Source organism: Hyphomonas jannaschiana VP2, assembly GCF_000685215.1.
Classification (GTDB): domain Bacteria; phylum Pseudomonadota; class Alphaproteobacteria; order Caulobacterales; family Hyphomonadaceae; genus Hyphomonas; species Hyphomonas jannaschiana.
On sequence record NZ_ARYJ01000001.1, the window covers coordinates 281170 to 334753 of the forward strand.

63 protein-coding genes and 1 other RNA gene (2 of these 64 running past the window's edge) are annotated in these 53584 nt (G+C 62.8%); 29 read left to right on the forward strand and 35 right to left on the reverse strand.

Features of this window, described 5'->3' with window-relative positions; translation table 11 throughout:
* From HJA_RS01335 to HJA_RS01345, 3 genes are all read right to left on the reverse strand, one after another.
* On the reverse strand, nucleotides 1-534 hold the 5' end (the start) of the coding sequence (locus HJA_RS01335; RefSeq protein WP_035577237.1) for a DUF2207 domain-containing protein. 1176 nt of this gene lie to the left of the window's left edge; only the first 534 of its 1710 coding nucleotides appear in the window; the start codon lies at nucleotides 532-534; its stop codon lies off the left edge, out of view.
* The gene (locus HJA_RS01340; RefSeq protein WP_035577239.1) at nucleotides 534-1106 is read right to left on the reverse strand and encodes a LemA family protein; all 573 of its coding nucleotides are present in this window, start codon (nucleotides 1104-1106) and stop codon (nucleotides 534-536) included. The genes HJA_RS01335 and HJA_RS01340 overlap by 1 nt, the downstream gene beginning before the upstream one ends.
* A 68-nt stretch (nucleotides 1107-1174) precedes the next feature.
* Nucleotides 1175-1777: a GNAT family N-acetyltransferase gene (locus HJA_RS01345; RefSeq protein WP_035577240.1), complete on the reverse strand. Its 603-nt coding sequence runs from the start codon at nucleotides 1775-1777 to the stop codon at nucleotides 1175-1177.
* A 97-nt stretch (nucleotides 1778-1874) separates the two neighbouring features.
* On the opposite strand from HJA_RS01345, the gene HJA_RS01350 reads away from it, so the two are divergent.
* On the forward strand, nucleotides 1875-3128 hold the full coding sequence (locus tag HJA_RS01350; RefSeq protein WP_035577243.1) for a TCR/Tet family MFS transporter: 1254 nt from the start codon (nucleotides 1875-1877) through the stop codon (nucleotides 3126-3128).
* Between the two features lie 3 nt (nucleotides 3129-3131).
* Here the strand turns inward: HJA_RS01350 and HJA_RS01355 are convergent, their stop codons facing one another.
* On the reverse strand, nucleotides 3132-3386 hold the full coding sequence (locus HJA_RS01355) for a hypothetical protein (RefSeq protein WP_035577245.1): 255 nt from the start codon (nucleotides 3384-3386) through the stop codon (nucleotides 3132-3134).
* Between the two features lie 113 nt (nucleotides 3387-3499).
* On the opposite strand from HJA_RS01355, the gene HJA_RS01360 reads away from it, so the two are divergent.
* A complete protein-coding gene (locus tag HJA_RS01360; protein WP_035577937.1) occupies nucleotides 3500-4030 on the forward strand; it encodes a D-glycero-alpha-D-manno-heptose-1,7-bisphosphate 7-phosphatase in 531 nt (176 codons plus the stop codon).
* Between the two features lie 76 nt (nucleotides 4031-4106).
* A complete protein-coding gene (locus HJA_RS01365; protein ID WP_035577246.1) occupies nucleotides 4107-4841 on the forward strand; it encodes a class I SAM-dependent methyltransferase in 735 nt (244 codons plus the stop codon).
* Here the strand turns inward: HJA_RS01365 and HJA_RS01370 are convergent.
* From HJA_RS01370 to HJA_RS01385, 4 genes are all read right to left on the reverse strand, one after another.
* Complete coding sequence (locus HJA_RS01370) at nucleotides 4838-5275, reverse strand: EVE domain-containing protein (RefSeq protein WP_035577248.1); 438 nt, start codon at nucleotides 5273-5275, stop codon at nucleotides 4838-4840. The two genes, HJA_RS01365 and HJA_RS01370, sit on opposite strands and share 4 nt — an antisense overlap.
* A gap of 78 nt (nucleotides 5276-5353) precedes the next feature.
* Nucleotides 5354-6154 (reverse strand): heme-dependent oxidative N-demethylase subunit alpha family protein, encoded by an 801-nt coding sequence (locus HJA_RS01375; protein WP_162177007.1) that lies wholly within the window; start codon nucleotides 6152-6154, stop codon nucleotides 5354-5356.
* 19 nt (nucleotides 6155-6173) lie between these two features.
* Complete coding sequence (locus HJA_RS01380) at nucleotides 6174-6800, reverse strand: class I SAM-dependent methyltransferase (RefSeq protein ID WP_035577252.1); 627 nt, start codon at nucleotides 6798-6800, stop codon at nucleotides 6174-6176.
* The gene (locus HJA_RS01385; RefSeq protein WP_035577254.1) at nucleotides 6797-7504 is read right to left on the reverse strand and encodes a hypothetical protein; all 708 of its coding nucleotides are present in this window, start codon (nucleotides 7502-7504) and stop codon (nucleotides 6797-6799) included. The genes HJA_RS01380 and HJA_RS01385 overlap by 4 nt, the downstream gene beginning before the upstream one ends.
* A 178-nt stretch (nucleotides 7505-7682) precedes the next feature.
* On the opposite strand from HJA_RS01385, the gene HJA_RS01390 reads away from it, so the two are divergent.
* Entirely contained in the window at nucleotides 7683-8585 is a 903-nt protein-coding gene (locus tag HJA_RS01390) for a DMT family transporter (protein ID WP_035577257.1), read from the forward strand.
* Complete coding sequence (locus HJA_RS01395; protein WP_035577259.1) at nucleotides 8585-9328, forward strand: peptidoglycan recognition protein family protein; 744 nt, start codon at nucleotides 8585-8587, stop codon at nucleotides 9326-9328. The genes HJA_RS01390 and HJA_RS01395 overlap by 1 nt, the downstream gene beginning before the upstream one ends.
* Here HJA_RS01395 and HJA_RS01400 read toward each other — a convergent pair.
* The gene (locus HJA_RS01400) at nucleotides 9325-10257 is read right to left on the reverse strand and encodes a YihY/virulence factor BrkB family protein (RefSeq protein WP_051597232.1); all 933 of its coding nucleotides are present in this window, start codon (nucleotides 10255-10257) and stop codon (nucleotides 9325-9327) included. The two genes, HJA_RS01395 and HJA_RS01400, sit on opposite strands and share 4 nt — an antisense overlap.
* Nucleotides 10258-10668: 411 nt before the next feature.
* Nucleotides 10669-11265 carry a hypothetical protein gene (locus tag HJA_RS01405; RefSeq protein ID WP_035577261.1) on the reverse strand — a complete coding sequence of 199 codons (597 nt, stop codon included), beginning with the start codon at nucleotides 11263-11265 and terminating at the stop codon, nucleotides 10669-10671.
* A gap of 436 nt (nucleotides 11266-11701) precedes the next feature.
* Here HJA_RS01405 and HJA_RS01415 point away from each other — a divergent pair, with 436 nt between their 5' ends.
* From HJA_RS01415 to rnpB, 3 genes are all read left to right on the forward strand, one after another.
* Nucleotides 11702-12604, forward strand: coding sequence for a CHAD domain-containing protein (locus tag HJA_RS01415; protein WP_051597233.1), 903 nt, complete (start codon nucleotides 11702-11704; stop codon nucleotides 12602-12604).
* Between the two features lie 90 nt (nucleotides 12605-12694).
* The gene (locus HJA_RS18740; RefSeq protein ID WP_241764270.1) at nucleotides 12695-13231 is read left to right on the forward strand and encodes a low molecular weight protein tyrosine phosphatase family protein; all 537 of its coding nucleotides are present in this window, start codon (nucleotides 12695-12697) and stop codon (nucleotides 13229-13231) included.
* Between the two features lie 46 nt (nucleotides 13232-13277).
* Nucleotides 13278-13648: RNase P RNA component class A (gene rnpB, locus HJA_RS17775), an RNA gene on the forward strand.
* Nucleotides 13649-13740: 92 nt separating this feature from the next.
* On the opposite strand, the gene HJA_RS01425 is transcribed toward rnpB, so the two are convergent.
* Nucleotides 13741-14088: a DUF1428 domain-containing protein gene (locus HJA_RS01425; protein WP_035577265.1), complete on the reverse strand. Its 348-nt coding sequence runs from the start codon at nucleotides 14086-14088 to the stop codon at nucleotides 13741-13743.
* Between the two features lie 2 nt (nucleotides 14089-14090).
* The gene (locus tag HJA_RS01430) at nucleotides 14091-15257 is read right to left on the reverse strand and encodes a hypothetical protein (protein WP_035577267.1); all 1167 of its coding nucleotides are present in this window, start codon (nucleotides 15255-15257) and stop codon (nucleotides 14091-14093) included.
* 76 nt (nucleotides 15258-15333) lie between these two features.
* On the opposite strand from HJA_RS01430, the gene HJA_RS01435 reads away from it, so the two are divergent.
* Nucleotides 15334-15864 (forward strand): AAA family ATPase, encoded by a 531-nt coding sequence (locus HJA_RS01435; protein ID WP_035577269.1) that lies wholly within the window; start codon nucleotides 15334-15336, stop codon nucleotides 15862-15864.
* A 7-nt stretch (nucleotides 15865-15871) separates the two neighbouring features.
* Here HJA_RS01435 and HJA_RS01440 read toward each other — a convergent pair whose 3' ends face one another.
* Complete coding sequence (locus HJA_RS01440) at nucleotides 15872-16273, reverse strand: hypothetical protein (RefSeq protein ID WP_035577271.1); 402 nt, start codon at nucleotides 16271-16273, stop codon at nucleotides 15872-15874.
* Nucleotides 16274-16377: 104 nt separating this feature from the next.
* Between HJA_RS01440 and HJA_RS01445 the strand changes: the two genes are divergently transcribed.
* Both HJA_RS01445 and HJA_RS01450 read left to right on the forward strand, forming a co-directional pair.
* A complete protein-coding gene (locus tag HJA_RS01445) occupies nucleotides 16378-17091 on the forward strand; it encodes an SGNH/GDSL hydrolase family protein (RefSeq protein ID WP_035577273.1) in 714 nt (237 codons plus the stop codon).
* Between the two features lie 384 nt (nucleotides 17092-17475).
* On the forward strand, nucleotides 17476-18099 hold the full coding sequence (locus tag HJA_RS01450) for a TetR/AcrR family transcriptional regulator (RefSeq protein WP_035577275.1): 624 nt from the start codon (nucleotides 17476-17478) through the stop codon (nucleotides 18097-18099).
* On the opposite strand, the gene HJA_RS01455 is transcribed toward HJA_RS01450, so the two are convergent.
* The 3 genes from HJA_RS01455 to HJA_RS01465 are packed head-to-tail and all read right to left on the reverse strand — an operon-like array spanning nucleotide 18096 to nucleotide 20853.
* Nucleotides 18096-19118 carry a threonine aldolase family protein gene (locus HJA_RS01455; RefSeq protein WP_035577277.1) on the reverse strand — a complete coding sequence of 341 codons (1023 nt, stop codon included), beginning with the start codon at nucleotides 19116-19118 and terminating at the stop codon, nucleotides 18096-18098. The genes HJA_RS01450 and HJA_RS01455 overlap by 4 nt on opposite strands.
* Nucleotides 19115-19867 (reverse strand): SDR family oxidoreductase, encoded by a 753-nt coding sequence (locus HJA_RS01460; protein WP_035577279.1) that lies wholly within the window; start codon nucleotides 19865-19867, stop codon nucleotides 19115-19117. Before HJA_RS01460 ends, HJA_RS01455 begins: the two co-directional genes overlap by 4 nt.
* The gene (locus tag HJA_RS01465) at nucleotides 19864-20853 is read right to left on the reverse strand and encodes a calcium/sodium antiporter (protein WP_035577282.1); all 990 of its coding nucleotides are present in this window, start codon (nucleotides 20851-20853) and stop codon (nucleotides 19864-19866) included. Before HJA_RS01465 ends, HJA_RS01460 begins: the two co-directional genes overlap by 4 nt.
* Nucleotides 20854-21152: 299 nt before the next feature.
* Here HJA_RS01465 and HJA_RS01470 point away from each other — a divergent pair, with 299 nt between their 5' ends.
* Nucleotides 21153-21623, forward strand: coding sequence for an NUDIX domain-containing protein (locus HJA_RS01470; RefSeq protein WP_035577284.1), 471 nt, complete (start codon nucleotides 21153-21155; stop codon nucleotides 21621-21623).
* A 6-nt stretch (nucleotides 21624-21629) separates the two neighbouring features.
* Here HJA_RS01470 and HJA_RS01475 read toward each other — a convergent pair whose 3' ends face one another.
* From HJA_RS01475 to HJA_RS01485, 3 genes are all read right to left on the reverse strand, one after another.
* Entirely contained in the window at nucleotides 21630-22391 is a 762-nt protein-coding gene (locus HJA_RS01475) for a L,D-transpeptidase family protein (RefSeq protein WP_035577286.1), read from the reverse strand.
* 258 nt (nucleotides 22392-22649) lie between these two features.
* On the reverse strand, nucleotides 22650-23315 hold the full coding sequence (locus tag HJA_RS01480; RefSeq protein WP_162177008.1) for a CDP-alcohol phosphatidyltransferase family protein: 666 nt from the start codon (nucleotides 23313-23315) through the stop codon (nucleotides 22650-22652).
* A gap of 95 nt (nucleotides 23316-23410) precedes the next feature.
* The gene (locus HJA_RS01485) at nucleotides 23411-24343 is read right to left on the reverse strand and encodes an Hsp33 family molecular chaperone HslO (protein ID WP_035577288.1); all 933 of its coding nucleotides are present in this window, start codon (nucleotides 24341-24343) and stop codon (nucleotides 23411-23413) included.
* A 135-nt stretch (nucleotides 24344-24478) separates the two neighbouring features.
* Between HJA_RS01485 and yidD the strand changes: the two genes are divergently transcribed.
* Complete coding sequence (gene yidD / locus HJA_RS17725; protein ID WP_162177009.1) at nucleotides 24479-24841, forward strand: membrane protein insertion efficiency factor YidD; 363 nt, start codon at nucleotides 24479-24481, stop codon at nucleotides 24839-24841.
* A complete protein-coding gene (locus tag HJA_RS01495) occupies nucleotides 24838-25050 on the forward strand; it encodes a hypothetical protein (protein ID WP_035577291.1) in 213 nt (70 codons plus the stop codon). The genes yidD and HJA_RS01495 overlap by 4 nt, the downstream gene beginning before the upstream one ends.
* Before the next feature lie 9 nt (nucleotides 25051-25059).
* Here HJA_RS01495 and HJA_RS01500 read toward each other — a convergent pair whose 3' ends face one another.
* Nucleotides 25060-26010, reverse strand: coding sequence for a radical SAM protein (locus HJA_RS01500; RefSeq protein WP_035577293.1), 951 nt, complete (start codon nucleotides 26008-26010; stop codon nucleotides 25060-25062).
* A gap of 171 nt (nucleotides 26011-26181) precedes the next feature.
* Here HJA_RS01500 and HJA_RS01505 point away from each other — a divergent pair, with 171 nt between their 5' ends.
* Nucleotides 26182-27489 carry an MFS transporter gene (locus tag HJA_RS01505; RefSeq protein ID WP_051597236.1) on the forward strand — a complete coding sequence of 436 codons (1308 nt, stop codon included), beginning with the start codon at nucleotides 26182-26184 and terminating at the stop codon, nucleotides 27487-27489.
* 3 nt (nucleotides 27490-27492) lie between these two features.
* Here the strand turns inward: HJA_RS01505 and argF are convergent, their stop codons facing one another.
* The gene (argF, locus tag HJA_RS01510) at nucleotides 27493-28419 is read right to left on the reverse strand and encodes an ornithine carbamoyltransferase (protein WP_035577296.1); all 927 of its coding nucleotides are present in this window, start codon (nucleotides 28417-28419) and stop codon (nucleotides 27493-27495) included.
* Between the two features lie 116 nt (nucleotides 28420-28535).
* On the opposite strand from argF, the gene HJA_RS01515 reads away from it, so the two are divergent.
* Complete coding sequence (locus HJA_RS01515; RefSeq protein ID WP_035577298.1) at nucleotides 28536-29000, forward strand: DUF1499 domain-containing protein; 465 nt, start codon at nucleotides 28536-28538, stop codon at nucleotides 28998-29000.
* Between the two features lie 11 nt (nucleotides 29001-29011).
* Here HJA_RS01515 and HJA_RS01520 read toward each other — a convergent pair whose 3' ends face one another.
* Entirely contained in the window at nucleotides 29012-29266 is a 255-nt protein-coding gene (locus tag HJA_RS01520) for a GlsB/YeaQ/YmgE family stress response membrane protein (protein WP_035577300.1), read from the reverse strand.
* 212 nt (nucleotides 29267-29478) lie between these two features.
* On the opposite strand from HJA_RS01520, the gene HJA_RS01525 reads away from it, so the two are divergent.
* The 5 genes from HJA_RS01525 to HJA_RS01545 all read left to right on the forward strand — a co-directional run bounded on the left by HJA_RS01525 (nucleotide 29479) and on the right by HJA_RS01545 (nucleotide 33369).
* Entirely contained in the window at nucleotides 29479-29670 is a 192-nt protein-coding gene (locus HJA_RS01525) for a hypothetical protein (RefSeq protein ID WP_035577303.1), read from the forward strand.
* 162 nt (nucleotides 29671-29832) lie between these two features.
* On the forward strand, nucleotides 29833-31047 hold the full coding sequence (locus HJA_RS01530; RefSeq protein WP_035577306.1) for a saccharopine dehydrogenase family protein: 1215 nt from the start codon (nucleotides 29833-29835) through the stop codon (nucleotides 31045-31047).
* 5 nt (nucleotides 31048-31052) lie between these two features.
* Nucleotides 31053-31712, forward strand: coding sequence for a thioredoxin domain-containing protein (locus tag HJA_RS01535; protein ID WP_035577307.1), 660 nt, complete (start codon nucleotides 31053-31055; stop codon nucleotides 31710-31712).
* A gap of 12 nt (nucleotides 31713-31724) precedes the next feature.
* The gene (gene nspC / locus HJA_RS01540; RefSeq protein WP_155839827.1) at nucleotides 31725-32861 is read left to right on the forward strand and encodes a carboxynorspermidine decarboxylase; all 1137 of its coding nucleotides are present in this window, start codon (nucleotides 31725-31727) and stop codon (nucleotides 32859-32861) included.
* Nucleotides 32862-32931: 70 nt separating this feature from the next.
* Nucleotides 32932-33369 (forward strand): hypothetical protein, encoded by a 438-nt coding sequence (locus HJA_RS01545; protein WP_035577312.1) that lies wholly within the window; start codon nucleotides 32932-32934, stop codon nucleotides 33367-33369.
* On the opposite strand, the gene HJA_RS01550 is transcribed toward HJA_RS01545, so the two are convergent.
* Both HJA_RS01550 and HJA_RS01555 read right to left on the reverse strand, forming a co-directional pair.
* Nucleotides 33366-34205 (reverse strand): carbon-nitrogen hydrolase family protein, encoded by an 840-nt coding sequence (locus tag HJA_RS01550; protein WP_035577315.1) that lies wholly within the window; start codon nucleotides 34203-34205, stop codon nucleotides 33366-33368. The genes HJA_RS01545 and HJA_RS01550 overlap by 4 nt on opposite strands.
* Nucleotides 34206-34249: 44 nt before the next feature.
* Entirely contained in the window at nucleotides 34250-34756 is a 507-nt protein-coding gene (locus HJA_RS01555) for a helix-turn-helix transcriptional regulator (RefSeq protein WP_035577317.1), read from the reverse strand.
* Nucleotides 34757-34871: 115 nt separating this feature from the next.
* On the opposite strand from HJA_RS01555, the gene HJA_RS01560 reads away from it, so the two are divergent.
* Nucleotides 34872-35528, forward strand: coding sequence for a cytochrome b/b6 domain-containing protein (locus tag HJA_RS01560; RefSeq protein ID WP_035577321.1), 657 nt, complete (start codon nucleotides 34872-34874; stop codon nucleotides 35526-35528).
* Between the two features lie 71 nt (nucleotides 35529-35599).
* On the opposite strand, the gene HJA_RS01565 is transcribed toward HJA_RS01560, so the two are convergent.
* Together HJA_RS01565 and HJA_RS01570 are read right to left on the reverse strand one after the other, a co-directional pair.
* Nucleotides 35600-36832, reverse strand: a complete 1233-nt coding sequence (locus HJA_RS01565) for a S41 family peptidase (protein ID WP_051597238.1) — start codon at nucleotides 36830-36832, stop codon at nucleotides 35600-35602.
* Nucleotides 36820-38007 (reverse strand): aspartate aminotransferase family protein, encoded by a 1188-nt coding sequence (locus HJA_RS01570; RefSeq protein ID WP_035577323.1) that lies wholly within the window; start codon nucleotides 38005-38007, stop codon nucleotides 36820-36822. Before HJA_RS01570 ends, HJA_RS01565 begins: the two co-directional genes overlap by 13 nt.
* A 148-nt stretch (nucleotides 38008-38155) precedes the next feature.
* Here HJA_RS01570 and HJA_RS01575 point away from each other — a divergent pair, with 148 nt between their 5' ends.
* Complete coding sequence (locus tag HJA_RS01575) at nucleotides 38156-38569, forward strand: hypothetical protein (protein WP_035577327.1); 414 nt, start codon at nucleotides 38156-38158, stop codon at nucleotides 38567-38569.
* A 274-nt stretch (nucleotides 38570-38843) separates the two neighbouring features.
* Here the strand turns inward: HJA_RS01575 and hisG are convergent, their stop codons facing one another.
* The 8 genes from hisG to HJA_RS01615 all read right to left on the reverse strand — a co-directional run bounded on the left by hisG (nucleotide 38844) and on the right by HJA_RS01615 (nucleotide 45241).
* The gene (gene hisG, locus HJA_RS01580; RefSeq protein ID WP_081814453.1) at nucleotides 38844-39566 is read right to left on the reverse strand and encodes an ATP phosphoribosyltransferase; all 723 of its coding nucleotides are present in this window, start codon (nucleotides 39564-39566) and stop codon (nucleotides 38844-38846) included.
* Nucleotides 39563-40693 carry an ATP phosphoribosyltransferase regulatory subunit gene (locus HJA_RS01585; RefSeq protein ID WP_035577330.1) on the reverse strand — a complete coding sequence of 377 codons (1131 nt, stop codon included), beginning with the start codon at nucleotides 40691-40693 and terminating at the stop codon, nucleotides 39563-39565. The genes hisG and HJA_RS01585 overlap by 4 nt, the downstream gene beginning before the upstream one ends.
* The gene (gene hisS / locus HJA_RS01590; protein WP_422119959.1) at nucleotides 40690-42174 is read right to left on the reverse strand and encodes a histidine--tRNA ligase; all 1485 of its coding nucleotides are present in this window, start codon (nucleotides 42172-42174) and stop codon (nucleotides 40690-40692) included. Before hisS ends, HJA_RS01585 begins: the two co-directional genes overlap by 4 nt.
* Nucleotides 42175-42426: 252 nt before the next feature.
* A complete protein-coding gene (locus HJA_RS01595) occupies nucleotides 42427-42900 on the reverse strand; it encodes a PaaI family thioesterase (protein WP_035577336.1) in 474 nt (157 codons plus the stop codon).
* Between the two features lie 58 nt (nucleotides 42901-42958).
* Nucleotides 42959-43609: a CPBP family intramembrane glutamic endopeptidase gene (locus tag HJA_RS01600; protein WP_162177010.1), complete on the reverse strand. Its 651-nt coding sequence runs from the start codon at nucleotides 43607-43609 to the stop codon at nucleotides 42959-42961.
* A 148-nt stretch (nucleotides 43610-43757) separates the two neighbouring features.
* On the reverse strand, nucleotides 43758-44246 hold the full coding sequence (locus HJA_RS01605; protein ID WP_051597239.1) for a hypothetical protein: 489 nt from the start codon (nucleotides 44244-44246) through the stop codon (nucleotides 43758-43760).
* Nucleotides 44247-44391: 145 nt separating this feature from the next.
* Complete coding sequence (locus HJA_RS01610; protein WP_035577343.1) at nucleotides 44392-44571, reverse strand: rubredoxin; 180 nt, start codon at nucleotides 44569-44571, stop codon at nucleotides 44392-44394.
* A 13-nt stretch (nucleotides 44572-44584) separates the two neighbouring features.
* On the reverse strand, nucleotides 44585-45241 hold the full coding sequence (locus tag HJA_RS01615) for a TetR/AcrR family transcriptional regulator (protein ID WP_051597240.1): 657 nt from the start codon (nucleotides 45239-45241) through the stop codon (nucleotides 44585-44587).
* A gap of 95 nt (nucleotides 45242-45336) precedes the next feature.
* Between HJA_RS01615 and HJA_RS01620 the strand changes: the two genes are divergently transcribed.
* Nucleotides 45337-46611 carry a cytochrome P450 gene (locus HJA_RS01620; RefSeq protein ID WP_035577345.1) on the forward strand — a complete coding sequence of 425 codons (1275 nt, stop codon included), beginning with the start codon at nucleotides 45337-45339 and terminating at the stop codon, nucleotides 46609-46611.
* A gap of 19 nt (nucleotides 46612-46630) precedes the next feature.
* On the opposite strand, the gene HJA_RS01625 is transcribed toward HJA_RS01620, so the two are convergent.
* Nucleotides 46631-47995, reverse strand: coding sequence for an ABC1 kinase family protein (locus tag HJA_RS01625; protein WP_035577960.1), 1365 nt, complete (start codon nucleotides 47993-47995; stop codon nucleotides 46631-46633).
* A 285-nt stretch (nucleotides 47996-48280) separates the two neighbouring features.
* On the opposite strand from HJA_RS01625, the gene HJA_RS01630 reads away from it, so the two are divergent.
* The 5 genes from HJA_RS01630 to recF all read left to right on the forward strand — a co-directional run.
* Entirely contained in the window at nucleotides 48281-49063 is a 783-nt protein-coding gene (locus HJA_RS01630; RefSeq protein WP_035577347.1) for an enoyl-CoA hydratase, read from the forward strand.
* Between the two features lie 126 nt (nucleotides 49064-49189).
* Nucleotides 49190-49453, forward strand: a complete 264-nt coding sequence (gene rpsT / locus HJA_RS01635) for a 30S ribosomal protein S20 (protein WP_035577349.1) — start codon at nucleotides 49190-49192, stop codon at nucleotides 49451-49453.
* A 622-nt stretch (nucleotides 49454-50075) separates the two neighbouring features.
* A complete protein-coding gene (locus HJA_RS01640) occupies nucleotides 50076-51566 on the forward strand; it encodes a DnaA ATPase domain-containing protein (protein ID WP_162177011.1) in 1491 nt (496 codons plus the stop codon).
* 189 nt (nucleotides 51567-51755) lie between these two features.
* On the forward strand, nucleotides 51756-52877 hold the full coding sequence (gene dnaN, locus HJA_RS01645) for a DNA polymerase III subunit beta (protein WP_035577962.1): 1122 nt from the start codon (nucleotides 51756-51758) through the stop codon (nucleotides 52875-52877).
* Between the two features lie 49 nt (nucleotides 52878-52926).
* A protein-coding gene (recF, locus tag HJA_RS01650; protein ID WP_035577353.1) for a DNA replication/repair protein RecF crosses the window boundary here: on the forward strand, nucleotides 52927-53584 show its 5' portion. 458 nt of this gene lie beyond the right edge of the window; 658 of the gene's 1116 nt are visible here — the first part of the coding sequence; the start codon lies at nucleotides 52927-52929; the stop codon falls past the right edge of the window.

Genomic DNA, 53584 nt, shown 5'->3' on the forward strand with positions numbered 1-53584 from the left:
TTTTTTGCCCGTGTAGGCAGCTGCTTCGATGACGCTGGCATTATCGGGAAGTGTCACCCGTGCCGACGCCGCTTCAATCGGGAACAACCAATAGCTGCCTGTGACGTTCCAGTAGAGTTCGTCATGGTCATTGAAATAGCGGATCTGGTTTTTCACCTCATATTCGATGACATAGGTATGATCGCCATAGTCCAGCAGCACGTCGGCATCACCGATCCGGATACGATAGGCATTCCCCTCCTGCTCGACCGTGTAGGGCTCCTTTCGGCCATCACGGCGCACCCGGCGCACGTCATACTGATAGGGCAGCTTGTCTCCGGGCTTCACATCATCTGCGTAATAGCGAGGCAGGTCCCGGAAGATGCCGCGGCGGATGTCCCGGCCTTCGATGGTCACATTGATCGTCTCGGTGACAATGATGTCGCCATCCTGCTGTACCGCGATACCGACATCGAAGCGGTTGATCTTCTCGTCCGCGCCTGCCGCAAGAACGAACAGGCAGGCGGCGACCACGGCCAGCAGATGGCGTAACATCAGCTTGCGCCTCCGAGGTCGACCTTCGGAACCGCCCGCTCCGGCATCGACACTTCAAAAAACTCCCGCGTGCGGAATCCGAATATGTCTGCCATCAGGTTGGCCGGGAAGCTCTGCACACGCGTGTTCAGTTCGCGTACTGCACCATTATAGAAGCGCCGGGCCATCTCGATCTTGTCTTCGGTGTCGGCCAGTTCCTGCTGCAGATCGAGAAAGTTCTGGCTGGCTTTCATGTCAGGATAGTCCTCTGCCACGGCCATCAGCTTTGCGACGGGCCGGGAAAGCTCGCTTTCCGCTTCGCCCCGGCTGGCAAGGTCATCGCCGGCGGCCAGCGCCTTCGCCCGCTTCTCCGCTATGTCGGCAAACAGCTCCCGCTCGTGCGTGGCATAGCCCTGCACTGTGTTGACGAGTTGCGGGATAAGGTTTGCGCGGCGTTTCAGCTGGACATCGATGTCGGACCACCCATTGTCCGCCATCTGAGATTTCTGGACGAGCCCGTTATAGATCAGGATCACGCCGATAATCAGTACGATCAGAATGGCGCCGGCAATGTATAGTCCCACGTTTCGCATCCTCCGGTTCAGGAAGCTTCATGCATATCCAGCATTGGACGCTCTGTTAAGGTGTCACCCCGAAGGGATCAGCGGGATGCCGTCCATTCCTGCCGTGTCATTTCCCAGACGAGCGATTCCCGCGTCGTCCCATCCGTCCGCCGCGATGTGACCTGCCCCATTCTCCGGAAGCCCATTCCATCCAGCATGCGCTGGGTAATCACATTCTCCAGGCTCGCCGTTTCGCAGATCAAATCGAGGTGCAGCGCCTCGAACATCCAGGTGAAGGTCTGGGCTGCGCCTTTCGTGCCTGTGCCCTTCGAGTGAAGCGACGGATGCAGGCCGCCGCCGATTTCGCCCGCTGCCCATTCCGGCCAGACCTGGATGTCGGAATAGCCCATGATCTGCCCGCCGCCGGTGTCCCGGACGAACAACAGGCCCTCCCCGCGTGCCTGCTGGGCCTGATGATCCTCAATGAACAGCCGAACCGTCTCCACGGTCAGCGGCCGGGGCAGCGAATAGATTGGCGCGTTGACCTTCGGCTCTGAAAACAAGGCATAAAGTCCCTCGGCATCCTCAGGTCTGGCCAGGCGCGAATCGTTCAGCTGCTCCGCCTCACGAACCGCCGCGCGGATGCGTTCAACCTGTTCCGGCGGGGCCGGGTGGCGAGTGATCGGAATGCCCTCCGTCATGACGGCGATCCTGCGCTCGCCTCGCCGCTCCGGCAATCCGTCACCCTGCGTCAAAACCGATTGACCCGCCCGGCGGGCAGGGCCAAACCTGCCTGCGATGACTGACAGCGCACCTCCCGGAAAACACGGCAAGAATGCCTTCTTCTTCGTGATCGTGACGGTTGCGCTGGATATGCTGGCCTTTGGCCTGATCATTCCCGTCGTTCCGGCCCTGATCCGGGAACTGGCGCATGTTACGTCGGAGGAAGCGACGCTCTGGCTCGGCCCGCTGGCCGCCACCTATGCCGTCATGAATTTCCTGTTCGGCCCGGTCATGGGTGCCCTGTCTGACAAATTCGGCCGGCGGCCCGTCCTTCTGGCCTCGATCTCGACACTGGCCATCGATTTCCTGATCATGGGCTTTGCCCACAATATCTGGCTCCTGTTCCTCGGCCGGGCCTTGTCAGGCATTTCCGGCGCCACCTATTCCACGGCAAATGCTTACATCGCCGATGTGACCACGCCGGGAGAGCGCGGCCGCGCCTTTGGCATGATCGGGGCGGCATTCGGGTTTGGCTTCGTATTTGGCCCGGTCATCGGCGGCTTTCTGGGAGAAATCGACCCGCGCGCGCCCTTCTTTGCCGGCGCAGGGCTTGCCTTTCTGAACTTCCTCTATGGACTAATCGTCCTGCCGGAATCGCTGGATCCGGATAATCGCCGTGCCTTTGACATCCGGCGCGCCAATCCGCTGGGTGCGGCAAAGCATTTCTCGAAACTGCCGCATGTCGGCTGGTTCCTGATTGCCGCCGGCATCTTCATGCTGGCGCATACGGTCTTCCCGTCGACCTGGAACGTCTATTCAGAGATCCGATACAACTGGACGCCGAAGGCAATCGGCTTTTCGCTCGGCCTTGTCGGCATCGGCGCCGCCGTGGTGCAGGCCGGCTTGATGGGCCTGATCCTCGACCGGATCGGCACGGTGAAGACCGCCCTGCTCGGGTTTGGCGTCAACGTCGCGGCGCTGTTTGCCTATGCGTTCGCCAGCCATGGCTGGATGGTCTATGCGATCATTCCGTTCGGGGCGCTAGGCGGTGTTGCGTCCCCCGCACTGAACTCCCTGATGTCGACAGTCACCCCCGCCAATGCGCAGGGGGAGTTGCAGGGCGCCTCCTCCAGCCTCAACGCGATGGCCATGATTATCGGGCCGCTCACCATGAACGGGATTCTGTATGCCTTCACCCATGAGGGGGCAGCAGTCCATTTCGCAGGGGCGGCTTTCCTGCTGGCGGGCTTGCTGACGCTGCTCTCGCTCGCACCCTTCATGCGCGGCGTGGCCGTCAACCGGGACGCCATTCCATCCTCTGCCGAATAGGCATCAGGTCTTTTTCCGCATCATGAAACCGCCTGCGAGACCGAGCAGTGCGCCGCCCGCGGCCCCTTCCAGCAGTGCGATCAACCGCGCGGGCGAGCCTCCCTCCGACACGGGATGCAGATACAGGAACACCGACATCGCCCCGATCATGCCGCCCAGCAGACCGCCGGTCATGTTCCCGCGGGACAGGCGCGCAGCCCCCAGACCGGCAACGATACCGCCCAAGGCGCTCAGCAGAACGGATACAAGAAATCCCATTGGCACAATCTCCCGGCAGGACTGCAACAAACGCTGTCTTGCCCCGCGCGTCCAGCCCCGCAGCATCGGGACACAGTTGCCAGCGCCCGGGGATGCAGGCAAAGACCGGCGCGATGGCTGACCTCCGCCCCGCCTTGTTCCTCGACCGTGATGGCGTGATCAACGTCGACAAGGGCTATGTCAGCCGGGTCGAGGATTTCGAATGGGTGGACGGCGCCGCCGAGACCATTGCCGCCTTCAACAAGCGCGGCTGGTTCGTTTTCGTGGTCACCAACCAGTCCGGCATTGCGCGCAACTATTACACCGAGGCCGACATGAAGGCGCTGCATGACTGGATGCAGGCAGAGCTGGCAAAGGCCGGCGCGCATATCGACCACATCTATTACTGCCCCTACCACGAGGCGGGAGAAAACCCGGCCTACCGCAAAGACAGTTTCGACCGGAAGCCGAAGCCCGGAATGCTACTGCAGGCGATGTCGGACTTTCCGGTCAGACGGGAGCTCAGCTTCATGATCGGCGACAAGGAAGCCGACATGCAGGCCGCCCGCGCCGCCGGTGTCGCCGGCTTCCTGTTCAGCGGCGGCAATCTTTTCCAATTTGCCGAATGGACGCTTGCCAGCTTTGAAGAAGGCAACCGGGGTTAAAAACAACCTCGCGCCGAAATCCGCTTCGTGCTACAGACCGGCAGATGATTTATCTGTCCCCTGATATTGCCAGACCATGAAAAATTATCGTCCGGAAACGTTTGGCGAACTGAACGCTGACGAATACGATCTGCTACACAATCCCGGAACGACCGAAGCCGCCGTTGAACTTCTGTCGGAATTCGCCCTGCCCGGCCGCACGTTGGAACTTGCCATAGGCACAGGGCGTGTTGCCCTTCCGTTGGCTGAACGCGGCTGCCGGATCGAAGGCATCGAAGCCTCGCCGTTGATGGTGGAGAAACTGCGTCAGAAACCCGGCGGGCACGGCATACCGGTCACGATCGGTGATATGTCGGAGGTGAAGGCGGACGGCACATTCGACTTCATCTTCCTGATCTTCAATACGCTCTATAACCTGACCAGTCAGGCTGCGCAGGTGAACTGCTTCCGGAATGCAGCCAGCATGCTTGCGCCCGGCGGAGCGTTCCTGATTGAAGCCTTTGTGCCGGACCTCGCCCAGTTCCATGACCATCGCAGCGTGATGCCCCGGCATGTCGGGTTCAGCTCGCTGGCGCTCGAAGCGGCGGTGCATGATCCCACGACGCAGCGGATCGACTATCAGGTCCTGCGCGTCACGCCCGACGGGATGCAGCTGACGCCGCTGCCCATGCGATATGCCTGGCCTCAGGAAACGGACCTGATGGCAGAGCTTGCCGGGATGCACCTTGAAACCCGTTGGGGCGGCTGGGACAAATCAGAGTTCACCGCCAACAGCCGTATGCATATCTCCGTCTACCGCAAACCCGCCTAGACCGGCTTCAGCGTCTTCGGATCGATCCCGCCCATCTTGCAGACTTCTTTCCACTCTGCCGCCGTCACCGGCTGAACGGAGAGACGGAAGGATGTCACCAGGCTCATCTCGCTCAGCTTCGGGTTGGCCTTCACGTCTTTCAGGCTGACCGGCTTCGGCATCGGTGCCAGTGCCTTGACCCAGACGCAGTCCCAACGCGGATCATCCGTTGTTGAATCCGGCGTGCTTTCCTTGCAAACTTCCGCAATGCCGACGACTTCCAGCCCCTTGTTGGAATGATAGAAGAAGAGCCGGTCGCCGATCTTCATTTCGCGCATGAAGTTCCGGGCCTGATAGTTGCGGATACCGCTCCATTCTTCGCCTTCATCTCCTTTGGCGATCTGCTCATCCCAGCTCCAGGCATCGGGTTCGGATTTGATCAGCCAGTATTTCATTGCGTCTTCCGTCTCTCATTCTGCGGTGTTCGATTCCGTCCGAGGCATAACGCGGTTGCCTCCCTCAGAAAAGGCATGTCAGGAAAGGCGGCGGAGTGCAGCGCGCACCAGCCGCTCATAATGCGGCCACCCCTTATAGGCCGCGAGCGCCGGATCCGTGCCATTCCACGCAGCCTGAAACGCCGCGACGCGGTCCGGCGAGGATAGCACCGCCTCAAGCGGATCGACGGCAATGCGGATCGTGAATAACAAAAGGCCGCTGTCTGGCAGTTTCGAAATTGTCTGCCGCTCGACACGCAGATGAAGGACGCGCAGCGCCGCCTCATCGGATGTATTTGCAGCCAGCGCCTTAAGCGGTGCCGCGTCAGGTGTGAACCGGGCATCACCGGCCTGGACCGTCCAGTTGAACCGCTCCAGCACCTGCCCCGGACGCAGGGCATCGAACATGCGCGCAATCCGGGCAACCAGTCCCGGATTGGCGTCCGGTACCGGATCGTGCAGCCCGCCCAGCGGCTGGCCGGCCTTTTCGGCGAGCCGCCAGAAAGTCGGCGCGACAAGGCTTGCCGCTTCCAGCCGCCAGAGCCCATCCGCGCCGCGCTGGAGCAGGCAGAGATCGTCAGAGACGCGGGCGGCTGCACCTTCGAGCGGGGTTGGCCAGTCTTCCTCCGGGGGCGGAAGGTGGCCTGTAACAAGGCGCGAGGCTTCGATCAGCGCGACATCCGGCAGGTTTGAGAAAAACACCTCTGCGCGATGCGCTTTCATGATCCGCCGCTTCTCCGGCAGCCAGGCTTCGGCCTCGGTATCGGGCGCAATCAGGTTTTCCGGCGCGATCGGCTTCAGCCCCGGGGCGAGGCTGGCCGGACCGGATAGAAATGGCAAATAGGGCGGCTCCCGCATGTCAGGCCGGAACGGCGGACCCCCAGGAACAAAAACCGGCAATCTTAGGCGTGCCCGGCAGATACATGGTTTCCGCGTCCTGCAGTTCGAAGCCCGCCTCTTCCAGCATCTTCTTTGTATCGCGGGTGAGGTGGCATCCTCCCGCGAGCGGCTTCCAGACGGGTTCCACCCGGCGCTGCCACTTTGCGACGCCTTCGTCCGGCGCGAGACCGTGTTCGGAAAAAATGATCTTCCCGCCCGGTTTCAGAAGGCGGCGGGTTTCCTGCAAGGCACCTTTCCAGTCCGGGATCGTGCAGAGGACAAAAGTGTATACCACCGTATCGATGGAGTGATCTTCCAGCGGAACCGACTCCGCACCGGTCTCCAGGAATTCAATGCTGTTGCCGATTCCAAGCGCACCTGCCGTGCGGCGCGCCTTTTTCAGCATGCCTTCAGACGGTTCCAGCGCATAAAGCCGTTCGACCTTTTCCGGATCGTAATAGCTGAAATTCGTGCCGCTGCCGCACCCGATTTCCAGCACCTTGCCTTCCGCGTGCGGAATGACCTTTTCGCGCTGCTTCATCATCGGCTTCGATGCGCAGGCGCACGAGATCAGGTTCGGAACGACGTATTTTTCCCAGGGGTTCACTTCGGTGTCTCCGCTCCGGGCTGGAACCCGGGATAGGCCGCCCGCTGCATCAGCAGACGGGTCGCTTCGGTTGGCCGGGCGACCAGCGCATCCTGCGTGATATTCACGTCGAACTCGTATCCATCACCCATTGGCATATAGGTGGCAGAGCCATACTGCGCATCTTCCAGACCAAAGCGCGCGCCCTGCTCTGCCGCGAATTTGCGGACATCCAGCCCCGGATTGGCATAGAGGCGGATACCATTGGACTCCGCCTTCGTGACAGCTTCCGTGGAATAGCGGTTCGAATTGCGGCCTTCGAGATATTCCAGCCGGTAGACCGAATCATAGCCCAGCATGTTTGCCAGCGGCTTGAACTTGATCACCTGCGCGCCCATCGAGAACTCGTCGCCCGTCAGCGTGTAAACGCGCGGCTCGACCTCCTGCGGCACAGTCAGGGTGGCCTGATAGGTATTCGGCTGACCGACAACAGCATCGAAGCGGATGTGGGCGGCATCCCGCTCAAGTGTCAGACGCTTATAGGTCTGCAGGTTCAGGCCTGACAGGGCCACAATCCCGGCGAGGCCAAGGAAACCGACCCCGAAAACCAGCCGGCCGCCGCCGCTGACGGGCTTCAGGCTTGCCAGTTTACCGAACCCGGCAAACAGCAGCATCAGGCCGATAACGCCTGAAATTGCTGGCAGAATCCACCAGATCAGAGACATCCACCTACTCCCATAAGGCCGCTGCCTGTCCGCGGCTCAGCCGTACACCCTTATTGATGTTAACTTAAACCCAGCCTGAATGCAGCCACAAGTGTACGCATGAAAGTCGCCCCGGTTCCCCCGACGGAGGCCTTCATAGAGCCTGCCCAAACCGGGAAAAGCCTGATACGGGGCAAACATGAATTTCCGTGATTTTCTCCTCCTGTTCGGTGTCTGCCTCGTCTGGGGCCTCAATATCGTGCTGACGCGGTGGGTGGTGGCGGACATGCAGGTCCCGCCCCTCTTCTTTGCCGCAGTCCGTTTCGCCGGTGTCGCCCTGTTCCTGATCCCCTTCCTGAGGCCGGTGCCGGACAAGCTGTTCACCCTGCTTCTGATCTCCATCATGATCGGATCGCTGAACTTCGCCTTGCTGTTCCTCGGCCTGCAATCGGCCGAAGCCTCGGCAGTCGCGGTGACCGGACAGCTCGGCGTGCCGATCTCCACCCTGATGAGCATGGCATTCCTCGGCGAAACGATCGGCTGGCGCCGCGGGCTTGGCATCATGCTGTCCTTTGCAGGCGTGGTGCTGATCGCGTTCGATCCTTCGAGCTTCCAGATTTCCGTCGGCCTGATGTTCGTGGTCGGGTCTGCTTTCATCGGGTCCTTCGGGGGCATCCTGATGAAGAAGATGCCGCCGCTGACCGGCCTTCAGGTCCAGGCCTGGGTCGGCCTGTTCAGCTTTGCCCCGCTGTTTGCCGTCTCTTTCCTCTGGGAGCGCGGCCAGGTGGAGGCGTACATCCATGGCGGCTGGCCGGTCTGGCTGGCCAGCCTGTTTGCCATCGCGGGCGTTTCCATCTTCGGGCACGGTGCTTTCTACACGCTGATCAAGAAGTATGATGTCTCCATGCTGTCTCCATTGACCCTGATGACGCCGATCTGGGGCGTTGTCTTCGGTGTGGCGCTGTTGAACGAGCCGGTCTCGCCGAGGCTGCTGATGGGCGCTGTCATTGCGCTGGCCGGTGTGTTCATGATCGCGGTTCGCCAGAACACCCGCCTGCCCGAGGCCGCCCTTGGCCGCAAAGCGGGCGCCGGAGACAGCTGATGGACATCACCTCCTCCCCCAGCCCGAATTTCGACGAGCGCAAGCATCCGGTCGACATGCTGGTACTGCACTATACCGGCATGGAAACCGGACAGGCAGCCTTTGACCAGCTGCGCAACCCGGACGCCAAGGTCTCGTCGCATTACCTCCTCTGGGAGGATGGCCGGGTGGACCAGCTGGTCGCCGAGGATCGCCGCGCCTGGCATGCCGGGGTCTCCAGCTGGCAGGGCGAGGAGGACCTGAACTCCCGCTCCATCGGGATCGAGATCGTCAATGGCGGGCACGATTTCCCGCTGCCCGATGGCAGCCTGCCGCCCTACCCGCGGGCCCAGATCGACGCGCTGATCGGGCTCTGCCGGAAAATCCTCGCCGCGCATGACATTCCGCAAACGCGGATCGTCGGCCATTCGGACATCGCCCCCCTGCGCAAGCAGGATCCCGGCGAGCACTTCCCCTGGGAACAGCTCGCCCGCGCCGGGATTGGTCTCTGGCCGGACGGGACCGGCCCAGCCGATGGCCCCGGCCTCGCCCCCGGCGAAACAGGACCGGACGTCGAAAAGCTTCAGGCCACTCTGGCCGGCATCGGCTACGGCATCGCCGAGACCGGCATTTTTGACCCGCTGACCGAGGCGGTTGTCCGGGCATTCCAGCGCCGCTGGCGGCCCGGCAGGGTGACCGGCACGGCGGACTTTGAAACCCTGCGCCGGATTGCGGCGGTCCATACGCTGTATACGGCGGACTAGGCTTCCCCGCCGAGGACGATGTCATCCTCCTCGTCATCTTCGTCGATCAGTTCCGGCTCCGCCTGGCGGGCCGCCCATTCGGCCGTCAGCGCCGCGCCGAAGAGGAGCGATGACACGGATGTCGCCAGCCAGATAAAGCCGAGGATCACGGAGGCCAGCGCGCCATAGAAATTGTCGAGCGCGGTGAACTTCAGATAGAGGTGAAAGCCCCAGGTCGCGATCACCCAGCTGAGCGCCCCGGCGGCGGCGCCGGCCGCTTTCGCCCGGTGCCCCTTCAGGCGCCCATGCAGGGCGACCGCGAGGATCATGTAGAAGATGGCGAAACAGGCGATCCATTTGCCAAGCCAGAGCCGCGAGGCGAGATGGCTGATCTGCAGGGCGAGGTCATAGGCGATAAAGCCCTGTTTCTCGGTCACGAAGGACAGGATCAGCTGCAGCGCGCCGAGCAGCCAGACTGCCAGGATCAGCAGCGCCGTCATCAGGATCGACACGCCCTGAAAGCGGATGATCCGCGTGCGCCGCTCAGACCCTGTCACCATGCGGATGCCGGTGATGGCGGCCTTGGCGCCAGAGCTTGCCGTATACAGAACGACGATCACTGCCAGCAACGCCCTCAGGGTGACGCCCTGCGGGGTGACCTGGCGGATGGTTTCAAGGTCTGCCTTCGACAGCGGCGCAACGGCGGAGACGAGCACATCGTCCACCGTTTCGGCGAGGCGCTGGGACAGGTCCAGCGGCAGGAAGGCGAACAACAGGCTGAGCGTCAGGTAGATGATCGGAAAGATCGAGAACAGCGCATAGAAGCTGATACCGCCGGTGACGATGCGCACTTCCGGTTTCGACAGGCGCATGATGGCGCCCCAGACCGGCTCGACGGCCCAGACCTTCAGCCAGTCCGGCAAGGGCAGTTTCTCAATCCATGGCCGCATGGGGATCCTGTCGTTCCGGTGGTTCTGCCATGTTTAAAACGGTTCGGGACGCTTGGCCATTCGCTGCGCCGTCATTCCGGTGTCATCCCGGAATTTGCGCAGCAAATATCCGGGACCCAGTGCGTCGTTTCGAACCGGGAACCAGGCCCCGGATAAACCCTGCGGGCTTTCCGGGGTGACAAGAGGTGGGCTTCTGCTCTTTGCCTTTCATCCTTCGATGCCCTGCGCTTGCGCTTGGGCCTTCTCGGGGAAATCGCAGTGCGATTTCTTTTCCCTCGAAGCGCTCAGGATGAGTCCGCACTCCCGGAGCGCTCTTGGCTCGAGCGAAGTCGAAGCACGGGCGCGGGCGAGCCAGCACCAGCGGCCGGAAACGCCCCCGCGCTCCGGCAAAATACCTGATTGTCGGCAAACTCAGCTCGTGTCGAAACTGGGCCAGTCTTTCAGCGCTTCGATCAGCTGCACCGTCAGCCCGCCGGAGACGAGGGCGATGGCCGCGGGCAGACGGTGCGCGTGCGGGATCGGCGGCACGTGCGGTCTCGCCTCACCCGCCGCCTGCCAGCGCTGGATCGTTCGGGCGAGCCGCCGTGCGCGGCGCCTGTGATGCTTCAGCGTGTCGAGCATGGCCTGCCACCGCGCGATCAGCGGCGCGGCGGGCACAGGCCCGCGCATGGGCACCGTCACAGGCCCTTTCATGAAATGCGGGCATGGGCGCGATGGCGCAGACACCATGGTGAAGATGTAGCGGTAGTCTGCGTCTGCCTGCTTGGGCTCGTAATAATTGCTGCCGATACGGGGCTTCAGAGGTGCCAGCTTCATCTGCAGCGCGATCAGGAAGATCAGACGGCGGAGCAGCACGGCCAGCCGCTTCAGCTCCACCCGCACGCGCCGGTTCACCGATTTCGAGATCGTCTCAGGTGTCTTGTACAAGTCGGCATTCACACCCGCCTCGGCAATCGCGCGGGCGAGCGTGTGCCAGGCCTGGGAGAGGAAGTCGGTGGGGTCTGTCATGGCGGGAAGAGTCGCATGGGGCGCTTATGGGGTGGATTGAGGAAGGCCCTCACCTCCCATCGCTGGCGCGATGGGCCCCTCCTCTCCCGCAAGCGGGAGAGGGGTGAAACCGGCGCCGCCGTTACAGGTTTGCTGTCTGGAAAGGATAACCCCTCTCCCTCCGGGAGAGGCGGGACCCGCGCCCGTGAGGGTCTGGGAGGTGAGGGATGGGTCCTGAACTATCCTCTCTCAGAAGTGCATGACCAGAGGCGCACCAAACATGACTTCGCCATGACTATGTATGATCAGCCATGATTATACCGGACTAAGCCGGACTATACCGGATCAGGACGGACTGGAGACTGGCCCCCGCCCCGATTCCACTCTCAAGCGTATCGCTTTGGCCGCGATGCCGGGTTGCGATACAAAACGTCTTCACCGCAAATGAGATGCCGCCTTGTCCTATTCCTTCCGCCTGTCCGATCATTCCCTGACCCATGGGGTGCGCCGCATTGCGCGCAGCCAGATCGAAACGGCGATTGCCGAGATTGACGATGAGACGCTTGGCCCGGTGACGACCGTCCACCAGCTGCGCAAGCGGTGCAAGAAGATCCGCGGCCTCGTCCGGCTCGTGCGGCCGGGCTTCAAGGCCTATGCCGATGAGAATGCCGCCTTCCGCGACCTGTCGCGCAGCCTGGCGGATTTGCGCGACGCAGGCGCTCTGCTGGAAACGGTCGGCGCGCTGGAGGCGCGGTTTGGCGAGGTGATTGGCGGCAATTTCTTTGCCGATGTGCGCGAGACGCTCGCCGCCGGGAGCCCGCCCGCAGACGATGTGCATGTCGCCGAGCGCCTCGCCGGGGCGCGGGAGGCGTTCGTCGCTGCCCTCGCCCGCACCGATGACTGGAAAGTCAAAGGCAAGGCGGCGGACATTGTCGGCCGCGGTGTCGCCCAGACCTACAAGCGCGCCGTGAAGACGCTGGCGGACGCCGAAGACGACGGCACGCCGGTGGAATTCCATGAATTCCGCAAGCGGGTGAAATACCATTGGTATCACATGCGCCTGTTGAAACACGTCTGGCCGAAAATGATCCATGCACGGATTGTCGAGGCGCGGCATCTGGCAACGTCTCTGGGCGACCTGCATGATCTGGCCGTCTTCCGCCTCACCGTGCTGCCGATGATCGAAAACGCCGATGCAAAAGTGGGCGAAGTGCTGGGCGGCCTGATTGAGGCGGAGGAAAAACGCCTCGCGCCGGACTGCCTGCACCATGGCCACCGCCTGTTCGCGGAGAAGCCGCGCCCGTTCGGCGACAGTATCACTGCCTACTGGACCACCTGGCAGGACACGGCGCGCACCTGATTTCCTCTTGAAACGGGCAGCGTCCGGTTTTATCTCCCCAGTCTCTCGTGTTGCCGCGGCTGCTGAACCCGACAACATGAGGAAAAGACGATGTCACACCCCGCAAACCGGGCCGCACGCCGTGTGGCTGCCCGTAACCATAACGGCGACCGCAAGGTCGAGCCGACCTATCGCGGCTTCGAACAGAAAAGCTGGAAACTGATCTACCGGCGCGCGAACAAGCTTGGCCGCGCGCGCCAGATCGGCAAGATATGGCCGCACCGGGAATGGGAGAAACTGATGGCCGATGCAGAGCCGGTAAAAGTCCTTTTCGTCTGCAGCCACAACAAATGGCGCAGCCCGACGGGCGAAGCCATGTTCTCCCGTGTCGCCGGCGTCGCCACCCGCTCAGCCGGGACGGCGCACAATGCCCGGCACAAGATCACCTTGGCCGACATCCGCTGGGCCGACATGATCCTCGTCATGGAGGACAAGCACGCACAGCGCCTGCGCGCCGATTTCCGCCAGGAAGTCGCCTACAAGCCCCTGCACGTGCTGGAAATTCCGGACGACTACCAGTTCATGGAAGACGAGCTGATCGGCCTGCTGCGCGAGAAATGCGAACCGCTGATCTTCGGGACGGCGTAAACGCGGCTGGCCACGGGCAGCCCTTGGCCCTATATACCTCGCCAGACCAGACGGCCGGGCAGCCGCTGGTATGCTGGTAACGGCATGCTGGAGGAAAGTCCGGGCTCCAGGGATACAGGGCGACGGCTAACGGCCGCCCGGCGCAAGCCGAGGGAAAGTGCCACAGAAAGCAAACCGCCTCCCCCCGGGGAGGTAAGGGTGAAAGGGTGGGGTAAGAGCCCACCGCGGGACTGGCGACAGGACCGGCACGGTAAACCCCGCCCGGAGCAAGACCGAATAGGGGGCGCGCATGGGCTGTATCCCGCCTGCGCCCCGGGTGTGTCGCGTGAGGTGCCTGGCAACAGGCATCCCAGAGGAATGGCTGCCAGACCTGAGCAATCAGGCGAACAGAACCCGGCTTACAGGCCGTCTGGTCTTTTATTCCGGTCGCGCAAGGCGCGGCAATTCGATCGAGGATCGAATTGAGGAAGAAAAGGCCCGAAGCGCAAGCGAGGGCTTTCTCCGCATTCCTAGGCGTCAAGCACCATGTTGAAGCCGCCAAAGATCATCCGTGATCCATCGAATGGCATTTCCTGATCCGCCATCCGGCTGTCTTCCATCATCCGGGCCCACCCGGCATCGCGGATTTCCCTGGATGGCCAGATGGTCCAGGAGAAGACGATGGCTTCCCCGTCCTTGCGCTGAACGGCTGTGTGCATGGAGTTGATCTTGCCTTCGGGCACATCGTCGCCCCAGCATTCTGCGACCGCAATAGCGCCATACTCCCGGAAGATCGCCGCCGCCTGACGGGCATGCTCGATATAGGCGTCCTTGTTGGCCTCCGGCACAGCGGCCACGACGCCGTCTACGTAACTCATGCTCATTCTCCTTGGCCTTCTGGCAGGGTTGGCGGGTAATACTTGTCGCGCTGATAGGTGCTTTCCTCATCCTTCAGCGGGAACAGGTTTGGCGGGCCGATGAACAATTCATAATTGTAGCTAGCCCCCTTTTCAGCACGGCGGACGCGAATGGCATCTGAGGCCTCCGCTGGGAAGACAAAACAGAAATCGGCCGGACAGGACGGATCAGCAAGCTGTTCGGCCCGGAAGCGAATTGTGCCGGCCCGCCAGTCTTCCTTGTTCCATGCCATCAGGTCCGGCTCCTTCTGGACAAGGAGTTCCGCCTCCAGCGTATTCGGCCCCCAATTGGCAGCATCCTTGCTGACCAGTATCACGATCCGTCCACTGTTCATCACGCCTTCCGCCTGATTGATCCGGATTCTTGCGCCGGACGCATCACGGATGTCCGGGTGAAACCGGCGGCCAAGGCGGGCCGGGAAATACGCGCCGTCAACATTCGCAAGCTTTGCCCGAAAATATCCAGGTTCTCCCGGATAGGGCTGATACACGTAATTCTTCTCGCCCAGACGGATCTGCCACAAGGCATCGTAAACGCTGGACTGAATTCCCTTCCAGGCACTGGAGGGCGTCACCCCTTCATTCGTATTCTGCGCGACCAGCTGACTGGCGACGGATTGATAATTGGCGCCAAACATTTTCCCAGCGAACTGGCCAAGCTGCATCGCCGCATTCTTTTGCCCGGCGCGGCCCGAATTCAGCTCAGGCGCATTCTGGGCAGCCAGCATGGCTCTCAGGTAGTAGGGCGCGTAGGCGGAGCGGGCCGCCGTGATGTCCGCGTCCGCGCCGGTGCAGGGCCTGCCGCTCACTTCTGTCTTCGCTTGTTTGCGGTGCGCGTTTAGCATTACCTTGTATTTGGCGAATGTCTCCTCAAACCACGACTGACCAGCCGCAAAATTGCTGGCTTGTCCTTCCGGCGTATCCTGTGCCGCGTCATTGATCGCCTTGTCGATCGTGCGGACTTCGAAATAATTGAGCATGTTGCAGCGCTCATTCAGCGCTTCTGCACGCATCCAGGAATCCAGGGACGCATAGGGATCCGGACTGGAAGCTTCATCTTCGGCGTTCGCTGGAACACCCTGAACCAGCAGAACAGCCAGGCAAACGAAAGTGAGCCATCTGATATTCATATGTGTCCCCGTCCAATGCGGCCAGGCCCAGATCCTGCCAGGACCGTGTCCGTACATTTAATCAAAGAGTCGACGCATGAACAAACTCAACGTCATTTCCGGATGCTCCGGCGGGGGCAAGTCGACACTGCTGAAGGTGCTGAAGGCCTGCGGCCATCATGTCGTGGAAGAGCCGGGCCGGCGCGTTGTCGAGGCGGAAGAGGCGCATGGCGGCGATGCCCTGCCCTGGCTGGATATGGAGGCCTTCCTGCAGCGCACGCTGTCGCTGGCCATCGAAGATTTCGAGGCCGCCCGCGCCCTGGCCGGACCGGTCTTCTTCGACCGGGGGATCATCGATGCGCTGTCCGGCCTGCAGCACCTGACCGGTAGGGCGCCGGAAGATGCCGCCCGCCTTTACCGCTACGCCGAAACGGTTTTCCTGGCGCCGCCCTGGCCGGAGATCTACGAAACAGACTCAGCCCGCAAGCACGGGCTGGACGAGGCGGTCGCCGAATATGACCGGCTGGCTGCGGCATTTCCTGAATTCGGTTATCGAACCCAGGTATTGCCCAAAGTAGCGGTGGCGGATCGCACAGACCATATCCTGTCCACGCTGCAGCTTGGTTGATCCGGCGCTAGCGGGTTTTCCGGCGGAGGAATTTCAGGCCGGACCAGTCTGAATCCACGGCGCAGACTTTCACATCGACCCAGCCGGTGGGCAGGATGATCTCCCGCAGCATGTCTTCGGTCAGGTCCCGGAACAGGGCGGAGCTTTTCTTCGGCCACGACACCCACAACATGCCCCCGGGCGACACATGTGCCAGCGCCGGGCCTATCCCCGCCTCCAGATCCGCCCGGAGTGGGCAGAACAGATGGACAAGGTCCGCCGGCCCTTTCTCAACAAAATCAATGTCTTGCGCCCCGTCCACCAATGCCTGATACGGCCCGGGCGAATTCAGGGGCAGGCAGGACATACCAGGCTTCAGGCCCAGTTTCTGCCAGAGCGGCTTGCCGGAATAGCCTGCAGGTTTTGGCATTTGTCGTCCCCTTCCGGTACAAGCCTGACATCATTCTGGCACATGCTATGCACAAGATCCGGCAAAATGTGCGGTGGACCCGGTCAAAGGAGACGGATTCCATAATGCTGAAACGTATACTGCTGAGCGCCCTGCTGCTGGCCATGCCGGCCTGTGCCAATCAGGAAACGCCCAAGGGCCCGTTGCCGGACCTGCCGGGCAAGGTGCTGATCGTGGGCGATTCCATTTCCCTCGGCCTCGGTGCGATGGGGCCGGACAAGACCTGCCCGCTGACGCCGGAATACACATCCGAGCGCCACTCCTATGGCGTCCAGGTCGCTGATGCGCTGGGCGTGGACTATGAGATGTTCGCCTGGCCGGGCATTGGCCTTGTGCACAATTACGGGGACAATCAGACCAATACGATGTCGATGCGCCTGACGCGGGCCGGAGAGCTGGAACGCCTCGATGCGACCGGCCCGGTTCAACTTGTGCTCGTCAATCTCGGCACCCATGACTTTTTCCAAAACGACCCGACCGACCGCTTCGTTCCGGCGATGGAAGACCTGCTGGCCCTGATGACCATGCGCTATCCGGATGCCACCATCTATGCGCTGACCGGCCCGATGCTGGGCGGCACGGACAATGCCCTCCATGGCCACGCCGTGGAGACGGCGGTGAAGTCCGTGAACAAGGACTATGACGCAGACATCCGCTATCTCGCCCTGAATGGCGGCGACCCATCCATTGCCTATGGCTGCCAGTGGCATCCGTCCGTACCGGCACATGACCATATGGCAGAGATGATCCTGGACGATCTGCGCAGCCAGAACCAGTAGTCCGGCGGCCGGCAAACTTACGTACCGCACGTGCCCTCCACACGTGCCGGTTCAAGCACAAGGTGCGTGCCGCTCACCGGAAACTGCGCTAGAATCACTCCAAGGAAGATGGGCGGACGGCGCGCCTGCCGGCGACGATCCCGGTCCGGCAGGCAATTTTTCATGCACGCAAAAATGGCAATTCCGGGCAGACTTAACGGGGCATGAAGGCGTACGAAATCAAGGCAAATCAGCCTAATATTTCAGTCTTCGCGTGTCTTTACGCTGCGCGGCTGAGTGTAGCGCGTTGACACTTTCAGCCGCGATACACTAGTCGCGGCTACTGAAATCAGATATTCACTCCGATAGAAACCGGTTTAACGGTAAAGAGAGGCAGGCCCCTTCATGGCCCGAACACCTGGCGCCCGGAACTACAACTTTGACGCGAAGCGTTCAGCCTTGCTCGCAAGCGTTATCGACTTTGCCCTGTCCGGTGACATCCAGCGTCCCTCCCTGCGCCAGCTTGCGATGGCAGCCGAAACTTCAGAGCCGACACTGCGTCATTATTTTACCGACCGCAAAGGCCTCGTCATCGCCATGATGGCGGAACTGGGCGAGCGCGCCCAACCCATCTGGGCGCAATTGTCCGAACCCGCCGCAAGTGTGGACGAAGCGGTCAGCGCCTGTTTCCAGCACGCCCTGAACCGCATGAATGATGATCTGTTCGTCCGTATGCACGCCTTTGGCATGGTTGAAGGCATGGCCGACCGGGATGTCGGGCAGGCCTATCTGGAACATGTGCTGGAGCCGTCTCTCGATTGCGTCTGCATCAAACTCTCCGGCACGCCGGGCTCGCCCGAAGATCCGAACGAGCTGCGCACAGCCGCCATCGCTATGTTCTCACCGGTCATCATGATGAGCCTGCATCAGCATTTGCTGGGTGGACGCGCCGTGGCACCCCTGGATGACCAGTCATCTGTCCGGCATCTCAACAACTGGCTGAGCGGGGCTTTCGCAGAAAGCGCCTAGGGCTTCAGCGCCTCGGCGAGCGCCGCGATGTCCGCCTCGGCCGTATTCCACGAACAGACAAACCGGTAGGCTCCGCCCGGCCAGGGATAGAATTTTGCGCCTGCCGCCATCAGCCGCCGCGCCACCTCCTCCGGCAGGAACGGGAAGACCTCATTGCCATCGACCGGATAGGCCAGCTCATAGCCGGCGCCGGTGAACAGGTCTGCCAGGGCCGCTGCCCGCGCATTGGCCTGCCCTGCCAGGTTCAGCCACAAGCCATCCTCCAGCATGGCGTGAGCCTGCGCAGCCAGAAACCGCATCTTTGGCGGCATGTGGCCAGACCGTTTGGCCCGGGCCTGAAGCGCCGCAAATTTCTTCCGGGCACCGCCGAAAAGGAGAATGATCTCGCATCCGATCGCGCCGGTCTTGGTCAGGCCGAAAGTCAGCACATCGACGCCAGACCGCCAGGTCATGTCCGCCGCAGAGGCCTTGCCGGAAGCAAGCACATTGCCGAGACGTGCGCCATCGAGATGGACGGCCAGTCCCTTCTCTTTCGCAAGCCCCGCATAGAGCGCGATTTCCGCAGCGCGATAGGCCGTGCCGCATTCCGTCAGATTGGTGAGAGACAGCACTTCGGCGGGCGTCTCATGCACAAAGCCGGGATTGATCTGGCCAAGCGCCGTCTCCAGCGCCTCCCGGTCGATCCGTGCACCGAACCCGGTCAGCAGCTGCAGCTTGCCGCCACCGGAAAAGAATTCCGGCGCGCCGCGCTCGTCCCGGGCGATGTGGGCCTCTTCATGGCAGAGAACCGCACCGATCGGCGAGCAGAAACAGGAAAGCGCCAGCGCATTGGACGCCGTGCCAGACGCGGTCAGCCAGTAATCGAAATCTTCCGTTTCAAACACGGCGGCGAGTTTCGCCCGCAGGCCCGCCGTCACGCTGTCGCCGCCATAGCTGGCTTCCATGCCGGTATTGACCCCGGCCAGCGCTTCGATCACGGCGGGATGCGCCGGCGCCGACGTGTCGGAAGAAAAGTTCATATGTTCATGTCCGGAGTTTGCCACATCAGGTGCTGGCCGCCATCGCTGGCGATCATCTGGCCTGTCACACTGCTGGCGGCGATCAGGTAGCGCATGGCCCGCACGATCTCCTCCGGGGACGAGCCCTCCCCTGTCAGGGTGGCGGCCTTCTCCGCAGCGAACTCCTCCGGCGTCTGATGCACGCTGGCCAGCGTCGGCCCGGGACCGATGCCATTGACGCGGACATCCGGCGCCAGCGCCTGAGCCAGTGTCTGCGTCGCCTGCCACAGCGCCGCCTTCGACAGGGTGTAGGTGAAGAAGACCGGGTTCAGCTTCCAGACGCGCTGGTCGATCATGTTGATCACCAGCCCTTTCTGGCCGTCCGGCAGGTCCGAGGCCATCAGCTGCGCCAGGTGGACCGGCGCCCGCAGGTTCGGCTCCATGTGCGCGTCCCAGTCCTCCCGGGAATGGGTCAGTGCCGTGTCGTCATGGAAGGTGGAGGCCGAATTGATCAGCAGGCTGACCGGGCCGCCCAGCAGGTCCGCCACACCGGGAATGAGGCCGCTGCGGGCGTCTTCGTCTGCCAGATCGGCCTCTATGGCCTCTGCGGTGCCGCCGGCCTTCCGGATCACTTCGCACGTCTCGTCGGCGCCCTCGGACGAGCTGTGATAGTGGACGGCAACTTTCCAGCCATCTTCCCCCAGCGCGAGCGCCATGGCGCGGCCAAGACGGGCCCCGGCGCCGGTGACGAGCGCGATACCGGGCGTCATGTCCCCGCCGGCTGGAACAAGCCGGTAATGTTGAGGCCGGTGATCAGGCCATAGATATAGGCGGCATAGATCAGCAGCAGCAGCAGGCCGAAGAGCCGCCCGATCCGCGCCTTGGTCAGGATGACATAAGCGAGGACCAGCGTGGCAAGGCCAAGGGCCCAGTGGTCATATTGCTGGAAGGTCGGCGCCATCTGCACCGGGCCGAACAGGGAGATGATCCCGCCCGCGCCGAGGATGTTGAACACGTTGGAGCCGAGCACATTGCCGATCAGCACTTCCCCCTGCTTCTTGACCACGGCAACCAGTCCCGCGCCGATCTCCGGCAGCGAGGTCCCGACGGCCAGCAGGGTGAGGCCGATATATTCCTCCGGCACGTTCAGGAACATGGCAATTCCGACGCCGCCCTCGATCACAAGGTCTGCGCCCAGCACCAGGCCCAGAATGCCGAGCGGGACATAGACCAGCGCCAGCCAGAGCGGCAGGTGCGGGTCTTCCTCCTCGGTGACTCCCGGATCCTTGCCGGCGGCCACGGCGCGGCGTGCCGCGATAAAAGTCAGGCCGGAATAGGCGATCAGGAGCGCGATGAAGCAGATGCCGACCATCGGCGTCAGCGGCATGATGGCGGTAATGCCGATCCAGGCCACGGCCGCAACGATGACCGCCGTCAGGCCGCGCTTCTCCCCCACCCCGCCCGCTGCAATCGGCGCAATCAGGGCCGGCAAGCCAAGCACGAGGAAGACGTTTGCGATATTGGAGCCGACAATATTGCCGAGCGCCAGACCGGACCGGTCCGACAGGGCCGCATCGAGCGACACAATCATTTCAGGGGCGGACGTGCCGAAACCGACAATAAAAATGCCCGCGACAAGGGGGGAAACCCCCATCCGGGCAGCCAGGGACACAGCGCCGCTGACCAGCGCGTTACCCGCCAGTGCCATGATCACGAGGCCCCCGACGAGGGCAGCGATCAGAGAGAGCTCCGGCATTAACAAGCCTAGCGGTTAGTCCAGCCGCTTGAATTCAATCAGGTTGAGGACGCCGAAAACGACGACGATGGCGGCAATGGCAAGCAGGGACGGATGGATCATGTCGCTTTCTCGCTTGTGAAATCTTTGTCACATGATTGTGTTTGTTGGCGTGTGCATAGCGCGGTGCGCCGCGCATGGCGAGCCCAATTCGACAGGGTTTTCACCCGATTTTTCACCGGAAACCCCGAATTTTCCGCCGAGCGCAGGAAAATTTTTGCATTCACCTCATCTTGAGACGACATCATTAGGGAGATCGCATGGCCCGTATCCGCACCCGCCTCTTCCAGTCCTGGTTCCGCCTCTCGCGGCCGATGACCCTCGGCGTGCGGGCGGTCGTGGAGAATGAGGCCGGGAAAATCTTCATGATCCGCCACACTTACACGCCCGGCTGGTACCTGCCGGGCGGCGGCGTGGAAAAGGCCGAGACGAGTCTGGAATCACTGGAGCGCGAACTCCTCGAAGAAGGCGGCTTCTCGCTGACGTCTACACCGGACCTGGTCGGCATCTATTCCAACCATTTCGTGTTTCCGAATGATCATGTCGTGCTTTACCGGGCCCGGCCGGGTACCTGGACGCAGGGCAAGGCAACCTCTCGCGGGGAAATCGCCGAAGCGGTCTGGGCCGATCCGCTGTCCCCGCCGGAGGGCACTACAGGCGGTACGCGCACCAAGCTTCAGGAAATGTTCGGCGGCGCCCCGGCCTCGCCCTACTGGGCCCCGCCCCGTTAAGCCGTATCAGCTGGCCGGAAGGACCTCATAGTCCCCGTCCGACACCCGCACGACCGGCACATGGCCGGTGTCTTCGAACGCTTCCCAGGCCGGGGCCAGCGAGCGCCAGAAGGCGGCATTCGGGTCTCCGGCATGACGCTGAAGGTTCGCCGCCGTCATCGGGAACGGGAAGATGTGCACCGGCACAGAGCGCTGGCCTTCTTCCATCGCGGCCTGCATCAGGGTCCAGATTTCTTCAATGGCGTCATCGGTCATGGCGTAGCAGCCGATCGACACGCAGTCGCCATGCACCATGAGGTAAGAGCCGGTGCGGCCCTGCGCCCGGTCATAGGCGTTCGGAAAGCCGAGATTGAAGGCGAGATGATAGTCCGAGGCGGCATTCATCTGGCCGGGCGCGACACTGTAGAAACCTTCGGGGGCCTGCATGTCCCCTTCTGCCCGTTTCGGGCCCAGTTCACCGGAAAAGGCACAGACCGGCCAGGAGCGGAACGGTTCGTACACCCCTTCCGCATTGGCGACATAGGCCGTCAGTTCAGCAGGTTCCTTGGTAAGCCGGAGGTAAACGGGCGCGCCGAGGCGCAGCCCCTCCTCTGCCAGCGCGCCGCGGAGACTGGCCGTCTGCGCTTCGACCACGGCCCGGGAGCGCGGCGTTTCGCGAACATCGTCCACCCCGGCCACGGCCAGCACGGCCGGCAGGCAGAGGAACGCCATCGCCGCGCCGAACACGGCGACGAGCTTCCAGGCAGCGATGGGGCGTTTACGTTTCATAAACCCAGTGGTCTGCCCCGAATGCGGCAGCACAGGGGCCAGTCCTGTGGCGGTTCCGAGGAAATGACGCCCTATTCCTGCCGCGAGTGTTAAACCTCTTTTAAGTGGCCGGTGAGACGCTTTTTCCGTGACGGGGGAGTGAACCAGTTCTCGTCATTCGAAAGGCCATCAGCGCTGCGGGTTTCCCCTTGTTCTGCGCGCCGGTGACGAAAATGGAACGCCGGCTCTTTATTCCCCTTGGAGCCGGCGTTTCTACATTCAGCTTTTACGACTGCGGCCCGCCGCCACCATGTAGCGCCAGCCCGTCAGCAGCGACAGACCCGCCGCGATCCATAGAAGGCCGACCAGCAGGACCGCAGCAAGCTCCGCCAGATGCCCCCCCGTCGCGTCCTGCGTCACGGCACTCTGCGGGATGGCCGCCAGCGGCAGCATCAGGCCGATAATGGCGGCCATTTCACAGGCGGTTTTCCATTTGGCCAGATTGGACGGGTCCACCACCGCCTTGCCGGCCGGCGTGGTGCGCAACCAGGTCATGAAGGCATCGCGCGCAATGATCGCCGCCGCCGGGATGTAGATCAGCCAGGTGTGGAAAATCAGGGCGAGGCCCAGCAAGGCAAAGCCGACCAGAAATTTGTCCGCAATCGGGTCCAGCCACACACCAAATCGCGACTGCGCGTTCAGCTTGCGGGCAAGCCATCCATCCAGGAAATCCGTCAGCGCGCCGGACAGGAAGGCCAGCAGGGCGAACTGGTACCAGAGCTGTTGAATCGCGATCCGTCTCTCTTGAACAGCAGAGACGGCATCTTCCGGCACGATCATAATCAGGTCCTGCACTTTCAGGGCCTGCACGATCCCGCCGAGGCAGAGCAGCGCGAACACGCAGCGCGCGATGGTCAGCGCATTGGGGAGCCATTTGAACGTCATGGACCCCATGTGCCAGCGGGCGGACGCCGAAGCAATGCGGAATGCAGGAGAGGCCCGGCCTCCCATTCACGCAGAATGAAAGACCGGGCCTGTTTCTAGTTCGCCGCGCCGGTGACCTTTTCGATCGGCACGGTGTAGTGGCGGCCGCAGAACTGGCAGTCGATCGACAGCGTACCATCGTCCTCCACGAGGTCGTGCAGGCCGTCATCAGGCATGTTCTGCAGCGTCGCAATGAGGCGTTCCTCATTGCAGGTGCAGCGGTCATCCAGTGTGACCGGCATTTCCATCCGTACACCCTGTTCGTGGAACAGGCGGTAGAGCAGCCGCTCCATCGGCAGGTCCGGATCGGCGAGTTCCTGGTCGGTGACCGTCGCGAACAGGGCCTGCGCCTCGTTCCACGCCTCTTCGGTATCGCCGCGCGTTTCATCCTCAGCGATTCGCTGGATCATCATGCCGCCGGAGACCCAGAGGCCGGGCTCGCCCTTGCGCTCGAACTCGGCGAGCGACAGGCGGATGCGCGTCGGCACCTGTTCGGACTGGGCGAAATAGTCCTCCGCGCATTCGGCCAGCGTGCCTTTCACAAGCGGAACGATGCCCTGATAGGGCTGGATCGCAGGATTGTCCTGAATGATGATGAGCCCCAGCCGCCCGGCCGCACCGAACAGCTGCGGCATGTGCGGGGCTGCGCCCTTGTTCAGCTTGTCCAGATGCGCCCATGCCTCGGCATCGAAGCGTGCATAGCCGCGCACACCGCCATCGGAGCGGTATTCGCCGACCAGCATCTTCACCGGGCCATCGCCTTCGGCCTGCACCAGGAGGCGGCCATCGAACTTCAGGGACGATCCGACCAGTGCGGCCAACGTGACAGCCTCGCCCAGGATACGGGCAAGGCTCACAGGATAATCGTGCCGGTGCAGGATTGGCGAAATGCTGCCGGCGCCCATGCGGACGGCCCGGCCGCGCACGGGCCGCTGATCGATCTGGAAATTGGCAACGAAGTCGCTGAGGGGCGTGGATGTGTCAGCCATGACGGGCTCCTTGTGACGCCCCCATGTGGCAGCGCCCTGCCCGCGTATCAAGGTCCGGCTCTGTGATCGCCAAATCCCACCTTTTTATTGACTCGTCTGCGGTGCCTTCGTCTTATTCGTTTTATGGGGGTCAAGTTGAATTCCGCTGAGTTGACGCTGGCGCATCTGGACCTGGATGTGCCGGAAGAACTGCGTCCGTCGACGTTGCGGCGGCTGGGCCTGCGGCCGGAACTCGATGAACGGATCGACGCCCTGCCGCCCCTGAAAGGCTGGGGCCTGCGCCAGACCGCGATCGGTCTGCTGCGCCTCTATCGGCGGATACGGCCTGAAGCCATCGGGAACCGCTGCGGATTTGAACCAAGTTGTTCGCGCTACAGTGAACTTGCCTTCAGGACCAAACCGCCCGTCACCGCATTCCGCCTCACCCTGTCGCGCCTGCACCGGTGCAAGCCCGGACATGGGGGAACCGACATGACAGATTTGGAGCTATCAGAATGAAATACCGTATTCAGGCCATTGGACGGGTCTTTTCGGACAAGGCGATCAAGGACCTGGAAGACAAACTCAATCGCGCCCACGACAAGGGCTACCGGTTTCACAGCGTGATGGAAATTACTCAGCCCGGTTGTGCAGGTCTCGGTACGCCGACCATCACCTATCTCGCCGTCTTCGAACAGGTCGATCCGGGCGCACCGCCGCTCAACTGACGCGCCCGGTCAGGCCGAGCAACTGCCCCCGCCCAGAACGCAGAAACTGGCGCACCAGGGATGGTTCAGCTTCACCGGCTCCGCCGTCGCCTGTTTCAGCGTGTGGCCCAGTTCGAAAGCCGGGTCGTCCACAAGCAAGGTACAGGCAGTCACGCTGGCGCGGGCTGCGCCCTTGCGGCGGATGACCATGCGCTGGTCCGAGCACATGATGCTCTCAGGTGACTTGTTCAGGATCCCCCAGCACTCCGTGGTGATCTCGGGCGGATCATCCTGTGCGATCATCTCCGGGAACAGGACCAGCTGTTTCGGATCCGCCGGGTCCAGCATCAGGCCAAGCGAACGGGCAAGCGCGCCATAGGCCGCGCGGGCGGCGGCCTCGTCCTCATGCAGGGACTGGCGCCCGGCGAGCGCCACGGGAAAGCCTTCCTCCGCCAGCCAGCGAAGCCCCTTGCAGGCTTCCTCGAACGCCCCCTCCCCGCGTTCGGCATCGTGCAGGGCCTGGTCATGGCTATCGAGCGAGACACGCAGGGTGAGCTTCTCCGCCAGGCCGTTCCGGCGAAGGCGCAGGAGGCCTTCCTGGAGACGCGGCCGCATCATCGGGCGCATGGCATTGGTCAGCAACAGAAGGCTGTGTCCACGGAACAGGATCGCTTCCATGATGGGCAGGATGTCCGGACACATGAAGGGTTCGCCGCCGGTGATGCCGATCTCCACCTCGTTGGCGCTCAGACGCTCGATCTCGTCCAGATAGGGCATGACATCAGCGAGGCTGAGATAGACCAGCCGGTCATTCTTCGGCGAGGAGAGAATATAGCAATTGCGGCACTCGATATTGCAGAGCGTGCCGGTGTTGAACCAGAGCGTCTTCAGCCCGGTCCAGGCCACGCTGGCGCGGGCCTCGCCCTTGGCCGTGATGTCGGGATGAGAGAATTTCTCGGTCGGAAAATGTGTGTCTGCCATATCCGCACCCTACCCATGCAGGGCGCGGGGGCCAGCCGGAATTTGCCGTTCTGACAAAGGTTTGATCCGTGCGTGTGATCGGGGATGCAGATGCCCCTGCACCTTTGCAATTGTCTTTTAGACGCGAAACGTGATCCTTTCCCGATCCGAACTGCTGAGGGCTGACCGGCAATGGCTGAGGACAAGAAGAAGGCGGTGTTCCGCCTGTTGACCTCGACGAGCGAAACGCCGGGCAATCTCGACATTTCCGACACGGCCCGCACGCACGAGCCGGACAATTTCTTCCGCCATGTCACCAGCCTGTCGGCCAGCAAGATTGCCGACGGCTTGATCGATCCGAAACTCGTGCTGAGCTGGCTGCTAACGACGTTGGGCGCCCCGGCGGGCCTGCTGGGCCTGCTGGTGCCGATCCGCGAAGCAGGCGCCCTCTTCCCGCAAATGTTCACCGCCGGGGCGCTGCAAAGGCTGAAACGCCGCAAATGGGCCTGGGCCGGCGGCGCGCTGGTGGAAGGCCTGGCCGCCATTGCCATGGGACTGGCTGCGCTGGTGCTGACTGGCGCCGCAGCAGGCTGGGCGATTCTGGCAGCGCTCGCCGTCCTGGCGCTCGCCCGCTCGGTCTGTTCGGTCACCTACAAGGACGTGCTCGGCAAGACGATTGCGAAATCCCGGCGCGGCACGGCGACGGGCGCGGCTGGCACGGTCGGCGGGGGCGCGGTGCTGACCTATGGTGTGCTGCTGGCCTTTGCGGGCGAAAGCCGGCTCACGCTGGTGACAGGCGGGCTGGTGCTGGCAGGCCTGCTCTGGATCGCCGCCGCTGTGGTGTTTGCCAGCCTTGCCGAAGAGGCAAGCGAGCCGGAAACGGGGTCCAGCCCGGTCCGGCGCCTGAAGGAAGATTTCGGCCTGCTGGCCCGCGATGCCCAGCTCCGCCGGTTCATCCTCGTACGCGCCCTGCTGACCTCGACCGCCCTCGCTCCGCCTTTCATGGTCGCGCTCGGCACGGAGGCGGACGCCGCGCGCAACATGTTCGGCGGCCTCGGCCTGCTGGTCGTCGCTTCGGCCGGCGCGGGCCTGCTCAGCTCCTATGTCTGGGGCAGGCTTGCCGACCGGTCCAGCCGCAAAGTCCTGATCCTGACGGGTCTTGCCGGGGCGCTCTCTCTGTTCGGCACGCTGGGCCTGAACGCGGCGGGCCTCCTCACGGCGACCATAGGCCTGCCCGCCATGATCTTTATCCTGATGATTGCCTATCAGGGCGTACGCCTCGGCCGCTCCACCCATCTGGTCGATATGGCGACGGCGGAGACGCGGGCGGCCTATACGGCGCTGTCCAACACGATCATCGGCACCGTGCTGATCCTCGGCGGCGGCTTCAGCCTGGTGGCGAGCTTCGCCGGGCTGACCGCCGTCATCGCCATCCTCGGTGCGATGAGCGCGGTCGCGGCGTTGTTTGCACTGGGCCTGAAGGAAGTTCAGTCTGGCTAGGACCTATTTCTCGAGGCACCAGCGCAGCACGGCCTTCTGGGCGTGCAGGCGGTTTTCGGCTTCGTCGAAGACGAGGCTTTGCGGACCGTCGATGACTTCCGCATCGACTTCCTCGCCCCGATGGGCCGGCAGGCAGTGCAGGAAATGCGCGCCCTTGTTTGCCATCTCCATCAGGTCTTCGGTGACGGCATAAGGTTCCAGGATTTCGAGGCGGCGCTCGGCATCCTTGTCGCCCATGGAGACGAACGTATCGGCGATGACGACGTCTGCGCCTGCAACGGCTTCTTCGGCCGTCTCATAGAGATCGATCTTGCCCTGCAGTTCGCGCGCGATGTCGAGATCCTCATCATCCGGCGCAAAGCGGGCCGGTATGCCGACGGCCAGCGAGAAGCCGAACTTCGCCGCGGCATGGATGAAGCTGGCGCAGACATTGTTGCCATCACCGACCCAGGCGATGCGTGCGCCGCGCAGCTCCAGACCATGCTCTTCCAGCGTCTGCAGGTCCGCCATGATCTGGCAGGGGTGCGAGCGGTCGGTCAGGCCGTTAATGACGGGGACGGAGGAAAACTCCGCAAACGCCTCGACATCGGAATGGTCGTTGGCGCGGATCATCACCGCATCGACATAACGGGAGAGAACACGGGCCGTGTCCTCAATCGTTTCGCCCCGGCCCAGCTGCATGTCGCTGGAGGTGGCCGTGATCGACGAGCCGCCCAGCTGGCGCATGGCCATATCGAAGGAGAAACGCGTGCGGGTCGAGGATTTCTCGAAGATCATCGCCAGCGTGTGGCCTTCCAGCGGCGCACCGTCATCGACACGGCCCTTCGGCCAGCCGGCGCGCGCTTTCTTCATGGCGTGGGCCATGTCGAGAATTTCGCGCAGTTCGACATGGTCGAGATGCCAGAGATCGATGAAGTGACGGCCTGCCATGGCGTCCCCCTGTTTAAAATGAAGGGCGCGCCTTAGCCTAAATCTGCCCATACGGCTAGATGCGATCCGGATTGGCCCGGCCAGCGTATAGACATCAGGCAAACGGAAGGCATGCGATGATCCGCTCCATTTTGGCTTGCGCCACCCTGCTTCTATGTGCGGCATGCGCCTCTGCGCCCAAACCTGCCGGCAGCTGGGTCAGTTTTGCGGCGCTCGAGCCAGGCCTGCCGACCAATCGTTACCTGGCTTGCAACCCGGCCATCTGCGAGGCGGCCGGAAACACCGGAAATGCGCTGGATTTTGCCTATCCGGCCACGGACGTGGCAGCGGCGCTTGTCCGGCTTCAGCCGGATGCCGAACAGCGGGAATTGCCGAATGGTGACATCCAATTGCGTTATGTTGCTGTAACCCCCATCGCCCGGTTCCGGGACGATGTGGACGTTCTCATCCGGCCGACCGGTGCGGACGCATCTCAGGTGGCAATCTATTCCCGCTCGCGCATCGGCTTGTCAGACCTCGGCAAGAACAAGTCACGCGTCGAAACGCTTGCAAAACAGCTCGAGGCCGAACTGGCCAGCTGATCCCCGCCGGGTCAGGCGCGCTTCAGCACACGCACAATCAGGAGCAGGACCACTGCGCCGATCGTCGCGTGCAGGATGGACGCCACGATGCCCACACCAAGGCTGATGCCGAATACCGGGAACAGGAACCCGGCCACGAAGGCACCAATGATGCCAACGGCAATGTTGCCGATGATGCCAAAGCCGCCGCCACGCACGATCAGCCCAGCCAGCCAGCCGGCCACGCCGCCGACCAGCAGAAAAATGATAATCCCTTCAAGGGTCATCTGGTGTCTCCTCATGTGTCACCGGCACCGGGAACGGGCCGGACTGTTAAGCGTATAACCCGTGGAAACGGCATTCGTTCCCACAGTCCGGCCATGACCCGGCAAGGACTTATGGTTGGCCTGCGCGACATTTTTGAGAATGACTTGCAAAAAGACTCCGGATATGAGAGCTTTAGATTTGCGAATGCATCTCAATTTTATGGAGACGTGTCATGTGTGTGCCTGTCGATGAAGCCGCCATGCTTTGCTGGCTGCAGACCCAGTTACGGGTGCTTAAGGCCTGGCAGGATGAACTGACCAGCCGGCCCGATGCCGACATCCGCCAGGTCGAGCGGCTGAGCCGCCACCGGGACTGGCTGACCGAGGAGCTTGCCCGCCTGACACCGCACAGGCAGGCAGCCTGACCCTTCCCCCGGCGCAGCGTGGGCGGCCTGTCGTTTCCTCCCACCCTCGCGAACCCGCCCGCGCTGCGCCACCCCTCATGTCTCCACTGGCGAAGGCCCCCGGTTTGCCCTATGTGACGGGTCAACTCAGGAACCCCGCAGAGTATTGGAGGCCCTCCCATCATGGACCGCGTTCTCATCATCGGTGCCGGCGCTGCCGGTTCGGTCGTCGCCCAAAAATGCGCGATGGACCGCGACACGTTCAAGCACATCACACTCGCCTCCCGCCGTATCGAAAGCTGCGAGAAAGTGGCGAAGCTCTGCAAGACGCCGATCGAGATCGCGCAGGTCGATGCCGACAATGTCGCTGAAGTCGTCGCCCTCATCGAGAAGGTGAAACCGGACCTGCTGATCAACATGGCCCTGCCCTATCAGGACCTGCCGATCATGGATGCCTGCCTCGAAACCGGCTGCAACTATATGGACACGGCGAACTATGAGCCGCGCGATGTGGCGAAGTTCGAATATCACTGGCAGTGGGCCTATCATGACCGCTTCAAGGAGAAGGGCATCACCGCCATTCTCGGCTGCGGCTTCGACCCCGGCGTGACCAACGTCTACTGCGCCTATGCGCAGGAGCACCTGTTCGACGAGATCGAATATATCGACATTGTGGACTGCAATGCCGGCGACCATGGCAAAACCTTCGCCACGAACTTTAACCCGGAGATCAACCTGCGCGAAGTCACGCAGGACGGCAAATACTGGAAGAATGGCGAGTGGATCGAGATCCCCGCCCTCTCCATCAATTGCGACATCGACTATCCGGAAGTCGGCCCGAAGGATTCCTACCTCATCTATCACGAGGAAGAGGAAAGCCTGGTCAAGCACATCAAGGGCCTGAAGCAGATCCGCTTCTGGATGACGTTCGGTGCCGAATACATCAAGCACCTTCAGGTGTTCAAAAGCATTGGCCTGATCGGCCTCGAACCGATCAAGCACAAGGGCATGGACATTATCCCCATGGAGTTCCTGAAAGACCTCCTGCCGCCGCCCTCCTCCCTCGCCGAGAACTATACCGGCAAGACCAGCATCGGCGTGATCGTCCGTGGCAAGAAGGATGGCAAGTCGTTGACGAAGATGATCTACAACGTCTCTGACCATGCCGAGACGAACAAGGAAGTCTCCGCGCAGGCTGTCTCCTACACGACAGGCGTGCCGCCGGTGTCCGGTGCGGCCATGTTCTTCCGCGGCGAATGGGCTGGCAAGGGCGTGTTCAATGTCGAACAATTCCCGGCAAAGCCCTTCCTTGAAGACGTCGCCAAGCGCGGCCTGCCCTGGCATGTGATCGATGTGAAGCCGGGCGACCAGGACGAACTCTTCGCGGTGGAAACCTGAGCGGCATGCGCCGGGCTTTCGTCGCGCTTGCTGCTGCACTGGCTTTCGCGGCTTGTAGCCAGGAAGCTGCTGCGCCGCAAGGACCGCTCGTCTTCGAAAAGGCGGTGGACTACACCGCCTTCCAGCCCATCGAGGGATGCACGGGCGAGCGGGCGAAGCCGACTTATTTCAAATGCCTCGATGCGCGCGAGCTCTACGATGCCGCTGTCATCCGGGCTGAGGAAGAAGGCCGCCCCCTGATGATCGTCTGGGGCTTTGACGAATGCCCGTCCTGCATGAAGCTGGAAAAGACCGAGCTCTCCGGCCGCAAAGCCTGGACAGTGGACCGCTTCCTGCGGGACGCACTGACGCCCGCCCAGCGTGACGCCGCCATTGCAAGCCAGGAAGACTACCGCATCCTGACCCTGAAGATCGACGTCCGCCGCCCGAGCGGCGCGGCGCTCGCCGAAGAGATCGGCGTGACCGACATCGCGCATTCGCGTGGGTATGATCGTATAAGGACGCCCTTCATCACCCTCACCAATGCGGACACCGGCGCTCTGGTCTCGCAGGCAGAACTGGGCGAGGGCTTCCGGCCATGCACCCGCTCGGATGAATTCGTTCGCAATCTCGTCGAGGCCGGCTTCCTGCCGGACGATCCCTCGCGCGACCGCAGAATGTGCTAAATGGAACAAGCCATGACTTTGCCCGCCGACATCCCTACTCCCGTTTTCGTCCTCGACGTCGCCCGCCTCCGGAAAAATCTGGAGACGGCGAAGCGCGTACGGGAAGAAGCAGGCTGCAAAGTTCTGCTCGCCACCAAGGCCTTCGCCATGCCGGCGGCCTTCCCGGTGATGACCGACTATCTGGACGGCACCACGGCCAGCGGCGAGCATGAGGCCATCATGGGGCATGAGAGCTTCGGCAAGGAAGTGCATGTCTACTCCCCGGCCTACACGGAAGATGAAGTCCGCCGCCTGACGAAGATTGCCGAACACATCTATTTCAATTCCGCCGAACAACTTGCTCGCTTCGGCGACATCGCCCGCGATGCAGGCGCCCATGTCGGCCTGCGGGTGAACCCCGGCTATTCCAACGCCACCCTCGGCGGCGACCTTTACGACCCCTGCGCACCGGGCAGCCGGTTTGGTGAAGTCCCGGCGAAGCTGGACGAAGTGGACTGGTCCGGTGTCGACATCTTCCACGTCCACGCCCTCTGCGAGAGCCTGGCAGACGGCTCGGCCGGCCTGATCCAGCATGTCGCCGACAAGTTCGGACAATATATCGAGCAGGTCTCCGCCGTGAATTTCGGCGGCGGGCACTTCATCAACAAGCCGGGCTATGATGTCGATGTGCTGATCGAAGCGATCAAAGCCTTCAAGGCGCGCTTTGGTGTCGACGTCATCCTTGAGCCGGGCGCGGGCCTCGTCGTGAATACCGGCGAACTCTATGCCACCGTACTCGCCCTGCACTGGAACGAGATGGACCTTGCCATTCTCGACGCCTCCGCCTCCACCCACATGCCGGACGTTCTGGAAGTCCCCTACCGGCCGGACATTGTCGGCGCGGGCCAGCCGGGTGAGAAGCCGAACACCTACCGCCTTGGCGGAAAGACCTGCATGACTGGCGACGTGATCGGGGATTACTCCTTCCACAAACCATTACAGCCGGGCGACCAGCTCGTCTTCACCGACCAGATGCACTACAGCTTCGTGAAGACGAACACGTTCAACGGCACGCCGCTGGCAAATCTCGCTATTCGCTGGGAAGACGGCCGTGTCGAACAGGTCTCGCATTTCGGTTACGAGGAATTCCGCAGGCGGCTTGGCCGCTGACTTCTGCCACCCTTGACGCTCGCCATTCCGCCTAGCACATTTTGATGAGGGCGATGGGGAGACACAAGCGATGTGGGAACAGTTGACAATCGAGACATGGATCCAGCTAGGCGGTCTGGTGACAACAGTCATCGGATTTCTGTTTGTGATCGTTCAGGTACGCCAGCTCGGCCAATCCGTGCGCGCCTCGGCTCACGCGGCAATCTATTCCCAGGCCTCAGACTTCCGGGGGTATATGGTCCGGTATCCGGACTTGCGGCGGTTCTTTTTCGACGGGATCGAAATCAAGCCCAACCACCCCGAATACTCTCGAGTGCTGACGCTTTCTGAACTTCTGCTCAACTATCTCGAGCACCTCACGATCGAAAAATCGAACTTTGCGAGCCATGACGGGAATGCCTGGAGAAACTATATCCAGCAGGCACTCGAAGCCTGCCCCACCGCAAAGCAGCGCCTGAAGGAGAATCCGCTCGCCTACTCGCCACAATTGGTTGCAATGGTCTCTTAGCCGATGCCCTCGCGCGTGACTGGAATATTCCTGTCATTCCCGAGCGACGGGATACGCCCGCGCGCCCTGGCCACTTGATCGAGGTCCAGCTCTGCCAGCACAATGCCGGGCTCGGCGCCGTCCGCTTCCGCAATCACCTCCCCCCAGGGCGAGACGATGAGGGAGTGGCCGTAGGTTTCCCGTCCATCCTCATGCTTGCCGCCCTGCGCAGGGGCGATCACGAAACAGCCGGTCTCGATCGCCCGCGCGCGGACCAGCACATGCCAGTGCGCCTCGCCGGTGACGCGGGTGAACGCTGCAGGGATAGTCAGGATGTCTGCCCCTGCCTGCGCCAGCTTGCGATAAAGATGCGGGAAGCGCAGGTCGTAGCAGATCGTCATGCCGATCTCGCCGAAGGGCGCCTGTGCCAGTACGGCCTGCTCCCCCGGCCGGTAAGCCCGGCTCTCGCGATAGTTCTGCCCGTCGCCGACCTCCACATCGAACATGTGGATCTTGTCGTATCGCGCGATCACGCCGCCGTCCGGCCCGATCAGGAAGGAGCGGTTGGCGAAGCGCTCATCCCCTTCCAGCGTTACCGCCAGTGAGCCAATCAGCAGCGTCACGCCGAGTTTCACCGCCAGCGCCTGGAAAGCATGGAGGGGTATGTCGTCCTGCTCCACAATCTTCGGCCGCGCCATGCCGGGACGGATGTCCAGCAGGTTCGTCATTTCAGGTGTCGCGATAAACTTTGCGCCCTTCCCGGCTGCCTCCCGGATAAGGGCGGAGGCCGCCGCAATATTCGGGGCGACTTCCACGCCGGAACGCATCTGAACACAGGCAGCAATGATCTTCGTCATGCCCTGATCTTAACGCCGCAAATTTGCGGCGCCAGCGTATAACTTCAACCACCAGAGCCGGGCAGCAGGTCTTCCAGAAAATAGGCGGACAAGGCGTTGCGCCCGGCAAGACTGCTCTTGCGATACACAGCCCGCGCCTGTTCGCGCACCGTGCGTTCGCTCGTCTCGCGCAGGTCGGCGATCTCCTGCAGGGAGAGACCTTTCAACAGCAACAAGCCGACATCGGATTCGGCATCCGTCAGGCCCCAAGCCGAAAACTGCCGCGCGATGGCAACGCCCAGGCCCTGCACAAGGTCGCGATTCTCGGCTTGCCAGCGCCCCGCATCCTGACGCGCATCGGCCAGGGCTCGGCGCAAACGGCCCAGACGCCACAGCATGGCGCCCAGCCCGAACGAGGCCGCCACAAGAACAAACAGTTCAGCCGCCAAATGCCCCGCCCCGGCACCTTCACCGCTGTCGGTGATCAGGTCTGCCCCGATGAACAGGGCAATCGTGCCAAACAGCACGGCAACGCCCAATAGGCCTCTGCGTCCGGATACGTCATCTGACATAAGCCCTTCTCGCCCATCCCGCCGCCAAAGGGAATGCGTCATGTGACGGATGGACCGAACCGCCGGCGCGGCGCCATGTTCCGGCCAAGCCAGCAGGTAAGCCGGAGGCAGACACATGAGCCAGAACAAGACCCCCACCCGCCCGGTATGGGACCCCCTAATCCGTATCGGGCACTGGACTCTCGTGATCGCCTTCTTCACGGCCTACCTGTCTGGCGACGACCTTTTCAGCGTCCATAAATGGGCAGGTTATGTCGTGGCGGGCTATGTACTGGTCCGCATCGTCTGGGGCATCATCGGCACGCGGCATGCGCGCTTTACCGATTTCGTGCGTGGTCCGGGCGCTGTGTTCGGATACCTGCGCGGCCTCTTCTCAGGCAAGGTGAAGGACTATGCCGGCCACAATCCGGCTGGCGGCGCCATGGTCGTCGCACTCCTGTTCAGCCTTCTGGTCACAACCTCGGCCGGCATGGCGCTCTATGCAGTCGAAGACAATGCCGGTCCGCTCGCCGGGATCGTGACAGAGGAAACCTTTGCGCCGCTGGCCGCCGCTTTCGGAGAGGGCGAAGAGGAACATGAACGCGGCGGCGGGCAGGAAGAATCCGGCGCGGAGGAATTGCTCGAAGGCGTGCACAAGACGTTCGTCTATATCACGCTCGCCCTGATTGGCCTTCACCTCGCCGGCGTGGTCGCCTCAAGCCTTGCCCACAAGGAAAACCTCGCCCGCGCCATGGTCACCGGCCGCAAGCAGGTGCATGACGACGAAACCTGATCCGGTGTGTCAGAAGCCCTAGAGAATATGGCAGCCCCTTCCGCGGCAAGAACCCCCGGAAGGCGTTGCCATCAATCTTCGTGGGAATTTATCCAGTCTGCTGCGGCCTGCAGTGCACGGTCGGGCCCCGCCCCATTGTCCGCCAGCACTTGATGCGTCGGACGCCAGGCTTCGCGCGGCGTGCCATCGATATGAGCCAGCGCATAGGTCGGGATACGGATTGTCAGGCCCGATGCGTCCAGCGTGAATGACTCCACCCCGCCGGCCAGCCCCGCCATACGGCTGCCGAACACCTCACCCCGCCGCAAGCCGTCGAGACCGACGGCCATGCCTTCGCCCATACTGCCGGTCCAGTGTCCAACCAGAACGGCCAGCGGCCCCTGCGCCGTCCAGTCGCCGCGCGGTGAAACCGTCTTCTGCCACTCCGGCGCATCCATCGGACGGATCAGCTGATAGGCGCCCTCTTCGTCGATGAAGCGGCCCATCACGGGCTCGGCGACATCCGTATTCCCGCCACCGGGCGTATCGCGCAAGTCCACGATCCAGCCGCGTGCGCCGCGCAGCGCCTCCATCGCGACGTCGAAGGCGGCCACTGTATCGTCTTCGCCCAGCGAATTGTTGAACCGGACATAGCCGATCTGTCCGGGCAGCATTCGGGCCGTGACCGGCCCTTCCGGCAGTTGCGCCAGACCGGTATCCAGCGACAGGGTCACCTCCCGTCCGTCCCGCAGGACGGTAACCGTATGCGGACGGTTGCGGTATCCTGCTGCGGCGGCCAGTTCGGCCCAGTGCCGCTGCGCGCTGTCCGGCTGCACGCCAGAGGGCTGCAGGCGCTCCGCAATAGCCGCGTCCAGCGGCTGTCCGTCGACGGCACTGACCCTGTCCCAGACCTGCAGGCCCGCCATCGCGGCGGCACTGCCAGCCCGCACGCCGGTTACCTGCCCTTCTTCAAGCCAGTAATCATTCCCGGACGGCACAAGGCGTGGCGACTGGCCGGAATTGGCCCCGAAAGAGACATGCGCATCATAAAGCGTGTCGGTCAGGTCCTCCAGCACGCGCAGGCGCTCCGGCCCGGTTCTGGCGGTGGCCGCACGCGCGGGCAGCTCTGCACAGGCGGTATCCCAGGCGGCCGCTTTGCCGTCCAGATAGACATAATTCTCCCGCACGAGCGCGCAGAGCTGCGCCCCGTCGGCGATCAGGCCTTCCTGCGCCGGAGTAAGCGGCGCAGGCGGCGCGGGCTGGGTTGTGCAGGCCCCGAGGAGGATCAGCAGGACCCCAGCAATCGGCCGGGTCAGATGTCCCATTCGCCGATCGCTTCGTCCATGACGCGCGTCGCTTCGCGGACGTTTTCATCCGTGATCACCAGCGGCGGGGCGAGGCGCAGAACATTCGCCCCGGCAACACCGACCAGAAGGTTCTTGTCGCGGCAGACGCCCTGCAGGCTTTTCGGATCCGCCTTCATCTTCAGGCCCGTCAGCAGACCCTTGCCGGTGACGGCTTCGACCTTGTCCGGATGGCTGTCGGCAATGCTTTTGAGGCTCTGCGCCAATGTGCCGGAGACACGGCGGACTTCGGCCAGGAAGTCTTCATTGGAAATGATGTCCCAGACGACATTGCCGACGGCCATGGCCAGCGGGTTGCCGCCATAGGTCGAGCCGTGGCTACCCGGCTGCATATGCTCGCCGCAGGCTTCGGTCGTCAGACAGGCGCCGAAGGGGAAGCCGCCGCCAATACCCTTGGCCGAGCACAGAATATCCGGCGCCGCGCCTTCGGCCCATTCATGCGCGAACAGCTTGCCGGTCCGGCCCATGCCGCACTGGACTTCGTCATAGATCACCAGCACGCCGTGTTCGTCGCAAAGCTCGCGGAGGCCTTTCAGGCACTCTTCCGGCATGGCGCGGACGCCGCCTTCCCCCTGCACGGGCTCGACCAGGACCGCCGCAGCAGTCGGGCGGGCCACGGCTTCCTTCAGCGCTTCGTGGTCACCCCATTCGAGGTGCACGAAGCCGGGCAGCGCCGGGCCGAAGCCTTCGAGGTATTTCGGATTGCCGCCGGCATTGATCGCCCCGATGGAGCGGCCGTGGAAGGCCCCCGTGAAGGTGATGATGTCGATGCGGTCTTCATGGCCATTGGCCCACTGATACTTGCGCGCCGACTTGATGGCGCACTCGATCGCCTCGGTGCCGGAGTTCGTGAAGAACACGCGATCCGCAAACGTGTCGCGGCAGATCTTGTCGGCCAGTTCCTCGGCGCCGCGCACACGGAACATGTTCGACGTGTGCCACAGCTTGCCCGCCTGCTCGCGCAGGGCGTCCACCATGGCCGGGTGCGAATGGCCAAGCGCGTTGACCGCGATGCCGGCGATGAAGTCCAGATATCGCGTGCCGTCTTCCGTGAAGAGGTAGACGCCCTCTCCTTTCTCGAAGACCTGTTCCGGCGGCCGGTAGACCGGCATGATATGCTGGCGGGGATCGCTCATCTTTTGCCCTTCCGATGTCGCGAGGATTTCTCTCAGGGCGCCACGCATGACGGGGGGCTGACCGGAAGTCAACACACCGCAGGCGGGGACATGTGACAGCAGGCACGATTCGCGCTTAAGTGCGGGCGAAGTGAATGGGAGTGAGAGGATGAAACCGCTTGCCAGCCTGGCCGCCGGGCTTGGTCTGGTCGTGCTGCCTGCAGCCGCCCAGGACAGCCCCCAGCGCCTGTCTCCTCCGCTCAATGTCGTCCAGTCCCGCACCGCCCCGCCTGCCGCGGGCGGCTCTGAAGTGCCCCAGCGTCAATCCATGGTGATCGAGGAAGACGGCACGGTCCGTTTCCTGACGCCGGAAGAAGCGGCAGAGGTTTTCGTGTCTCCGGACCAGGCCAGTGAGTTCAATGTCGAGCTGGATCAGCCGGCCGATGCGCCGGATTCGCTGAAGATCGAAGTCTCAGGCGCTGAGATCAGCGAAACGCGCACGCCCGATGGCCAGACCCGTATCCTGCGGGTCGTCCCGGAGGATGGCAGCCCCAGCTGGCTGATCACGATTACAAAAGATTAATCGAAAAACGATAATAGTACTTGACGATAAACGATAAGTGCTTATTGTTATTCATGAAGCCGGGCGGGACGGATGTGATGTCCAAACGCCCCCTACCTCACCTGAGCCGTTGCTTCGGACTGCCCGGTTTCCCATACCCCTGATTTCCTGATTACCCCCTGAACGGAAAGAGGCGCAGACCCTTGGTCCGCGCCTCCCACCGTTTGCAGCGTTTCCTCCCAGAAACTTGCTGGGACATAAGGCCGCGCTTTTGCAGATGTGTCAAGAATGTGTCCTAGATTTTTTCTATTAATTCCTTGGGTTTAATTGCTGCACCTGCGAACAAAACCCCAAGACTCGCCTTCGCTTCAGCTGACCATGCGGCACCCGGCGAAATGGCGAAGACGGCCTCACTTTTCAGGATCAGCCCGTCCGTCAGGATTTTCAGCCCGTTGGCCTTCAGCGTCGCCCCGGTGGAGGTAATGTCGACGATCACATCGGCCGATCCCGTGGTCGGCGCGGCCTCTGTCGCCCCGGCGCTTTCGACCAGCCGGTATTCCCCGACAGACCGGGCCGCGAAGAAGCGGCGGGTCAGGCGCATATATTTGGTCGCGACCCGCAGGCGCCGGTGATGCGCCTTGCGGAACGCCGCGCCTGCCGCTTCCAGGTCCGACATGGTATCGACATCGACCCAGGCCTGCGGCACGGCGACGATCACATCCGCCCCGCCAAAGCCCAGCCGTTTCACGACCTCGAAATCGCTCTCCCCGACCGGGGCGAGGTCGTGCAGCAGGTCTTCACCGGTCACCCCGGCATGCAGGCTGCCATCGACGAGGCCCTGCGCAATCTCCCGCGCGGAGAGAAGCCGCATCTCGACATCGCCAAGGCCTGCGATCTCTGCCTGATAACCGCGTTCTCCACCGATCTGCGTAACCGGGAAGCCGGCCGAGGCCAGCCATTCTTCAGATTTTTCCTTCAGCCGTCCCTTGGACGGGATCGCCAGTGACAGACGGGTCATGCGCCCCTCCCTTTCGCACGCAGCACACGGTCGGGCCTGACCACGCCGCCGATCGCGGTCGCGTTCGCCTTGCCGTTCGAGAGGCCGGAGACGAGGCCATCATAACGCCCGCCGGAGGCAATCGGCCGGCTTTCCGCCAGATTGGCGCCCAGCGTCTCGAACAGGAAGCCGTCATAATAGGTGAACCGCCGTCCGAAGCCGGACCGGAAGCGGCAGATGGCCTTCACTTCCGGCAGAAGCTCGCGGATCAGTTCCATTCGCCGCGCCACACGGTCAATCGCACTGGAGGTACGTGGCAGGCTGTATTTCACAGCGATTGCGTCCAGCTGGTCTGCGGCTTCGGCTGCGGTGCAGTTGACCGCTGCCAGCGCCCCGATCACTTCGCGCACCTTGTCCGGCACACCGCCCGCGGCCAGCGCCGCCGCCCGTGCGCGAAGGCCCGCAATGATTTCCGGAACGCTCCGTGTTCCAATCAGCGGAATGCCGCGCTCGGCCAGCGCCGCGCGGAAGGCCGTTTCCGCCTCTTCCGGCGTCGCCGCCTCCAGCGTTGGCACAAGGTCTGCCTCAATCGGTGCGGGGGACGCTTCGACCAGGGCCCGCACGCCGCCTTCCTGACGGAAGGCCCGCTTCAGCAGGTCTGCCGTCACGCGCGGCAGGCCGAGTGCATCGATGAAGGCCGGAAAAATGGCAAGATCACCCGTGGCAATCGCGACTGGAACAACACCGCAATCGCGGACAGCCTCATGCACCAGCGCGAAGGCCTCGGCATCTTCGGTGGGATCGGATTCCCGGCCAAACCGCTCAAAGCCGACCTGGGTGAACTCCATCGGGTCCCCATCGGCCGCCGGCAGACGGAAGGCTTCTGCGGCATAACAATATGCTTTCGGGCCATTGGTGCCGCTGGCGAGGCGTTCGGCTTCCAGCCCCGCCACGGGCAGGGTCAGGTCCGGCCGCATGACCATTTCATTGCCGCGATGATCCGTGAACACGCAAAGCCGTGCGCGCACCGCCTCGCCCGACAGTTCCAGCGGAATATCGGATGGCAGGATATAGGCCGGGTTCACCGGCTCGGCGCCGGAGGCTTCGAACCGGGACCGGGCCGCTTTCACGACAGCCGCATAGGTCATGCCTGGGCCTCGACGATGCGGCGGATCGCTTCAACCATTTCGGCGCGCGGCACTTCTATCTGGCCCGGGCGGGCCTCGCGGTATTCTTCATTGGACTTGATGGCTTTGGCTTTGAGGGCCCCCATTTCAAGGTCCTTGATGGTGACCGTGCCCTTGGCCATTTCGTCCTCGCCGACGATCACGACGGCCGGCGCGTTACGGCGGTCAGCATATTTCATCTGCGGCCGCATGCCGGAACCGCCCATATAGGCTTCAGCACGGATGCCTGCCCGGCGCAGGTCGGTTGCGATGGAAAGTGCCGTGGACGGATTTTCCTTGTCGAGGTTCAGCACCACGACCGGCCCGTCCAGCTTGCCGGTCTCACCCATGATCTGAAGGGCAGACGCGAGGCGTGAGATGCCGATGGAGAAGCCTGTCGCCGGCACCGTCTCGCCGGTGAAGCGCGCAACGAGGTCGTCATAACGCCCGCCGCCGCCGATGGAGCCGATGCGATAGGTCTTGCCGTCTTCGCCCGTCACCTCGCGCAGCAGCTCGGCCTCATAGACGGGGCCAGTATAGTATTCGAGACCGCGCACGACGGATGGGTCTATCACGACATCGCCCTCCGGCGCGCCCAGCGCATCAAGGGCCAGCGCGATGGCTTCCAGTTCGGCAAGCCCGGCCTTGCCCTCTTCCGTGCCGCCTGTGGCTTTGGAGAGGTTCGCCAGTGTTTCGGCCCGCGTCTCTGCACCAGCTTCCGCGAAGGCCAGAACCGTCTTCACCTTGTCCGCATCCAGCCCGGCGCCCTTGGTGAAGTCGCCGCTCTCGTCCATGCGGCCCTTGCCCAGCAGATCGGCCACACCGGACGATCCAAGACGGTCGAGCTTGTCGAGCGCGCGCAGGATGGCGAGGCGGGTCTCGGCGCTCGTCGCCCCTACCCCGTCCAGCACGCCATTCAGCAGGCGGCGCGTGTTCACCCGGATCACGAACTCGCCGGTCTCCATGCCCACGGCGCGGAGCGCTTCGGCGCCCATGGCGATCATCTCGGCATCGGCGTGGAAGCCCGGCGCGCCGACCGAGTCGGCATCGCACTGCCAGAATTCGCGGAAACGGCCCGGCCCCGGCTTCTCATTGCGCCAGACAGGCCCGGCGGCGTAGCGGCGGAACGGCTTGCCGAGCGACTGGCCAGCCTCCGCCACGAAGCGGGCCAGCGGCGCGGTCAGGTCGTAACGCAGCGAGATCCACTGCTCGTCATCATCCTGAAGCGAGAAGACCCCGGCATTCGGCCGGTCGTCGTCGGGAAGGAATTTGCCCAGCGCATCGGCATATTCGAAGGCGCCGGTGTCGAGCGCCTCGAAGCCCCATTGGCGGTAAATCGCGGTGACCTTGCCGACCAGCTCCGCCTGGGCATGGATCAGGCCCTCACGCTTATCGGGAAAGCCGCGCGGCTTGCGGGCAAGATCTTTACCGGAGAGAGGCTGGCTGTCTTTGTCGCTCATGATCGCTCTTAGTCCTGTTTGCGCACCGCATAGTCGGTGCTGGTCCGGATTGGAAGGCGACACGTCAACATCCGGCACGCCCCGGTGGTGGCCTGCCTCGTCTGGTCTGGTTCTTGGGAGAACACTTTAGCAGAGGCGCAGCCGGACCGGTTCGCGCCTCGTCGGCGCGTCACGAATGATGGTGATGGTGGTGCAGTGCAGTGTTCATTACGAAAAGGCCGATACGGGGGCGGCCCGGCAAAGTCAACCGAAAGCTCAGGCGCCCTGGGTCTGCCGGGTGAACGGCTTCTGCTGCCCGTCCCGGCGCTCGATCACCTTGAAAATGCCCGTACCCCGCATCAGCAGCTTGTCACCAGCCCAGATCTTGCCCTCGACGGTGAACACATCGTCCTGCCGGCCGATGACCTGGCCCTTGCCCTCCACGAAGCTGCCCATGCTGGCGCCGGAGAGGAAGTCGCACATCAGGCGGACGGTCACCCACCAGGTGTCGTCATCCTTCTCCACCGCTGCGCCCCAGGCCATGTCGGCAAAGGTCATGAGCATGCCGCCATGGGCATTCATCATGCCATTGGTGTGATGCTCCTCGACGCGGAAGGCGCGGGTGATGCCCGTCTCGTCCCGCTTCTCGAACAGCGGGCCAACCTGGCGGCCAAAGCCCCGGTGCCAGGGCAGCATCTGGTAGCCTTCCGGCAGGTCGAATGTCTGGTTGCGTGAAAGATCGTCAGTCATGGCGCCCGCTTAGCGCTGTCCGCCGCGATTTGCCAGCCCTCACCCGACGCAGGGCCGGTTAGACCGCCAGCGAGATGAGGTTGATGAACATGTGCGCCATGATCGGCAGGAACAGCCCGCCGCTGGCCACCCGCAACAGGCCCAGCACGACGCCATAGACCAGCACCATCAGGATGCCGATCCAGCCATACTGGAAATGCTGGAGGGCGAAGATGACCGCCGCCAGGCCCGAGGCATTCAGCGGCGTCCAGCCCCGCTCCAGCAACACGCCCATGAACAGGCCGCGATAAATGAACTCTTCGGCAAAGGGCGCGACCAGCACGATGGTGAACAGGAGTTCGGCGCGAGACCCAGCCTGCAACTGGCTTACAAAGCTGTCGCTGACACTCAGACCCTGAGGCCCGAAAACCGCCGCCAGCACACCGGACAGGAAAGTCGTCAGGGCCACGGTCACGATGGCCGCCCCCGCCGCAAGGCCCACCACAAGAAGGTTCATGTCACCTGGTTCTGCCACCTCCCAGGCGACGCCGCGCATGTTCAGATAGCCATAGATCGCCATGACGGTCAGCACATTGGCGATGCCTGCGAGCGTGATCAGCGAGATGCCCGGCATCAGGCCATTGACCAGAATGGCCGGCACGATGACCAGGAACTGATAGGCGACGGCCACAAACACCGCCGTCCAGATCATCGAGCGAAGCCTGGTCAATTGTGTCGCCCGTCCCTGCTGAAGGCCAAATGTCCCGAACCCGTAGAACTCCCGGACAGGTGGATCAAGCATTCCCGCAGCACAATTGCGCCAGACAAGCGGAAACCGCCGGCATGAACCGGCGGCTTCTGAAGAGAATAAGGTGCCCCTATTCGCGGAAGTTCAGTTCCTGCAGCAGGCTGGTGCCGGTGATTTCCCGGAATTCCGCCCTGTCGGCATTTTCCGAGGCGAGCTGAGCGGTTGAAGCGTCGGCCCATTCCCGGAACGCATCATACTGGGCTTCGGATTCCGGGCCGCTCGGGATCCTTTCCATGATGGTCACCAGATAAAGGTCCGGCTCACCCGGCCGATTATAGTAATTGCCGAAGACCATATAGTCCTTGATCCAGCCCTGCGACTTGGCGAACTCCTGCGAGGTGCGCCAGCGGTCTGCGAGGTGGTTGGCATAGTAAAGGCCGCCACCGGGCTTGATGTCGACACCGGTGATTTCCCAGAAGTCGCCGCTGACCAGCGGGTATCCGTCATCGGCCGGCGCGGCCTCGGCAGCCGGCTCCTGCGCGGTCGCGCTGGTGATGCAGCCAGCCAGCGCGACGGTGACCGCCACGCCGGTGATTTTCAGTGATTGGATCAAACGCATTATTTCCTCCCTTAATTTTTTATTCGATATAGTTAACACAAATTAACTATTTCGCCTATCTCTTGTTTTTTGGGATTATTTTTGCGTCTTTCCTTTCAACCCGAAAAATAATTCGAACCTCAGAGCCAAGTCCGCTCAAGGCGGCCTAAAGCTCGATCATGTCGAAGTCGGATTTCGGTGTGCCGCAAAGCGGGCAGACCCAGTCGTCCGGAATGTCAGCCCAACGCGTTCCGGCCGCCAGCCCCTCGCCCGGATCCCCGTGCTCTTCTTCATAGATGTAGCCGCAGGTACGGCACTGCCAGACCTTATAGGGCGCGTCGCTCATTGCTTCTTCCTCCTCAGACCGGTGCCAGGCGCGCACGCAGCGACTGGACCAGTGCATCCCGGATAGGCGCGATCTCCGTGCCCGGATCAATCATGTTCTGCATGCGAATACCGATCAGCGCACAGCCGGCCATCAGCGCGGTGGCATCTGCATCGGCATCCTTGCGGATGCTGCCTTCGGCCTGACCGCGCTCGATGATCTTCCGGATCAGCACGCGCTCCAGTTCGTGCGACTCGGCAAAGGCGGCGCGGGTCTCCAGCCGGTCGGCCACCGCCGCTGCAAGCAGCATGTAATAGGCCTTGTCCTCTTCCCGCCCGTCCAGCGACCGGCAATGCAGTTCGACAAAGGCGCAGAGCGCCGAGAGGCCGTCCATCCGTTCCACATGGGCCGCTTCCAGCGCCTCGCGCTGCCAGCCATGGAGCGCGGAGATAAGACTGCGGATCAGCCCGTCCTTGGACCCGAAACGCTGGGTGACGAGACCGCGGGAATAGCCAGCCTCCTTCCCGATGGCATCGAAGGTGGCAGCGGCCACACCACTGGCCGAGACAACGCGCATCGTGGCTTCAAGCAATTCCTGCTCGGACCGCTCACGCCGCTCGGCTTGGGTCATCCGCCCCGCATTGGCGAATTCGGCTGAATCTGTGGTGGAGGCTGTCTTCGTATCCGACATGAGTCTGCCTAACATATTTGTTGGCCGTATAGCAAGTATATGCTAAACAGCCTCTTGACTGGGGGCCGCCAATCGCTCCCGCACCGGAGGAACGCATGACCATACCCGCCCATATCGCCGAAGCCGTTGTCGACCCGAAGGCCTATGCCGACTGGGACCGTTCGCACGAGGCCTTTGCCTGGCTGCGCAAGAACGCGCCGCTGGACGTCGCCGAGATCGAAGGCTTCGACCCGTTCTGGGTGGTCAGCAAACATGCCGATATCCAGAACATCGAGAAGCAGAACGACCTCTTCCACAATGAAGACCGCTCCGCGACGCTGACCAATATCGAGACGGACAAGAAAGTCCGCGAGATGATGGGCGGTTCGCCGAACCTGCTGCGCTCCCTCGTCCAGATGGATAATCCGGACCACATGCAGTACCGCCGCCTGACGCAGGCCTGGTTCATGCCGCAGAACCTCCGCAAGCTGGAGGACCGCATCCGCGAGATCGCCCGCGGCTTCATCGACAAGATGGCCGACAAGGGCACCGAATGCGACTTCGCCCGCGATGTGGCCTTCCTCTATCCGCTGCACGTCATCATGGAAGTGCTGGGCGTGCCGGAGATCGACGAGCCGCGCATGCTGAAGCTGACACAGGAACTGTTCGGCGCGCAGGATCCCGAAGTGAACCGCTCCGGCAAGGAAGTCTCCGACTCCGACACCGGCCTCGCCAACATTCAGGCCACGGTCGCGGACTTCTTCACCTATTTCGTCGAGATGACCGAGGACCGCCGCAAGAATCCGCGCGAAGACCTCGCCAGCGTGATCGCGAATGGCGAAGTCTACGGCAAGCCGCTCGGCCACCTCGAAGCGATGTCCTATTACATCATCGCCGCCACGGCCGGGCATGACACGACGTCCAACACGACCGGCGGTGCGCTCTGGGCGCTGGCGGAAAACCAGGATCAGTTCCGCAAGCTGAAGGACGACCTCTCGCTGATCCCGTCCATGGTCGAGGAGTCCATCCGCTGGGAAACGCCGGTGAAACACTTCATGCGCACGGCGACCGCCGACACGGAAATCGCCGGCAAGCAGATCAAGAAGAATGACTGGCTGTTCCTGGCCTACCCGTCCGGCAATCGCGACGAGGACGTGTTCGACGATCCCTATTCCTTCAAGATCGACCGGTCTCCGAACAAGCATGTCGCCTTCGGCTATGGCGCCCATGTCTGCCTCGGCCAGCATCTCGGCCGGATGGAAATGCGCGTCCTGTGGGAAGAGCTGCTGCCGCGCCTTCAGTCTGTTGAACTGAACGGCAAGCCGACCCGCGTGCAGGCGAACTTCGTCAGTGGCCCGAAATCGATCCCGATCAAGTTCAAGATGAACTAGGGTCCCTCGCCCGCAAGCTTCAGTTCAGGCCGACCGCTACCAGCGCGTCGGCCTGTCTTTTTGAAACCGCCTCCACCGAGAAGCCCTCAAGGCTTTCCTCGAAGAGGCGGCAATAGTTCAGTTCCGCCCCGAGGCGCAGGTATGCCGCGCCGAGGCCGATGGCGGCGCGGTCCATGAAGACGAACTCGCGCGGGATCTTCACCGGCCCTTTCTCCTTTAGCAGCTTGCGAACGGTGAAAGCTTCCTTGCGGCCATATTCCCCGGCGGTGACGCCATCGGCGACGCTACGCACACGGTCGTCGAGAAGCGGGCCATAGATGAAGCGCGCCCAGATGTTCAGCACCTCGACCAGTTCCTTCGACAGGCCGACAAAGCCCCACTTTTCATAGGCGGCATAGGTCGCGTCGAAATCCTCCTTCTGGAGGGCGCGGTAGAGATCGACCACGCCTTCCACGAAGGCGGGCGGGAAAATGCGGATACAGCCGAAGTCGAGCAGGTTCAGCCCCGTCCCCTCCCCGGTCACCTGATAATTGCCGAGATGCGGGTCGCCATGGATCACGGCATAGGTGTTCATCGGGCCCCACCAGGTCCAGAACAGCATTTCGGCGATATGGTTGCGCACCTCCTGCGGGGCGTCCTCGAAGGCGGTGAGGCGTTGGCCGCTGAGCCAGGTCATGGTCAGGAGGCGCGGCGTGGAAAGGTCTTCCACCGGTTCGGGCACCTGCACGAAGTCCTTGTCCGCCAGCATGCGCGCATAGAGCGCCATGTGCTTTGCCTCGCGGGCGTAATCGAGTTCCTCGCGCAGACGGTCGGTGATCTCCTCGACCATGGCGGTCGGGTCGATCGAGCCGTCCATGCGCTTGAAGAGGCCCAGCACCGTCTTCAGCTGGCCGACATCGCTCTCCACAGCGCTCGCCATGTCCGGATATTGCAGCTTGCAGGCAACCTTGCGCCCGTCATGCAGCGTCGCAGCATGGACCTGCCCCAGGGAGGCGGCGTGGGAGGCCTCATGGCCGAAGTCTGCAAACCGGCCCTGCCAGTCTCCGCCGAGCTCCGCCCGCATGCGCCGGCGCACGAAGGGCCAGCCCATGGCCGGGGCCTCGGCCTGCAGCTGGGCGAACTCGGCGGCATATTTCTCGGGCAGCAGGTCCGGCACGGTGGACAGCATCTGCGCCACCTTCATCAGCGGGCCTTTCGACTTGCCGAGGGCGGCGGCCAGCGCCCGGGCGATCTTTTCGTCGCCCTGATCGCCGCCGAACAGGCTCTGCGCGGCGAAGGTCAGCCCGGCGCCGGAGAGGTTCGCGCCGACTTTCGCGGTCCGGCTGAGGCGCCCGGCAAGGCGGTTGCGTTCGGGATCCCGGGTCGGGTCGGATGTGTCGCTCATGTCTTTCATATAGAGTGTACGCACGAGGCTGGCACAGGGTTTGCGGCGCCGCAGGGCAGAATACAGGCAGAAAGCAGATTCTGACTCCATGGGGTGACAAGCCCATCCGGCGGCGTTATAGCGCGCGCCTCGAATTCATGACCGTCCCGTAATGCACGGTTAACCACAAGAGGTACCCGCCGGCGCGTCCGGCCCTGCCAATCCCTTCTTAACCAAGACAGACTCATACTGGGCCCTTGTGCTGCCTTCACGGCAGTTCGCGGCCACCGAAAGGACACCCTTTCCATGCCCTACGAAACACTTCTGACAGAGTTTGACGAGGATACCGGCGTTGCCGTGATCCAGATGAACCGTCCGGAGGCGCTGAATGCGCTGTCCGAAGCCATGATGAACGACCTGACCAGCGCGCTCGACCGCTGCGACAAGGAAGACAAGGTCGGCTGTGTCATCCTGACCGGCACCAAAAAGGCCTTCTCCGGCGGCGCCGACATCAAGGAAATCAAGGACAAGACCTTCCCGGAGTCCTATTATGAGGACTTCATCTCCCGGAACTGGGAGCGGACGGCCCGCCTGCGCAAGCCGATTATCGCCGCCGTGGCGGGCTATGCCGTCGGCGGGGGCTGTGAGCTCGCCCTGATGTGCGACATCATCCTGGCCGCCGACAATGCGAAGTTCGGACAGCCTGAAGTGCGCCTCGGCGTGATGCCCGGCGCCGGCGGCACGCAGCGCCTCGCCCGCGCGATCGGCAAGTCGAAGACGATGGAACTCTGCCTCACCGGCCGCCTGATGGACGCCGCCGAAGCCGAGCGTTTCGGCCTGGTCAGCCGCGTGGTGAAGGCCGAAGACCTGATGGACGAGGCCCGCAGCCTCGCCCGCACCATCGCCTCCATGCCCATGGCCGGCGCGATGATGACCAAGGAAGCCGTCAACTATGCCTATGAGACCCCGCTCTCGCAGGGCATCCAGTTCGAACGGCGCCTGTTCCAGTCCCTCTTCTCGACCGCCGACCAGAAAGAGGGCATGGACGCCTATGTCGAGAAACGCTCGGCACACTTCCGCGATAAATAGGACAAGCAGGCTGGCAGGTGCATTTTTCCCGCATCAGACGGGACTCTCCGGTTGACGCCCAATCGGCCTTTATGTATCTCCGCGCCTTCAGCCTGAGGGTCGCCCCTCGGGCAACAGGAGTTTGATATGGCTAATACCCGTTCCGCCAAGAAGATGGTCCGCAAGATCGCGCGCCGCACCGAGGTCAACAAGGCCCGCCGTTCGCGCGTTCGCACATTCGTCCGCCAGGTCGAAGAAGCCATTGCTTCGGGCGACAAGGCTGCTGCCGCAGATGCGCTCAAGGCTGCCCAGCCGGAGCTGATGCGTGCCGTCACCAAAGGCGTCATGCACAAGAACACTTCTGCGCGCAAAGTCTCGCGCCTTGCTGCCCGCGTGAAGTCGATGGCCTGAGGCCAGACGCTTTACAAATTCGGGCCGGACCACCGGCAAGAAACACACCCGCCCGGCGTCTCGCCCGGCGGGTTTTTCTTGCCTGAAATCCGGATTTCGCCTTTTCTGTCCGGACGCCCAATTCATGGTCAGCAGATGCCTGATCGGGTGTCACACGAATGTGCGAAGAACCTACAGAATTGCGATTATGCAGATCTCTTCACTCCCTCCCTGCACGAATGCGCAATCTGCACGCGCGTTCAAAACCGTTCCAAAATTTTTCCGGATTTTCGCACGAATTTCACAGCCAATATTGATGAGGCCGTGTTGACAGAACAAACGTGAACTTTTGTGCGCAAAAGCTCACTTCAAAAAAAATGCAGGCTCTGCACAGGATAAAAAACCATTGAGCCATATAGGTTTTTTTCGCCTCACAAGGGTACTGTGGAAAGAGTCAACACGCCAAAGACGGCTGTCCGAAAAAAGTTGCACTTGTCTTTAACCTACCCCGTCGGTACCTTGAGTTTACCAACGATAAACATCCCTGTACGGAGTATTTTCGGGGCCAGTTTCGGGTGACTGGACAGGGGTGTTGCGTGCCGGTTTGGTGGCTGTAACAAATAACAAAAAAATGGGGCTCGGCATGGACCGAAACAGACTCTTTGACACTCCAGCCAGCGTAGATTCCAAAACCAACAAGAAGATCTCCAGTCTTCCCGGCCAGGCTATCTGGCAGGCCGTCCGGGAACACCTGAAGGAGGTCCTCTCCACCGCCGATTACGAGCGATGGATCGCTGATCTGAAGCTGATCGCAGAAGTTGACGGCAAGATCGTGATCACCGCGCGTGACCGCCTTTCCTTCGACCGCGTTTCCGCCGATCACCGCCATATCCTCCAGCGTATCTGGAAGGAGCATGACGATGCCCGGCGCGACATCCGGCTGGTGTGCTGGAAGGACGCCGGAGCGGACCTGCGCGCCATCACCGAGGATCCGTGGGCCGAAGCGGAGCCGGAAGCGGCTGCGGGCGGCGCCGGCAACGGAACCGGTGGAAATGACGGCGGCGCGACCAGCGCGGCGCGCCCCTCCTCCGGCGCACCGGAAATGACGTTCGGCACGCTGGTGACGGGGAAATCCAACGCGATTTCCGTGGAACTGGCCAAGCGCGTGGCCGACGGCCAGCCGGTCGGGACACAGGTTCACCTGATCTCCGGCCCGCAGGGCACCGGCAAGACGCACACGCTTCTGGCCCTGCGCACACGGGCGATGGAAACCAATGCCGATGCGACGGTGGTTTACCTGACCGCGGAAGAATTCCTTTCGGCCTATACCGACGGGGTGAAGGCCAAGGACACCAGCGCCCTGAAAAAGCGCCTGCGCTCTGCGACCATCCTGCTGATCGACGACCTGCACCGCATCTCGGGCAAGCCGGGTACGGAGACGGAGCTGTTCCAGAACATCCGCGAAGTCACCGGTCAGGGCGGCAATGTCGTTCTGGCAGGCGACAAGACGCCAGGTGAACTGGCTGGCTTCTCCCCGCGCATGATGAGCGAGCTGAAGGGCGCCACCGTGGTCGAGGTGGCGCTGCCGGACGAGGACATGCGGCGCGACATCATCCGCCGTCTCGCCCGTCACATCGAACAGGCGCATCCGGAATTCGTTCTGGACGAGGCCCTGATCGAGCGCATCCATACCGGCATTCGCGGCCCCGGCCGGGAACTGACCGGCGCAGTGTGGAACCTCTTCACCGAGGCCGGTTTCGGCACCATGGCGCCGACGTCCGACATGCTGGAGCGGGTCATCCGCCGCATGGAAGGCGAAGTGCGCGCGCCGACGATCGAACTGGTGAAGAAAGCCGCAATGAAGGTCTTCAACGTGTCGAAGGCAGACCTTGAAAGCCCGTCCAAGGCGCGCTCGGTCGTCTATCCGCGCCAGATCGCCATGTATCTGTGCCGGGAGCAGACCCATAAGTCCTTCCCGCAGATCGGCCGGGCCTTCGGACGCCGCGATCACACGACCGTCCTCTACGCCCACCGGAAGCTATCCAAGGAGCTGGCGACGGATCAGGAACTGGCCGCGGACATCGCCCGTGTGGCTGCAGCGATCCTCGAAATGCAGGCGGCCGGCAACCATTAACGAACTGATTAGGCCACGACCGCGATCAACGCTTGGCTTTTTCGTATGGATGTTTAAGTGTTCTCAGCCCGTTCCCTACCTGGGGACGGGCTGATTCCGTCGGCACGTACCGGCGGGACAGACCAGCAGGCAGACGCAACAGGGTTTAACGGACGGCAGCAGTGCTGGCCCGGGATGGACGGAAACACGATGAAACTGACGATCGAACGCGGCGACCTCCTCAACGCACTCTCCCACGTGCAGAACGTGGTCGAGCGGCGCAACACGATCCCGATCCTGTCCAACGTGCTGCTGCAGGCCTCTGGCAGCGAACTGCGCCTGACGGCGACCGATCTCGACATCGAGGCCGTCGACAGCGCCCCGGCCAAAGTGGCAGCTGAAGGCGCGGTGACGGCCCCGGCCGGCACATTGTTCGACGTGGTGCGCAAACTGCCCGCCGGCGCCGAGGTGGAGCTGGAACTGCAGCCGGAAAACCAGCGCCTGTCGATCAAGGCCGGCCGCTCGCACTTCGAACTGCCGACCCTGCCGGCTTCCGATTTCCAGACCATGACGACCGATGACAGCGCGATCAAGTTCGCGCTCGACGCCAAGGATCTTGTCCGCCTGATCGACAAGACCCGGTTCGCGATCTCGACCGAGGAAACGCGCTACTATCTGAACGGCGTCTTCCTGCACACGACTGACGATGCCGATGGCAAGCCGGTGCTGCGCGCCGTGGCCACCGACGGCCACCGCCTGGCGCTGGCCGAAGCGAAAGCGCCGGAAGGCTCTGCCGGCCTCGAAGGCGTGATCGTGCCGCGCAAGGCTGTGGGCGAGGCCCGCCGCCTGATCGACGGGCTGGACGGCCCGGTCGACGTGGAAGTCTCCGACACCAAGATCATCGTCCGCGCCGGCCGCGCGACGCTGACCTCCAAACTCATCGATGGGGCGTTCCCGGACTATGCCCGCGTGATCCCGAAGGGCAACTCGCGCAAACTGTCGATCGACAACAAGGCCTTCGAAGCCGCCGTCGACCGCGTGTCCACCGTCTCGGCAGAGCGCTCGCGCTCGGTGAAGCTGTCGCTGTCGGAAGGCAAGCTTGTGCTGGCCGTGAACCACGCCGAAACGGGCGTCGGCAATGAGGAACTCGAAGCCGAGTATGGCGACGAGCCGATGGAGATCGGCTTCAACGCGAAATACCTGCTCGACATTGCCGGGCAGATCGAGGCGCCGGAAGCCGAATTCATGTTCAATGACCCGGCCTCCCCTGCCCTCGTTCTGGACCCGTCCGACGACTCCGCGCGCTACGTGCTGATGCCGCTGCGCGTGTAATTCCTGACACGGAGCGGCCGGAACGCCGGAAGGCAGGCCGCGTGACGACATGACCGCCTTAACGAGACTGTCGCTCACGGACTTTCGCAATTACGCGTCGCTGACCCTGCCGCTGGATGGCCGGCATGTTTGCCTCTATGGCGCCAATGGCGCGGGCAAGACGAACCTTCTGGAAGCCGTCAGCCAGCTGGGCCCGGGCCGCGGCCTGCGCTCCTCCACATTGCCGGACATGGCCCGCACAGGATCGCCCGGCAGCTGGACCGTGGCTGCCTCCCTCGCCGATGGCCACAAGGTGGGCGTGACGCTGGATAATTCCGGAGGCAGTTCCAAACGCGTCGTCCGCCTCGATGGGGCGCCCTCCACCGCGACCGAGCTGGCCGAGATCGTCCGCATCGTCTGGCTGACCCCGAACATGGACGGCGTCTTCCGCGGCAGTGCCAGCGACCGGCGGCGCTTCTATGACCGGCTGGTCCTCGCCCACACGCCCTCGCATGCCAGCGCCTCCAGCCGGTATGAGCGTGCGATGCGCGAGCGTAATGCCCTGCTGGAACGCGGTCATGTCGACCCGGCCTGGGCCGATGCCATCGAGACGCGCCTCGCCGAAAGCGGCGCGGAGATCGCCATCAACCGCGCGCATGTGCTGGAGTCGCTGCAAGCCGCCATCGAGGCCCGGCCGGAGGGGCATTTTCCGAAGGCGGACATTTCGC

Coding starts and splice junctions, on each gene's coding strand:
- HJA_RS01485 (WP_035577288.1), bottom strand. CDS start 24,343: ATGGCTGACACATCCACGCCCCTCAGCGACTTCGTTGCCAATTTCCAG.
- HJA_RS01475 (WP_035577286.1), bottom strand. CDS start 22,391: ATGAAACGTAAACGCCCCATCGCTGCCTGGAAGCTCGTCGCCGTGTTC.
- HJA_RS01445 (WP_035577273.1), top strand. CDS start 16,378: ATGCTGAAACGTATACTGCTGAGCGCCCTGCTGCTGGCCATGCCGGCC.
- HJA_RS18740 (WP_241764270.1), top strand. CDS start 12,695: ATGTCACACCCCGCAAACCGGGCCGCACGCCGTGTGGCTGCCCGTAAC.
- HJA_RS01365 (WP_035577246.1), top strand. CDS start 4,107: ATGAAAAATTATCGTCCGGAAACGTTTGGCGAACTGAACGCTGACGAA.
- HJA_RS01405 (WP_035577261.1), bottom strand. CDS start 11,265: ATGACAGACCCCACCGACTTCCTCTCCCAGGCCTGGCACACGCTCGCC.
- HJA_RS01460 (WP_035577279.1), bottom strand. CDS start 19,867: ATGACGCCCGGTATCGCGCTCGTCACCGGCGCCGGGGCCCGTCTTGGC.
- HJA_RS01640 (WP_162177011.1), top strand. CDS start 50,076: ATGGACCGAAACAGACTCTTTGACACTCCAGCCAGCGTAGATTCCAAA.
- HJA_RS01550 (WP_035577315.1), bottom strand. CDS start 34,205: ATGACGAAGATCATTGCTGCCTGTGTTCAGATGCGTTCCGGCGTGGAA.
- HJA_RS01570 (WP_035577323.1), bottom strand. CDS start 38,007: ATGAGCGATCCCCGCCAGCATATCATGCCGGTCTACCGGCCGCCGGAA.
- HJA_RS01450 (WP_035577275.1), top strand. CDS start 17,476: ATGGCCCGAACACCTGGCGCCCGGAACTACAACTTTGACGCGAAGCGT.
- HJA_RS01435 (WP_035577269.1), top strand. CDS start 15,334: ATGAACAAACTCAACGTCATTTCCGGATGCTCCGGCGGGGGCAAGTCG.
- HJA_RS01480 (WP_162177008.1), bottom strand. CDS start 23,315: ATGACGTTCAAATGGCTCCCCAATGCGCTGACCATCGCGCGCTGCGTG.
- HJA_RS01385 (WP_035577254.1), bottom strand. CDS start 7,504: ATGTCTCTGATCTGGTGGATTCTGCCAGCAATTTCAGGCGTTATCGGC.
- HJA_RS01560 (WP_035577321.1), top strand. CDS start 34,872: ATGAGCCAGAACAAGACCCCCACCCGCCCGGTATGGGACCCCCTAATC.
- HJA_RS01370 (WP_035577248.1), bottom strand. CDS start 5,275: ATGAAATACTGGCTGATCAAATCCGAACCCGATGCCTGGAGCTGGGAT.
- HJA_RS01575 (WP_035577327.1), top strand. CDS start 38,156: ATGAAACCGCTTGCCAGCCTGGCCGCCGGGCTTGGTCTGGTCGTGCTG.
- HJA_RS01595 (WP_035577336.1), bottom strand. CDS start 42,900: ATGACTGACGATCTTTCACGCAACCAGACATTCGACCTGCCGGAAGGC.
- HJA_RS01530 (WP_035577306.1), top strand. CDS start 29,833: ATGGACCGCGTTCTCATCATCGGTGCCGGCGCTGCCGGTTCGGTCGTC.
- rpsT (WP_035577349.1), top strand. CDS start 49,190: ATGGCTAATACCCGTTCCGCCAAGAAGATGGTCCGCAAGATCGCGCGC.
- HJA_RS01425 (WP_035577265.1), bottom strand. CDS start 14,088: ATGAGTTACGTAGACGGCGTCGTGGCCGCTGTGCCGGAGGCCAACAAG.
- hisG (WP_081814453.1), bottom strand. CDS start 39,566: ATGACCCGTCTGTCACTGGCGATCCCGTCCAAGGGACGGCTGAAGGAA.
- HJA_RS01400 (WP_051597232.1), bottom strand. CDS start 10,257: ATGCGGCCATGGATTGAGAAACTGCCCTTGCCGGACTGGCTGAAGGTC.
- HJA_RS01505 (WP_051597236.1), top strand. CDS start 26,182: ATGGCTGAGGACAAGAAGAAGGCGGTGTTCCGCCTGTTGACCTCGACG.
- HJA_RS01615 (WP_051597240.1), bottom strand. CDS start 45,241: ATGTCGGATACGAAGACAGCCTCCACCACAGATTCAGCCGAATTCGCC.
- HJA_RS01340 (WP_035577239.1), bottom strand. CDS start 1,106: ATGCGAAACGTGGGACTATACATTGCCGGCGCCATTCTGATCGTACTG.
- HJA_RS01610 (WP_035577343.1), bottom strand. CDS start 44,571: ATGAGCGACGCGCCCTATAAGGTCTGGCAGTGCCGTACCTGCGGCTAC.
- argF (WP_035577296.1), bottom strand. CDS start 28,419: ATGGCAGGCCGTCACTTCATCGATCTCTGGCATCTCGACCATGTCGAA.
- HJA_RS01395 (WP_035577259.1), top strand. CDS start 8,585: ATGGACATCACCTCCTCCCCCAGCCCGAATTTCGACGAGCGCAAGCAT.
- HJA_RS01585 (WP_035577330.1), bottom strand. CDS start 40,693: ATGACCTATGCGGCTGTCGTGAAAGCGGCCCGGTCCCGGTTCGAAGCC.
- nspC (WP_155839827.1), top strand. CDS start 31,725: ATGACTTTGCCCGCCGACATCCCTACTCCCGTTTTCGTCCTCGACGTC.
- HJA_RS01565 (WP_051597238.1), bottom strand. CDS start 36,832: ATGGGACATCTGACCCGGCCGATTGCTGGGGTCCTGCTGATCCTCCTC.
- HJA_RS01625 (WP_035577960.1), bottom strand. CDS start 47,995: ATGAGCGACACATCCGACCCGACCCGGGATCCCGAACGCAACCGCCTT.
- HJA_RS01545 (WP_035577312.1), top strand. CDS start 32,932: ATGTGGGAACAGTTGACAATCGAGACATGGATCCAGCTAGGCGGTCTG.
- dnaN (WP_035577962.1), top strand. CDS start 51,756: ATGAAACTGACGATCGAACGCGGCGACCTCCTCAACGCACTCTCCCAC.
- HJA_RS01355 (WP_035577245.1), bottom strand. CDS start 3,386: ATGGGATTTCTTGTATCCGTTCTGCTGAGCGCCTTGGGCGGTATCGTT.
- HJA_RS01465 (WP_035577282.1), bottom strand. CDS start 20,853: ATGCCGGAGCTCTCTCTGATCGCTGCCCTCGTCGGGGGCCTCGTGATC.
- HJA_RS01520 (WP_035577300.1), bottom strand. CDS start 29,266: ATGACCCTTGAAGGGATTATCATTTTTCTGCTGGTCGGCGGCGTGGCC.
- HJA_RS01345 (WP_035577240.1), bottom strand. CDS start 1,777: ATGACGGAGGGCATTCCGATCACTCGCCACCCGGCCCCGCCGGAACAG.
- HJA_RS01470 (WP_035577284.1), top strand. CDS start 21,153: ATGGCCCGTATCCGCACCCGCCTCTTCCAGTCCTGGTTCCGCCTCTCG.
- HJA_RS01555 (WP_035577317.1), bottom strand. CDS start 34,756: ATGTCAGATGACGTATCCGGACGCAGAGGCCTATTGGGCGTTGCCGTG.
- HJA_RS01515 (WP_035577298.1), top strand. CDS start 28,536: ATGATCCGCTCCATTTTGGCTTGCGCCACCCTGCTTCTATGTGCGGCA.
- HJA_RS01500 (WP_035577293.1), bottom strand. CDS start 26,010: ATGGCAGACACACATTTTCCGACCGAGAAATTCTCTCATCCCGACATC.
- HJA_RS01390 (WP_035577257.1), top strand. CDS start 7,683: ATGAATTTCCGTGATTTTCTCCTCCTGTTCGGTGTCTGCCTCGTCTGG.
- HJA_RS01630 (WP_035577347.1), top strand. CDS start 48,281: ATGCCCTACGAAACACTTCTGACAGAGTTTGACGAGGATACCGGCGTT.
- HJA_RS01495 (WP_035577291.1), top strand. CDS start 24,838: ATGAAATACCGTATTCAGGCCATTGGACGGGTCTTTTCGGACAAGGCG.
- HJA_RS01620 (WP_035577345.1), top strand. CDS start 45,337: ATGACCATACCCGCCCATATCGCCGAAGCCGTTGTCGACCCGAAGGCC.
- HJA_RS01350 (WP_035577243.1), top strand. CDS start 1,875: ATGACTGACAGCGCACCTCCCGGAAAACACGGCAAGAATGCCTTCTTC.
- HJA_RS01455 (WP_035577277.1), bottom strand. CDS start 19,118: ATGAACTTTTCTTCCGACACGTCGGCGCCGGCGCATCCCGCCGTGATC.
- HJA_RS01360 (WP_035577937.1), top strand. CDS start 3,500: ATGGCTGACCTCCGCCCCGCCTTGTTCCTCGACCGTGATGGCGTGATC.
- HJA_RS01535 (WP_035577307.1), top strand. CDS start 31,053: ATGCGCCGGGCTTTCGTCGCGCTTGCTGCTGCACTGGCTTTCGCGGCT.
- HJA_RS01430 (WP_035577267.1), bottom strand. CDS start 15,257: ATGAATATCAGATGGCTCACTTTCGTTTGCCTGGCTGTTCTGCTGGTT.
- HJA_RS01525 (WP_035577303.1), top strand. CDS start 29,479: ATGTGTGTGCCTGTCGATGAAGCCGCCATGCTTTGCTGGCTGCAGACC.
- HJA_RS01605 (WP_051597239.1), bottom strand. CDS start 44,246: ATGCGTTTGATCCAATCACTGAAAATCACCGGCGTGGCGGTCACCGTC.
- HJA_RS01440 (WP_035577271.1), bottom strand. CDS start 16,273: ATGCCAAAACCTGCAGGCTATTCCGGCAAGCCGCTCTGGCAGAAACTG.